The organism is Flavobacterium sp. H122 (genome assembly GCF_004959765.1).
GTDB lineage: Bacteria > Bacteroidota > Bacteroidia > Flavobacteriales > Flavobacteriaceae > Flavobacterium.
The window spans coordinates 173,015-228,422 of sequence record NZ_SJZD01000006.1 but is presented as its reverse complement, the minus strand read 5'-3'; the positions used below and the strand labels follow the sequence as shown (position 1 = coordinate 228,422).

General features: G+C 35.6%; 42 protein-coding genes (1 of these 42 only partly in view). 10 read left to right on the top strand and 32 right to left on the bottom strand.

The features are described from left to right. The 3 genes from EZM65_RS11035 to fabD form a co-directional block, all read right to left on the bottom strand. A partial coding sequence (locus tag EZM65_RS11035) for a hypothetical protein (protein ID WP_136668619.1) occupies positions 1–779 on the bottom strand: 779 nt, incomplete at its 3' end. Between the two features lie 491 nt (positions 780–1,270). Next, positions 1,271–1,522, bottom strand: a complete 252-nt coding sequence (locus EZM65_RS11030; protein ID WP_136668618.1) for a hypothetical protein — start codon at positions 1,520–1,522, stop codon at positions 1,271–1,273. An 85-nt stretch (positions 1,523–1,607) separates the two neighbouring features. After that, positions 1,608–2,477, bottom strand: a complete 870-nt coding sequence (gene fabD / locus EZM65_RS11025) for an ACP S-malonyltransferase (protein WP_136668617.1) — start codon at positions 2,475–2,477, stop codon at positions 1,608–1,610. Between the two features lie 356 nt (positions 2,478–2,833). Between fabD and EZM65_RS11020 the strand changes: the two genes are divergently transcribed. Continuing rightward, a complete protein-coding gene (locus tag EZM65_RS11020; RefSeq protein WP_136668616.1) occupies positions 2,834–4,459 on the top strand; it encodes a hypothetical protein in 1,626 nt (541 codons plus the stop codon). Between the two features lie 56 nt (positions 4,460–4,515). On the opposite strand, the gene EZM65_RS11015 is transcribed toward EZM65_RS11020, so the two are convergent. From EZM65_RS11015 to EZM65_RS10965, 12 genes are all read right to left on the bottom strand, one after another. Then, a complete protein-coding gene (locus EZM65_RS11015) occupies positions 4,516–5,193 on the bottom strand; it encodes a response regulator transcription factor (RefSeq protein WP_136668615.1) in 678 nt (225 codons plus the stop codon). Beyond that, the gene (locus EZM65_RS11010) at positions 5,183–7,123 is read right to left on the bottom strand and encodes a tetratricopeptide repeat-containing sensor histidine kinase (RefSeq protein ID WP_169051701.1); all 1,941 of its coding nucleotides are present in this window, start codon (positions 7,121–7,123) and stop codon (positions 5,183–5,185) included. The genes EZM65_RS11015 and EZM65_RS11010 overlap by 11 nt, the downstream gene beginning before the upstream one ends. Positions 7,124–7,335: 212 nt before the next feature. Next, positions 7,336–7,509 carry a hypothetical protein gene (locus EZM65_RS15545; RefSeq protein ID WP_169051700.1) on the bottom strand — a complete coding sequence of 58 codons (174 nt, stop codon included), beginning with the start codon at positions 7,507–7,509 and terminating at the stop codon, positions 7,336–7,338. Between the two features lie 510 nt (positions 7,510–8,019). Next, positions 8,020–8,622, bottom strand: coding sequence for an START domain-containing protein (locus EZM65_RS11005; protein WP_136668613.1), 603 nt, complete (start codon positions 8,620–8,622; stop codon positions 8,020–8,022). Between the two features lie 16 nt (positions 8,623–8,638). Then, the gene (locus EZM65_RS11000) at positions 8,639–10,036 is read right to left on the bottom strand and encodes a DUF1302 domain-containing protein (protein ID WP_136668612.1); all 1,398 of its coding nucleotides are present in this window, start codon (positions 10,034–10,036) and stop codon (positions 8,639–8,641) included. 119 nt (positions 10,037–10,155) lie between these two features. Continuing rightward, on the bottom strand, positions 10,156–10,947 hold the full coding sequence (locus tag EZM65_RS10995) for an outer membrane lipoprotein-sorting protein (protein WP_136668611.1): 792 nt from the start codon (positions 10,945–10,947) through the stop codon (positions 10,156–10,158). A gap of 36 nt (positions 10,948–10,983) precedes the next feature. Beyond that, positions 10,984–13,341 (bottom strand): RND family transporter, encoded by a 2,358-nt coding sequence (locus tag EZM65_RS10990; RefSeq protein ID WP_136668610.1) that lies wholly within the window; start codon positions 13,339–13,341, stop codon positions 10,984–10,986. A 14-nt stretch (positions 13,342–13,355) separates the two neighbouring features. Beyond that, the gene (locus tag EZM65_RS10985) at positions 13,356–13,790 is read right to left on the bottom strand and encodes an SRPBCC family protein (RefSeq protein WP_136668609.1); all 435 of its coding nucleotides are present in this window, start codon (positions 13,788–13,790) and stop codon (positions 13,356–13,358) included. A gap of 16 nt (positions 13,791–13,806) precedes the next feature. Continuing rightward, complete coding sequence (locus tag EZM65_RS10980) at positions 13,807–17,853, bottom strand: amino acid adenylation domain-containing protein (protein ID WP_136668608.1); 4,047 nt, start codon at positions 17,851–17,853, stop codon at positions 13,807–13,809. Positions 17,854–17,876: 23 nt separating this feature from the next. Then, positions 17,877–18,179, bottom strand: a complete 303-nt coding sequence (locus tag EZM65_RS10975) for an acyl carrier protein (protein ID WP_169051699.1) — start codon at positions 18,177–18,179, stop codon at positions 17,877–17,879. A gap of 4 nt (positions 18,180–18,183) precedes the next feature. Continuing rightward, positions 18,184–19,971 carry an acyl-CoA dehydrogenase family protein gene (locus tag EZM65_RS10970; protein WP_136668606.1) on the bottom strand — a complete coding sequence of 596 codons (1,788 nt, stop codon included), beginning with the start codon at positions 19,969–19,971 and terminating at the stop codon, positions 18,184–18,186. An 11-nt stretch (positions 19,972–19,982) separates the two neighbouring features. Continuing rightward, positions 19,983–21,752: a fatty acyl-AMP ligase gene (locus EZM65_RS10965; protein WP_136668605.1), complete on the bottom strand. Its 1,770-nt coding sequence runs from the start codon at positions 21,750–21,752 to the stop codon at positions 19,983–19,985. Between the two features lie 603 nt (positions 21,753–22,355). Here EZM65_RS10965 and EZM65_RS10960 point away from each other — a divergent pair. From EZM65_RS10960 to EZM65_RS10945, 4 genes are all read left to right on the top strand, one after another. Further along, on the top strand, positions 22,356–22,775 hold the full coding sequence (locus EZM65_RS10960) for a hypothetical protein (RefSeq protein ID WP_136668604.1): 420 nt from the start codon (positions 22,356–22,358) through the stop codon (positions 22,773–22,775). Between the two features lie 115 nt (positions 22,776–22,890). Continuing rightward, positions 22,891–23,976 (top strand): efflux RND transporter periplasmic adaptor subunit, encoded by a 1,086-nt coding sequence (locus EZM65_RS10955; RefSeq protein ID WP_136668603.1) that lies wholly within the window; start codon positions 22,891–22,893, stop codon positions 23,974–23,976. 24 nt (positions 23,977–24,000) lie between these two features. Continuing rightward, positions 24,001–27,213 (top strand): efflux RND transporter permease subunit, encoded by a 3,213-nt coding sequence (locus EZM65_RS10950; RefSeq protein WP_136668602.1) that lies wholly within the window; start codon positions 24,001–24,003, stop codon positions 27,211–27,213. Beyond that, positions 27,197–28,636 (top strand): TolC family protein, encoded by a 1,440-nt coding sequence (locus EZM65_RS10945; RefSeq protein WP_136668601.1) that lies wholly within the window; start codon positions 27,197–27,199, stop codon positions 28,634–28,636. Before EZM65_RS10950 ends, EZM65_RS10945 begins: the two co-directional genes overlap by 17 nt. A 52-nt stretch (positions 28,637–28,688) precedes the next feature. Here the strand turns inward: EZM65_RS10945 and EZM65_RS10940 are convergent, their stop codons facing one another. The 10 genes from EZM65_RS10940 to EZM65_RS10900 all read right to left on the bottom strand — a co-directional run bounded on the left by EZM65_RS10940 (position 28,689) and on the right by EZM65_RS10900 (position 37,560). Next, the gene (locus EZM65_RS10940; RefSeq protein ID WP_136668600.1) at positions 28,689–29,081 is read right to left on the bottom strand and encodes a DUF1801 domain-containing protein; all 393 of its coding nucleotides are present in this window, start codon (positions 29,079–29,081) and stop codon (positions 28,689–28,691) included. Between the two features lie 97 nt (positions 29,082–29,178). Then, positions 29,179–29,709, bottom strand: coding sequence for a YceI family protein (locus tag EZM65_RS10935; protein ID WP_136668599.1), 531 nt, complete (start codon positions 29,707–29,709; stop codon positions 29,179–29,181). 90 nt (positions 29,710–29,799) lie between these two features. Next, the gene (locus EZM65_RS10930; protein WP_211196214.1) at positions 29,800–30,516 is read right to left on the bottom strand and encodes a pirin family protein; all 717 of its coding nucleotides are present in this window, start codon (positions 30,514–30,516) and stop codon (positions 29,800–29,802) included. A 266-nt stretch (positions 30,517–30,782) separates the two neighbouring features. After that, positions 30,783–31,358 (bottom strand): Crp/Fnr family transcriptional regulator, encoded by a 576-nt coding sequence (locus tag EZM65_RS10925; protein WP_136668597.1) that lies wholly within the window; start codon positions 31,356–31,358, stop codon positions 30,783–30,785. A 3-nt stretch (positions 31,359–31,361) separates the two neighbouring features. After that, entirely contained in the window at positions 31,362–31,694 is a 333-nt protein-coding gene (locus tag EZM65_RS10920; protein ID WP_136668596.1) for a DUF6370 family protein, read from the bottom strand. After that, positions 31,651–31,812 carry a lipoprotein gene (locus EZM65_RS15865; RefSeq protein ID WP_169051698.1) on the bottom strand — a complete coding sequence of 54 codons (162 nt, stop codon included), beginning with the start codon at positions 31,810–31,812 and terminating at the stop codon, positions 31,651–31,653. Before EZM65_RS15865 ends, EZM65_RS10920 begins: the two co-directional genes overlap by 44 nt. A 125-nt stretch (positions 31,813–31,937) precedes the next feature. Further along, complete coding sequence (locus tag EZM65_RS10915; RefSeq protein WP_136668595.1) at positions 31,938–33,809, bottom strand: U32 family peptidase; 1,872 nt, start codon at positions 33,807–33,809, stop codon at positions 31,938–31,940. A gap of 149 nt (positions 33,810–33,958) precedes the next feature. After that, positions 33,959–35,191: a formate-dependent phosphoribosylglycinamide formyltransferase gene (gene purT / locus EZM65_RS10910; RefSeq protein ID WP_256371345.1), complete on the bottom strand. Its 1,233-nt coding sequence runs from the start codon at positions 35,189–35,191 to the stop codon at positions 33,959–33,961. 55 nt (positions 35,192–35,246) lie between these two features. Further along, on the bottom strand, positions 35,247–36,434 hold the full coding sequence (locus EZM65_RS10905) for a pyridoxal phosphate-dependent aminotransferase (protein WP_136668593.1): 1,188 nt from the start codon (positions 36,432–36,434) through the stop codon (positions 35,247–35,249). 31 nt (positions 36,435–36,465) lie between these two features. Continuing rightward, the gene (locus tag EZM65_RS10900) at positions 36,466–37,560 is read right to left on the bottom strand and encodes an acyl-CoA desaturase (protein WP_136668592.1); all 1,095 of its coding nucleotides are present in this window, start codon (positions 37,558–37,560) and stop codon (positions 36,466–36,468) included. A gap of 106 nt (positions 37,561–37,666) precedes the next feature. Between EZM65_RS10900 and rsmG the strand changes: the two genes are divergently transcribed. After that, complete coding sequence (gene rsmG / locus EZM65_RS10895; RefSeq protein ID WP_136668591.1) at positions 37,667–38,287, top strand: 16S rRNA (guanine(527)-N(7))-methyltransferase RsmG; 621 nt, start codon at positions 37,667–37,669, stop codon at positions 38,285–38,287. A gap of 196 nt (positions 38,288–38,483) precedes the next feature. Here the strand turns inward: rsmG and pruA are convergent, their stop codons facing one another. The 7 genes from pruA to EZM65_RS10860 form a co-directional block, all read right to left on the bottom strand. After that, positions 38,484–40,109 carry an L-glutamate gamma-semialdehyde dehydrogenase gene (gene pruA / locus EZM65_RS10890; protein ID WP_136668590.1) on the bottom strand — a complete coding sequence of 542 codons (1,626 nt, stop codon included), beginning with the start codon at positions 40,107–40,109 and terminating at the stop codon, positions 38,484–38,486. 113 nt (positions 40,110–40,222) lie between these two features. Continuing rightward, positions 40,223–40,609 carry a Co2+/Mg2+ efflux protein ApaG gene (apaG, locus tag EZM65_RS10885; protein WP_136668589.1) on the bottom strand — a complete coding sequence of 129 codons (387 nt, stop codon included), beginning with the start codon at positions 40,607–40,609 and terminating at the stop codon, positions 40,223–40,225. 67 nt (positions 40,610–40,676) lie between these two features. Continuing rightward, positions 40,677–41,939, bottom strand: a complete 1,263-nt coding sequence (locus EZM65_RS10880; RefSeq protein ID WP_136668588.1) for a DUF5103 domain-containing protein — start codon at positions 41,937–41,939, stop codon at positions 40,677–40,679. A gap of 198 nt (positions 41,940–42,137) precedes the next feature. Then, entirely contained in the window at positions 42,138–45,011 is a 2,874-nt protein-coding gene (locus EZM65_RS10875) for an alpha-amylase family glycosyl hydrolase (RefSeq protein WP_136668587.1), read from the bottom strand. A 49-nt stretch (positions 45,012–45,060) separates the two neighbouring features. Next, positions 45,061–46,185 (bottom strand): SusE domain-containing protein, encoded by a 1,125-nt coding sequence (locus tag EZM65_RS10870; RefSeq protein ID WP_136668586.1) that lies wholly within the window; start codon positions 46,183–46,185, stop codon positions 45,061–45,063. A 14-nt stretch (positions 46,186–46,199) separates the two neighbouring features. Further along, the gene (locus EZM65_RS10865) at positions 46,200–47,798 is read right to left on the bottom strand and encodes a RagB/SusD family nutrient uptake outer membrane protein (protein ID WP_136668585.1); all 1,599 of its coding nucleotides are present in this window, start codon (positions 47,796–47,798) and stop codon (positions 46,200–46,202) included. 10 nt (positions 47,799–47,808) lie between these two features. Beyond that, entirely contained in the window at positions 47,809–50,805 is a 2,997-nt protein-coding gene (locus EZM65_RS10860; protein WP_136668584.1) for a SusC/RagA family TonB-linked outer membrane protein, read from the bottom strand. Positions 50,806–51,031: 226 nt separating this feature from the next. Between EZM65_RS10860 and EZM65_RS10855 the strand changes: the two genes are divergently transcribed. The 4 genes from EZM65_RS10855 to EZM65_RS10840 all read left to right on the top strand — a co-directional run. After that, on the top strand, positions 51,032–52,051 hold the full coding sequence (locus EZM65_RS10855; protein WP_136668583.1) for a LacI family DNA-binding transcriptional regulator: 1,020 nt from the start codon (positions 51,032–51,034) through the stop codon (positions 52,049–52,051). Positions 52,052–52,228: 177 nt separating this feature from the next. Further along, positions 52,229–53,587 carry an MFS transporter gene (locus tag EZM65_RS10850; RefSeq protein WP_136668582.1) on the top strand — a complete coding sequence of 453 codons (1,359 nt, stop codon included), beginning with the start codon at positions 52,229–52,231 and terminating at the stop codon, positions 53,585–53,587. Further along, a complete protein-coding gene (pgmB, locus tag EZM65_RS10845; protein WP_136668581.1) occupies positions 53,587–54,243 on the top strand; it encodes a beta-phosphoglucomutase in 657 nt (218 codons plus the stop codon). The genes EZM65_RS10850 and pgmB overlap by 1 nt, the downstream gene beginning before the upstream one ends. Positions 54,244–54,285: 42 nt before the next feature. Continuing rightward, positions 54,286–55,408 carry the start of a glycoside hydrolase family 65 protein gene (locus EZM65_RS10840; RefSeq protein ID WP_136668580.1) on the top strand. The gene runs 1,169 nt beyond the window's last position, so the window shows 1,123 of its 2,292 coding nt (coding positions 1–1,123); the start codon lies at positions 54,286–54,288; its stop codon lies off the right edge, out of view.

The window sequence follows — 55,408 nt, the reverse complement described above, 5'->3', positions numbered from 1 at the left end:
TTCCCAAAAACAACATCTCCGGGAACATAATCAATAAGAGTTCTGAAGAACTCAAAGTCGATATGTTTACTACCGCTGGTGTCTCTTAAGGAACCGCCAGCAAAAGCCCATAGTGTTGTAAAAGGTCTTGGATCCAGACCGGTGGGTTCTTTTGGATCAACCCCCCGTAAATGCGCATACACGTCAACTATATCATCTTTTTGAGGAATACTTCCAATTCCTAAATTCCATGTATTAGGATTGTCAGAGTTTTTGTCTTTTGTTCCTGAAAAGATACTGGAGTCATTTTCTCCCTGACCGCTTATATTATCCCGTCCATACACAGAATCAAGCCATAAGTAGCCGTCAACGATAGGATAAGGGTAAGGAAATGTTGGAGTTGTAACAGATTGTCTTAATTCAAATGCATAGTTGTATTTTGGAGTTGCCAGTATAGTGGCCTCAATGGCCGCTGCATTTGACTGATCTATTACCCCTTTGCCGGAGCCGGGAAATAAAATAGGGTCAACAAACCAATCGTCTGTTCCCAAAGCTGATGGGAGAGGTATTGGTGGAATATCGGTGTTTGGGAATTGAAGCTGGTTAGCATATACGTCAGCTTCAACACCAAAATTAGCTTTGACAGTGGCATCTCCCACTAACTGGGAAAAGGCACTGCTGCCTGTTAATAATACAAAGAAAGAAAATACAAATTGTAAAAGTTTTTTGCTTCTACAACAGGGAAAAGAAGACAAATGCCAGTCTTTCCCGTTTTTGTTTAAAAGGATAGATTTTTCCATAATAATATCATTTATGACCATTATTAGGAAGTAGTATTAATTAATATAATTTGGGGTCTAAAATACTTTTGATTTTAAACATTGATTAATTAATTAGATTAGAAAAAAGATTGAAACAATTGTGTGTTGAGGTGGTATTATAAAATGACAAATTGAGGTATTTCATTAATTGTCAGTATTTTATCGCAAAAACAATAGAAGATCATTATTATTTATCAAAATTATTTATAATTGAAAAACTTATTGTGAAAAAGTTAATCTTTAACATTTTTAACAAGATTAATTACATGTTGTATTAGCTTGATTTAATTATAATTGATTTTATGGGCAGTAGCGGGAAGTCAAAATCATCTGATGTTTTTTGAAACAGGTTTACCCTTTTTTAATTTCTTATTTGCTGGAAACTATTCATTTCAGTCAGCTTCTTTCAGGACAATGCATAAAAAAATCCCGATGGAAACCGGGATTTTGTTTTTTATAGAAAAGCAAGATTATTTCTTAGCTTCTTCTTTTACAGCTTTAGCAGCTTCTTCTACTTTTTCAGCACTGGCAGCAGCGGCTTCTTTAGCGGCGTCTTTTACTTCTGTAGCAGCAGAATCCATTGCAGCAGCAGCGGTATCCATTGCTTCTGTCATTTCAGTTCCAACAGCGTCAGCAGCCTGAGCAGCCTCGTCTTGAGTTTTTTCTTTGCAAGATGTCATTAAAGCAGCAACTAATGCTAAGCTAAAAATTGTTTTTTTCATTTTCCTGTAGGTTTTAGAATTAATAATTAATCTATTTAACGTTAATATTAAATAAAATATTTCTTAATTCCAAATCTTTTTAAAATTATGCAGAAATAGTTTCCACTTCTTTATTTATCTTGTTTACAAGACCTACCAGTACTTTTCCAGGACCTACTTCAGTGAATGATGATGCCCCGTCAGCAATCATTTGCTGTACTGACTGCGTCCATTTTACCGCACCGGTTAATTGGGAAATCAAATTCTTTTTGATTTCAGCCGGATCACTTACCGCATTTGCAGTTACATTTTGATAAACAGGGCAGGATGGAGTGCTGAAGTTGGTCGCTTCAATAGCTGCGGCAAGTTTTTCTCTGGCCGGTTCCATCATAGGAGAGTGGAATGCTCCTCCGACAGGTAGGATTAAAGCGCGTTTAGCTCCTGCTTCTTTCATTTTTTCACATGCCGTTTCCACTGCTTTTAATTCGCCTGAAATAACTAATTGTCCAGGACAGTTATAATTAGCGGCAACCACTACACCGTCAATTGAAGCACATATATCTTCGACTGTTTTGTCGTTTAAATTTAAAACTGCTGCCATAGTTGAAGGTGTAATTTCACAGGCTTCCTGCATAGCAAGCGCACGTTGTGACACTAATTTCAAACCATCTTCAAAAGACAGTGCTCCGTTAGCCACTAAAGCGGAAAATTCGCCTAACGAGTGACCCGCAACCATATCCGGTTTGATGTCCAGTACTTTAGCCAATATAACCGAATGTAAGAAAACCGCAGGCTGTGTAACTTTGGTTTCTTTTAATTCTTCGGCTGTACCTTCAAACATAATATCCGTAATACGGAAGCCTAAAATTTCATTGGCTTTTTCAAATAATTCTTTTGCTAATTCAGAGGATTCGTATAAATCTTTACCCATTCCGGTAAATTGAGCTCCTTGACCAGGAAAAACGTATGCTTTCATTAAAAATAGATTTAAAATTAAAGGATTTAAAGTTTAAATAATCAATCTTGTTTATTTGAGTTATTATATGCTTAATTTAGTGTAACGCTTAATGTTTTTACCACTTAGATATTCAGTCTTTAACCTTTACTGTTTTAAAAATTTTATATAATCTCCCAATTAACTTAATTTCTTAATATTGAACTTTGCCAAACAATAGTTAGAATTATAAGTTTGAGAAAATTAAGTTCATGAAATAAACGGTATTGGTTAAATGACTTTAAAATTTGAACAAAAATACACAAAATTATTCGGAAACCACTTTTGTAACTTTTAGCAAAAAATTACGTCTAATCATCAAACAAACTTTCTATAAAATGAACAAAATTTTTACAATAATACTCTTTATTATTTTAGGGATATTACTTGTGTACTTCAACCTGCCGGTATTGAATTACGGCTTTACAGAACTCCCTTTTTTACTTTTAATCTTAGTATTTGCAGGGATCTTTTTATCCATGAGACTTCGGGTTTCCAGTGATGGGAAACAAGTGAAAATGTTAAGCATGCCTTCAAAAGTATTGTTATACGTGACTGGAATTTTATTATTGTACATTTTTGTACTGCCTGTTTTTAGTTCGCGGTTGGTGCAAACCAAAAATCACCAGCAAATGATTGGTAAAGTTGCCAATGGTAATCAAATATCAGATCACATCGCACCGATTTCTTTAAATGAGATTCGTGTGGTAGATGAAGAACTTGCGTATTTATTAGGGGAAAAAATTTTAGGTTCGCAACCTGCTTTGGGCAGTCAGGTACATTTAGGGGAATTTTGCATTCAAAAAGTGAAAAACAAACTCTATTGGGTAGCCCCCCTATTGCATTCCGGATTTTTTAAATGGATGAATAATAAAGAAGGTACTGCGGGTTATGTTATGGTTTCGGCGACGAATGAGCGCGATGTGAAATTGATTCAGAACATTAACGGGAATCCTGTGAAAATTAAATACCAGCCTTCGGCTTATTTTGGCGACGAGATACAGAGATATATTTATTTCAAAGGTTACAGTTCTACAGGGTTGACAGATTTTACTTTTGAAATTGACGATTCCGGGAAACCGTTTTGGGTAGTGACTAAATACGAAAAGAAAATAGGGTTTTCAGGTAATGAAGCAACAGGTGTTGTTGTGGTTGATGCGCAGACAGGTGCTATAAAAGAATATGCTGTTGCTGATACGCCTTTGTGGATAGACCGGATTCAGCCGGTAAGTTTTATTGAAGATCAATTGAATGACTGGGGCGAATTGGTACATGGATACTGGAATTTTTCAAATGCTGATAAATTGCAGATTACCGAAGATATGATGCTGGTGTATGGAAAAGACAATAAATCTTACTGGTATACAGGTTTGACCTCTGTAGGGAAAGATGAATCAACTGTTGGGTTTGTGTTGGTTGACACACGTACCAAACAAGCTGCGTTTTACAAACAAAGCGGTGCGACTGAGTATGCGGCACAAAACTCGGCACAGGGGAAAGTGCAGGAAAAAGACTATTATGCATCGTTGCCTATTCCTTATAACATCAACAATATTCCAACGTATGTAATGACTTTGAAAGATAAAGGCGGCTTGGTAAAAATGTTTGCCATGGTTTCTATTCATGACTATACCATAGTGGGTGTGGGGAATACGATGCGTGAAACGTTAATGGCGTATAAGAATGCCTACAATATGTCCGGTGATGTGATAAAACCCGAAGCAGCTACGGATAAGAAAGCTATTAAAGCCGAAGTAACCCGCATTCAAAACGATGTGAAAAACGGCAATAGTTTTTACTATTTTACGGTACAGGGCGAAAGCAAAATTTTCATTGGTTCGTCGCAATTGTCCAACCATTTGCCGATTACGCGTGTGGGTGATCAAGTGGAAATCACTTACGATGCCGACACTGAAGAGGTGATTGATGTATCGAGTTTTAAGAATTTTTCTATTGGGAAATAATACAGGGGACGAAAGTCCCCTTTTTTAATTTTTTACTATTATAGATTAAATACCTTTTAAATAAATCCTTTTTCATGCGCAGCTTTAATAAGCTCTTTGTTGCTGTTGTTCTCGATTTTGAGCAATGCTTTCAAATTCCGTTTCCTTCTTTCTATACCGGCTATGGATAAAGGCAGGAATTCAGGAAGGTCTTTCGTTTTTGTGCCAATGGAAATCAAATAGAGTATCTGACGGTCAATATCATCAAGTGTAAAGTCAGAAGTCAGCTGTTTCCGGAGTAATTGATTGACGGTTTCGCTGTAATACGTCTGATTGTTTAAAATCGCACTGATTGCATTAATTAAAATATCTGTAGTGACATCACTTTTGATTAAGAAACCTTCGGGGTTGAGATTCTTGAATATCGATTTGATGCGGTGATTGTCGTCAAACATAGTTGATACGATAATTTTTGTGCCGGGCATTTTGTTTCTGACTTTTAAGCCCAGATCTTCTCCGCTTACAATTTTTCCATTGAGGGAGGGGGGGAGTTTTACATCCAGAAAAACAATATTATATTTTTTGGTTGAATTGCAGTTTTTGATTTTTTGGTCACCCGCCTCGCAGTCACCTGCTGTATCTATTGTGAATTTTATGTTTTGAAAGTTTGCTGCAACACGGTTTACAGCACTTTTGTATGCTTCAATAATCATTGGATGGTCATCTATGATTAAGATTTTCAATTCACTTTGCATCGTTGTTGATTTTTAAAGGTATTTTAATGTAAAGTTTTGTTCCTTTCCCAATTTCTGATTCCAGATTAAAATGACCGTTTAGTAATTTGGTTCTGGAAGCAATGTTTTTCAGACCAATTCCACGGGGTACATATTTTGTGTTAAATCCTTTTCCGTTATCAGTAATTGTGAGGTCAATGTAATTGTTTATAAGATTGAATTGAATAGTAATCTGAGTGGCTGCGGCATGTTTGTTAATATTTTGAATCGCTTCCTGTATGATTCTGTAAATATTTATCTTCATGTTGTTGCAGATAAGTTTCCAGAAAAGATTAGGGCTGGATTTGATGTCGTATTTAAATCCGCTTATAGTACTTTGATTTTCCAGAAGCAAATGCACAATATTAATGAAATCGATGTCTGAACTCAATAACTCATTGTTTAATTTGTGCGAGAGATTTCTTATTTCTTCCTCTATGTTCTTTAATTCTTTTTGAAAGCGGTTGTGGTTTTGAATGTTTTTTTCTTCGTCAACAATATTTAAAAAACCAATGTTCATCCGAACACCAAACAGGCTGCTTAATACACCATCGTGAAGTTCTTCCGAAATCCGAAGCCGTTCCTGCCTTTTTCCTTCATCAATTTTATTGTGCTGCTCTATCATTAAAGCGTATATTTCCTCATTGCTTTTCTGCTGTTCCCGCTCAAGCAGTAAGGTTTTATTTTTGGTATTCTGGTACTTGACCAAATATAACAGGCCACCAACCAGCGTAGTGAAAATACCTATAACCAGAATGAGTATTTTTTGTTTTTTCTGCTCCTGGGATTCTTTTATATATTCATCCGTTTCAAATCGGATACGTTCAAACTTGTTTCGGGTAATACGTTCCTGTTTAAAAAAGGAATCGTTTAACGCGATGTATTTTTCTGCATGATGATTGTTTTTCCTTTTGTCTATTTTCGAAAGCAATAACAAGGAATTAAGGATGTCCCGGTTACTGTGGATTTTCTGGGCTATTTTATTGGCTTCTGAAGCTTCTTCTATTGACCTTGAAGTGTCTTTGCAGATGGCGTGGTATTCAGCCATGTGTAATTTATTGGTTACTATTCCTGAATAGTAATGGTATTTTTGTCTTATGCCCAATGCTTTTTTAAAGAGAGGCAGACTCGATTTAATGTTGCCGGTTTTTAATCTGCAGTAAGTTATATTGTCCAGAAGCGTGGCATAAACCTGCGGGTCTCTTTTTAAAAGCTGATCCGTTGCGAGTCCTTTAGCAAAAAAAGAGATGGCTTTTGCATATTTGTTTTGGTTGCTTAAAACAACACCGATGTTGTTCAGACAGGACGCCAGCAAAATATCACTGTTGTTGATTTTTGAAAGATTTTTTTCAGCTTCGAAATGTACTTCAAGTGATTTTTTATAATCTCCCATTTCGTTGTAAATAATCCCAAGATTATTATAGCATTTGAATAATTGCTGGTACTTGTGCAGCGGTTTTAGTTTTGCAATGGCTTTGAAGGTATTGATTTCACTTCCGGTATAATCCTTTGCATTGCACTGTATAATAGCCATGTTGAGCAGCATCCGGGCTGAATTGTAATGCAGGCCTGTTTCCGATTGAATTTTCTCCGCTTTATAATAATAGTAAAAAGCACTGTCGTTCATGGGCATATTTGAAGTATAGAAATTGCCAAGATCCCAGTACAAATTTGCCAGTACGGATGAATTTCTGGATTTTTCAGCTAATTCAACAGCAAGTCTGTTTGCTTTTTTAAATAAAGTATGGTCAGAAAAAAGATTGGATTCTTTTGATATTTTGCTGAGACAGGAAAGCTTTACCGAGTCGTTCGTTTCTTTCAGAGCTTTCGCGTAAGCGGTATAAAGCAGTTTGTTTTGTTCTGATTCATTAAAAGGAAGTGGTTTTTCATAGTCAGAATCCCCTTGTATCATTTCTTTAACAATACATCCCGAATTATTTTTGTTACAGGAAAGTAAACAAAAAAAGACTAAAAAGAGTAAGGAGAACGTATTGAAATTTCGAAGAAACATATGCTTGTTTATGAAATCCGGCCTGTGTCAAATTAAAATTATTCTGTCAGCGGTTTGTTTTTTGTTATAAAATTAAAGCTTTAAAGTCTGAAATATGTTTGGTTTTTATAAGTTTAATCTCTTCTTTCTACTTTGTTTACCTGGTCGCCGGGCTCCAATTCGCTTATGTTAACATGTGTGGATGCGATAATTGCTTTTTTTTCTGTTGATTTCATCGTTTTATAGACAAAATAAAAAGCTATAATTCCAATAATTAAAACCGTTGCGGCAGCTTTTGAAATTTTCATTCTAAAGTTCAATTTAATTAGTTTGTCAGTTATACTTTATTAAAATTCAATCTATAGGTTAAGCAATTGATATTTTGAGAAAATTTGGGGTAAAACTAAATATTTTGAAAACGAATAAATTACGGTTTTTCCATAAAAAAAGTTAAATTTTTTCCTACAAATATATAAAATATTACGTGTTTTTTACTGAGTTTTTTTGGAATGTTTTTCAAGAGAAGCACAGACTAGAATAAGATGAAAGGAAGGTCCTTGATTTTTAGGACACTATTAAATGATAAGCGCTGTGTTTTTTTGCCATGATATACTGACAAATTTTGTATTCCGTCAAAAGGAAGATTCAAATCTTTGACGTTGATTTTTGAAACACTTACCGGTTTTTCAATAAAAAAATCGGGGATGGATTAGATCATATACGGTTACTTTCTCTCACCATTCCCGAAATTATAACTAACAAATAAGATACCGGACTATCGCTCAGTTCAGCGTTGCGGCAGTCATTTTCCGTTTGGGTTAATTTGCCATTTTATTCTTTAAATTAACAAAGGTAGCCAACGGACCGTCAGTTACTTTGCTGTTAGCGACCCATGCAGGAATGCTTCCTCCCGGTTCAGCATGAATTTGCTGTTCTACCTGTACGAATCCATTGTTTTTTGGAGTCAGTACCCATTTACCTCTGAATTTAGGCATACGGACATAGTCTGCTTTGGCTTTTATAAATGTTGGATTTTCGGTCATAGCAAGATTTATGATACCGTTATTGTCTTTACTGAGTGTCGCTTCAATAACCGCATCACGGTTCTTTAAAGGCCAGGGCAGACTCAGCTGTATATGGTAAACAAATTTTCCGGAATTTAATTTTTTTAAAAGACTTCCGGATTCACAGCCGTCAATCCACTTAGAGTACCCCTCAAAATTGATCAGCATATCAAGGATTTTGTCAATGTCTCCTTTTATGATTGTAATGGCTTTGAATTCTTTTATTTTTGATCCCTGAATGTTTCGGGTGTAAATTTGAATCTGCTGGTCGTTTTTAGCTAAAGTCCAGTCTGATTGCGATTGGGCATTTATTGAAAATAAGCACAGCAATAAAATAATTTTAAAGTAGGTTTTCATATTTTATTTTTTAGAGTTAGAAACTGTATTTTAACCGGACTTGGATTCGGTCATTTTTATCATAGTTGCCAAAGAAGGTGTTTTTTTTACCGCCTAAACAATCCACAAATACATTTAAATTCAGGCCGTCAGCAATCTGCCGGGAGTATTGTGGCTGCACATAGTAATTTTTGGCTGTAAAATCATAAGTAGCCTGAAGACTTAGTTTAGAAATTGAATTTAATTCTAAATCGATTTTTGAAACTACTGATTTTTGAAAAATAGCATTCATATTGGTATTGGGCGGAAGATCACCTTTTGCGGCCAGAATATTGACCCATTGCAGCAATACGAAAAGATTGTTCTCGCCAATCACATTGCTGAAATCCCTGTCAATTCCAACAACATACCAGAAAAACGGATTGTCTATATAATCAATAGTTCCTTTTTTATCTTCTGTCTGAAAGTAAGCAGCCTCACCACGTAAACCAAATTTTCCGGCAGCCTTTGAAAAATCAAAGCCGTATACCTGCAGTTTTTTGATTTCCGGTTTAATCGTTATAGCTGCCGAGCTGAAATCGCCGGCGAAAGTAACATCCTTATTGAAACTTGGTAAATCATCAAATCCATTGTAGTAACTCATAGATAAATCCCAGCCTTTAAATACAGTTGATAGTTTTAAAGCAAATTGAGCACTTCTTATATCATTCTTAGGCAGTTTTGTTTCGGAGAAAGTATAATTTGCATTGATGGGTGTACCGTCCGGTAATATAATCTGAGGATCCAAATCAGTAAACCAACGTGAATTTTGAGTAGGTAAAACTGATGAATTGTAAATAGGAAGAAAATCGGCTTCTAAAGTAAAATCTCCTAAATAATATTTTGTCTGCAAAGCAATAGAACCAATCCGTTCGTCATCCGTATCTAAAATATCACTGTAATCAATAGGATTGATATTGTTTGTAGGGTTTATACCATCTGCTGTTCCCCAGGTTATGAGTTGTTTCCCTAACCGGATGTCAAAATCTTTAGACGAATAATCGATAAAGGCTTCGTCTATGAAAATCCTGTTTCTTGCACTGTCAGACTGATCGTTCCGCATCTCGACAGCCGAATGGAAATTGAATTTTGAATTAATTTTATGATCCGCAATAAGCTGAAAAATACCTTGATTCCGACTGTTTATTTTGTCATCACGCTGTTTGAAATAGCTGATGTGGTCCAATTCCAGAAAACCGCTGAGTTTTAATTTTTCGGGTGCAGCTTCAGCTTGTGTTTCATCTTGCGTGTCAGTTTCAGCTTCGGTTTCAATACTTGTTTCGGAAGAAGTTATTGTATCCGTTACTATTTGGGCTTCTTGTGGAACTATGGTGTCATTTTGGGCAAAAATTAAACTGCTTGTTGTAAGAAGTAGTAATGTAATTAAAAATTTCATGAGGCTTGTAAAAGTTGCGGAGATTAAATATGTATTGAAAACTGCTTTTATTGATTAGTTTGGTAGGTTAAAAGAAGTAGTGACATAAAAGCAGCTTCAATACAAAGATTTTTTAAAAATTAAATTCCTTTTTCTAAATTTCGTTTAGAGAAAGCATCATTGCTGACACCTTTATTAATCAATATGTTTTTGTAAACCAAAGTTGTTTTGTGCTTTGTTTTCAGGTTGTTTACAACAATTTTATAGGCTCTCCATTTTTTAGCATCTTTAGCAAAACGGATGTCTGATGCCAGAAGCTCTTTTGAAAGCTGATTGTTTTTGTCAAAATACTTAATCATAGAGAACATGAAGTTGTCTTTTCTCACAAATAAAATACGTTTGCTGTAACCGCTTTCTTTTTTCTTCGCAGCACTTTTTGGAGTAGCTTCAATAACAAAATGGTCAACATTGTCAATCATTTTGGAACCAGTTAATTTATAATCAAATTCAGAGATTTCTTCTGTATCCAAATCTTCATAAGCAAGATCGGAACCCATAAAGTTGTCAGATTTGTCAGCAGCAGAAATTCTTCTGGTTTTGTTTAAAGCCGGTAAATACAACCATTGGTCATCTTCAGTTTTTTGGTTTTCAATAGCAAGAAATCCAGTTCCTTTCACGTCAGCCGGTGAAGAGAAAGTAATCAAAGAGGAACGGTTGTTTGAATTGTCTCTTTTAGTTACCTGCTTGATTTCACGGACACGGTTTTTTCCTTTATCGTTAGTCAATGTCATTGTGATTTCAAACTGCTCATCACTGGCAAGGATTTGAGCTTCATTTTTTTTCATTACATCCACACCGGTTTGAGCAAAAAGTGAAGCACTGTTTGTTACTGCTAAAAGTGCTAAGGCTATTATTTTTTTTGAAATTTTCATATCAATCGTTTACTTTAAATATGTTGTTTTTTAATGTTATGCTAGTTCTTCTTCCAGTTCCTCAACTTTTTGTTTTGAATCTGAATTGTCTTTGTTTACAGTAGCTGCAGTTTCTTCATTCAAGTCAGAAGTATTGTATTTTGGTTTGAAAATACTGAACAATGCTGGGAACAATACAAGTGTTCCAAAAGAAACAGTAACCATGGTGAATGAAATCAACCACCCAAAATATTGGATTGGTAAAAATCCGGAGAATACAAAAACCATAAAACAAAGAATGTTGGACGTAGAGTCATATACAATTGCTTTTCCTGTGGTAACCATCGTATGCTCTAAGGATAAACTCACATTTTTTGAAGTTTTCAAATCATTTAGGAAGTGCAGTAAATAATGCATAGCAAAGTCAATTCCAATTCCAATCCCAATCGATGTGATAATGGCAGTACCGGTTTCCAAACGCATTCCCAGGAATCCCATCAATCCGAATGTGATGATACTTGAAACCGTAAGCGGAATAATACTAAGAACTCCAATTTTAACAGAGCGGAAAGTGAACATACAAAGCACTAAAACCGAAAGTATAGCATAAAGGATATTTTCTACCTTACCTTGAACGATGTATCTGATTTGTGCCAGCCAGAACATAACTTCCCCGCCAAATTCAATTTTTGCAGATTCGCCGAAATTTTCTTTGGTATATTTTTTAAAGCTTTCGTAAATACGTAAATGGTCGTCCTGTTCTGAAGTAGTCAGGAAGAATTTTATTTTTGCTCTTTGATAATCATAATCCACTAAATCATCAAAATCTGCTGCGTCACCTGACATTGAGTATAATAAAAGATATTGAGCAATTGTGTTTTCTGATGTTGGGATCGTGTTGAAAGCCTGGTCACCGTCATGCATTTCCAGATTGATTTTTCTAACCACATTTGAAAAGGAATTACTTGAACCAACCCCAGCCTGAGCTTCTGCGAATTTTTGGAAATCAGCAATTTTTTTCAGAAACTCAGGATTTTTAAGCATTCCAGGTTCTTTAGCTTCGATCATGATGTCTAACGAACGCGCACCTCCTAAATTTTCATTCAATTTATTAAAGGTTGTTCTTAAACTATGGTCTTTAGGAAAATATTCAATAAAGTCAACACCAACTTTTACTTTTGAAATTCCATAGATTGAAATAACTAATAATACAACTGTAAAGCCCAATACTTTATAACGGTTTCTAATTGAGAAATTAGATAATTTCATTAACAATTCAGAAAGTTTTCTGCTGTCACTTGAATCGTTTACTTTATCGCTTCCTTTTTTAGATAATGCAAGGATTGCCGGAATAAACAAAATGGCGATAATGATTGACCAAACAATTCCCATCGCTGTGATTATACCGAAATCCTGAATAGAAGTAACTTTAAACGAAATTAAGGTCACTGAACCGATTGCTGATGATATACCGGTGATGAAAATAGGGAAACCCACTTTTTTGATTGCAGATTTGATCGCAGCCTGTTTTTCCATCACAGCTACTTCTTCATAATAGCTTTGAAGTACGTGTATACCATAAAAGTTTGAGATGGCAATCATTAATAAAGGAATTGCCGATGAAACTACTGTAACAGGGAAATTCATAAGTCCCATACTTCCCATTGTCCAGATAATGGTCAATAATACCACTATAAATGGTAAAACCACACCCTTTACACTTCTGAAAGCAAAAAAGAAACCTATAAGTGTCATTAATAATCCAATTGGTAAAAGAAGATTAATGTCTTTTTCAATTCCTGAATCGATATCATGCTGTGTGATAGGCGAGCCGGCTAAATAGAATTTTTCAGTTCCTTTATATTTTTTAATTATCTCATTTACCTGTGTGCTTACAATAGTTTGATCGTATCCTTCTTTCATGTTGGCTACAATCGCAGTAAATTTTCCGTCTTTAGAAATTAATTTTCCTTGAATAAGTTCGTTATTAAGGATTTCTTTCTTTAACGTTTGAATATCTTCCGGTGTAGTAGGAGCTTCTTCCATTAAAGGGCCAACTTCAAGTCCCCATTCCTTACCCTGAATATTGTTGATAGAGGCAATACTTGAAATTTCATCTTCAAGTACACCGTCTACTTTTTTTAATTCCTCTGATAATTTTACAATTTTAGATAAAGTAGGCGTTGTAAAAATATCATTGGACTCAATACCAACGATTAATACATCTTTTTTTCCAAAAACACTTTCGAGATGTTTGTTGGTTAATACAATCGGATCGTCTTTAGGAAGTTCTGATTCCTGGTTGTTTTTTGTTTCAAGTTTTGATAATCCATAACCCATGATTAAGGTGATGACAAACAAAATGCCTAAAATTGATTTAGGTCTTCCTTGGACAAATTCTGCGAATTTTTTCATTTTTAATTTGAATTTTAAGTAGTTTGGGGTACTTGTAATAAGTGATCATTTAATTTTTTGACATCTTTTTTCATCATATTTTCTACCGCTTTTTTTATGATGATATGAGGAATAATCCCGAAAAATTTTCCGGGATCGATTTCAAATAACCATTCAATTTGGGTTCCTTCACCATTTTTAATAGGAGTGAAAACCTGATGTCCGCGCATTGGGAAAACACCTTCTATTCTTTTATAAGTTCTGGTTTTATATTCCTCTGTAGTTATTTCGATCAAAAACATTTCTTTTTTACCAAGAAAGTCATAGTGGATTTGAAATAAATCTCCTTCTACATGATCAATTTTAGTAACTGACGAAATCCATAGTGGCTCGTTCTGAGGTTCATTAATATAATCGAACACCACTTGTACAGGATGATCCAGTTGATAGGTACTTTGTATTGATATCATTTTTATTAATTAATATTTATGAAAGAATGACGTTTTGTTCTGTTTCTTTTAATATAGCTGTTATGCTGTTTGCAACTACTTTAGCGTTTGGATTGTATAGCATGGTGTTATGATCCCCGGGAACATCAATAACATTCAACTCACCGATATTGCAGCGGTCCCAGCCTAAATTAATCCCGATATGCTCAATCAATGGTTCGTCAACGGCACGCAGCAAGTTTAGTTTTCCTGCATATGGTTTTGATTCATAAGTGGCCAATGCAGCACCATTGGCAATGTAAACCTGTAAGTATCTGTGAATTTGCGAATAATCAATGTCGTCGCTGATGATTTGTTTTTCTTTAGCTCTGGCTAGAACCAAATCAAACATTGTGTCAGTATCTCCCAGCGTTCTTAATTCGGCAGGATCGATAGTCAATGTTTTTCCATATGGAATGGCTAAGTCTCTTGCGAACCATGAAAGCAAAATAGCATCATCAAATTCAGTTTCACCTTCATACAATGGCGAACGGGTATCCAGTAATGTTAATGAATTTATTTCCTCACCTGTTTCTGTCATTTGTTGGGCAATTTCCAATGAAATTAATCCGCCAAAACAGTAACCGACTAAATTATAGGGCCCCTCAGGTTGTATTTTTTTGATATTTTGAAGGTAATCCGCCGCCAGGTCTTCTACTGTAACGTGTGGTACACCATCCTGATACAGGAAAGGTGACTGTAAAGCATAAATATTATGATTCTCTTCAAAACTCTCCACCATTTGTGAGTAGCAGAATACATTTCCGCCTATAGGGTGTACACAAAATACATTTGTTGTATTGGTTTCTTTTTTTCTGAAAGTCACTAACGGACTAACTTCTGTATCCTGTTCTTCCTGACGGATAATCTTAGCTAATTTTTCAATTGTGGGATGTTCAAACAATACTGAAATAGCATAGTTTTTATCAAAAACATCTTTAATCTTGCTCATCATGGTAACAGCAAGCATTGAGTGACCGCCTAATTGAAAGTAATCGTCAGTAACACCAATTGGTGATACTTCCAACACATCTTCCCATATTTTAAGAAGTTCCAACTCGGTAACGTCTCTAGCAGGAACGCACACTGAATTTTCATTCTTTATTACAGGTTCAGGAAGCTTTTTGATATCAGTTTTTCTGTTATTGTTTAATGGGAATTCCTCCATTTCCATGAAAATAGCAGGTACCATATAATCAGGTAGTCTTTCACTGCAGAAGTTTCTAAGTGCCGCATCGGTTAAGCTGTTTGCTTCTTTTGCGATATAGTAAGCCACTAAACGTTGTTCGCCTTTAGCAGATGTTTTAATGGTAACAACACAATCCTCAATGCCCGGGAAAGTAGCAAGGATTGATTGAATTTCACCCAATTCTACCCTAAAACCTCTGATTTTTACCTGTGTGTCAATACGGCCAATGAATTCTACATCACCGTTTGAATATAATTTTCCTAAATCACCGGTTTTATAGATACGGTCTCCCGTTGTTTGCGGGAAAGGATTGCTAAGGAATCTTTCTGCAGTAAGTTCAGGTAAATTCAAATAATGTTTTGCAATACCTTCACCACCCAGATAAATCTCTCCGGTAACTCCATAAGGAACAGGCTCTAAGTCTTCATTCAAAACAAACATTTCAACGTCAAGGAAAGGACGGCCAATCATGCTTTTGTGTGACTCCAGATCTTTAGCAACGATTTCTCTGTAAGTTGAATAAACCGTAGTTTCTGTTATACCATAAAGATTGATCAGTTTTGGACTTTGGTCACCATATCTGTCAATCCAAGGTCTTAAACTTTTTATTTCCAGCGCTTCCCCGCAGAAATTGATGAAACGTAGCGAAAAATCAGATGGAGTCTCTAATGACATATCATAATTCATCAATTGTTTAAATGCCGAAGGAGTCTGCGCGAGCATTGTCACTTTTTCATCGACTATTAATTTGTGAAGTTGGTCTGGATTACGGCTTACATCATGAGATAGAACAATTAATTTTGCGCCATATAATAAAGATCCGAAGATTTCCCATACACTGATATCAAATGAATAGGTGTGGAATAAACAGAAAACGTCATCTGATTTAATATCATACCAATGGTTGGTCGCCGTAAACATACGAAGTACATTAGCATGAGTATTCAGTACTCCTTTTGGTCTTCCGGTAGAACCTGAAGTATATAAAATATAGGAATACTCTTCATCCTGACTGTTGTGAACTAAATTGTCTTTAGGATAAGAGGCAATTGCAGTGTCCCAGTCTGAATCCAGATTGATTTTTTGAAGTATATTCTCAGGAGCGATATCTATTGTTAAGCCACTTTCGGTTAAAAGTATATTCATCTTAGAATCTTCAATGATAAGGTTCAATCTTTCAGATGGATTCTTTGGGTCTAACGGAACATAAGTACCGCCCGATTTTAAAATGGCTAGTATTCCAATAATCACTTCAGCAGAACGCTCCATACAAACACCAACCGGTGAACCTTTAACTGTACCTAAAGCAACTAAATGATGTGCCAGTTGATTTGCTTTTTCATTAAGTTCAGTATAAGTCAGAACAGTAGGCCCAAAAGTCAGAGCAATATTATTAGGATAAGCTGTTACTGATGCTTCGAAAGCTTCGTGCAGCGTTTTGTGTTTTGGAAATTCCTGCGGTGCATCATTCCACATTGTGAGCATTTCATTTCTCAATTCTTCACTAACGATAGCTAATTTTCCTAATTTTTCAGAAGGGTTTTTAACAATGCTTTCCAATAATACAAGGAAACTTTTTTTGATTTGAGCTATCGTCTCAATATTGAATAAATCAGTGTTGTACTTGATTATTCCCGGAAGAGTTCCGTCAATTTCGTTACCCATTTCAAAAATAAGCTCAAACTGGCCTTCCTGCTGTGGAATATCTAAAGATTCCAGTCTGAAAAGGCTTTCGCTCTCATTTCCATTCAAAGCTGCCTCAATATTTTTTAGCTGCGGTAGTTTTTGCCAGCTGAAAATTGTTTGTACAATTGGAGAACGGCTTGTATCTCTTGCCGGTTTTAATTCTTTTACCAAGGAAGAAAAAGGATAATCCTGATGTTTCATTCCTTCAATAACATTATTTTTTACTGTTTTAAGAAAATCATTAAATGCCTCATTTTTATTAAAAGAAGATTTTAAAACGATAGTATTTACAAAATTACCGATAAGGTTTCGGTAAGATTTTTGATTTCTTAAAGCGACAGGAGATCCTATCAGTAATTCATCCTGATTGGTATAACGGTGCAATAAGGTTTTATAAGCTGAAATCATCAGCATAAATAATGTCACACCTTCATTTTTTGCAGTGTTGTTAAGTTTTTCGGTTAAATCCTTATCAATAACAAAACGCTCTATAGCCCCGTTATAAGTAACATTCTTGGGTCTTGATTTATCAACAGGAAGTTCTAAAATTGGAAATTCATTTCCGATTTTTTCTTTCCAGTAGTTTTTCAATTGTTCTCCCTGTTCGCTCGAAAGTAACTTTTCCTGATTGGTTACATGCTCATATAAAGAAGTAGTGAAAGGCTCTAATACCGGCTTTTCATTATTCTTCAGGGCTAAATAGGTAGGTTGTAATTCCTGTACAAGAATACTTAATGACCATAAGTCCATTGCAATATGATGCGCTGTAACGACTATAACAAATTCATTTTCAGTTACCTCATAAAGGTGAAATCTGATTAAAGAATCCTGTTCTAAATTAAATGGTATTTTTGTGTCTTTATCTATTTCCTGTTCCAGACTGTTTGTGAAATCAACAGCTTTTTTTTCTTCAAAATAAAGTTTCGTTTCAGTTTCCGAATCTTTGTATTGAACAGGCTTTCCGTTAATTAATTTGAATTTTGTGCTTAATCCTGAATGTCTTTGAATCAAGTATTGGAACGATTTTTTTAATAATTCCCTGTCTAAGGTTCCGGTGATTTTTGCTCCGAAAACAACATTGTAAGCAGTGTTTTCAGGAGATAGCTGTTGAATAAACCACAATCCTTCCTGTTCTTTTGAGAGTGCAAACTCTTTTGTAGAAATAACCATTTTTTGTTTTATGAAAATTAAGTTTATTCGTTTGAATTAATAGTGTTGTATAAGAATGCTGACAGACTTTCGATAGTTGGGTAATCCCATAAAACAGTAGATGCCAGTTCAATTTCCAAAGCATCTTCCAGTTCTCCTGAAATCATTACGGCATCCATAGAATCTAAGCCATAAGTTGCCAATTCAGTTGTAATGTCAATGTCTGAAGGAGATAAATTCAGTTGTGAGCTGATTTTACTGATCAGCCAATTTTGTATTTCTGCAACAGTGGCAGCATTTGAAATAGTTAGTGTTTTTTCCGGAGAAATGTTGTTTTCTGATATCATCGTTTTAATTGTTGGTTTGAAAAGGAATACACGAAAATAAAAGGTCGTTTTCATGAAGTCGTAAAAGTTCGATCATGGCATTTTCGACATAATTTTTGTTTAATTCTATTTTGGTGTGCTTTAAATGCGAAATTGTTTTTTGTAAAGAAAGTACCAGCCATTCCCCCTTAGAAAAATAATCTCCTAAATGGTCTTTGTTAAAAAACCACATATACAAACAGCAGGCAGCGGTATGAATATCACAATATTCATTTGCCACCTCAAAATATGCAGGAGGTAAATGATGCCCGTTTTCAATTGGATCCAATTGAAGGATTTTTTCTTCTAACTGATTTAAGACTTCCAAAAGTGAGAAAGCATTTTTCTTTATTTCATTGAAGATTTCTGCTGTTGTTTCATCAGGAATAACAGACATATTATCCAATTTGTTAACGATAGGTTCCAATCCTTGAAGTACCCAGTTGTTTCCTTTGCTAAACAAGTCAAGTTTAGAATAGTTAAATTCAGGCAGATCTTCTCTTAAATTGAAAATAGCTGACAAATGGGCGAATAATTTATCAGGATTCTTTTCTGCTTTTCTTTTTGTGACTAAAAAGCGCAACTGTAACGAAAGAGCACTCAAGTTAATTAATGTGCTTCCGTCGAATAGACTTATAATGGCATTGTCACGCTGCATTTTTTGAAAAACCCCGCTGTCGTGATTATCCCTGAAATAATATCTGGATCCAAGAATTACTGATAAATTCTGAAAGATCTTTTCACTTTTTATCGGAACATAATTTTTGGCTACAGCAGACCAGACACTAAACTGTTTTGTAGCTACATGCAATCCACGGGCTGATGCAATGGCCACGCAGTCACACATTAAAATATCAATAAATGTAGTTGCTAAAGTTGTTCTGGCATGTGGAATTTCAACTACCGTTGCTCCATACAAATTGCGGTCTAAAGCAAGACGTAATGTAGTACGAAGCGCAGTGTCTACAGCACCAAGTGATAATCCTGCACACAAAGAACGCGTAATTTGAAATCCTTTTAGTGTAAGTTCAAGGCCGTCACCTTCTTTTCCAATTAATGCATCGGATGAAATTTCAGCTTTGTCGAAAACAATGCCACTGATGTCACAGCTTCTGATGCCTAATGTTTTAATTTTAGGCAAATGATGAAACTCTGAAGCTTTTGTTTTTGATTTATCGATGAGTAAGATGGATAAACTTCGCGCGCTTTTTTGTTCGTTTGTACGAGCCAAAACGCAAAGTTTATCCGTTAAAGTTGCCTTGTTGATAGGCCATTTTTCTCCGGTAACCTTATAGCCGTTTTCGGTTTTATGTGCCATGAATGTACTGGCATTCAAATCGCTTCCGTGTGCTCTTTCAGTTACTGCAAGACAAGCTGCTTTCCGTTCTGAAATAGCAGCTGCCTGAGCTTCTTTTTGTTCATCGGTACCGCCAATCCATACAGGAATAGAGCCCAAAAGCGTATGGGCATCAGTAATGGCTACTGATAAATCGCGCCTTGAAACCACTCTCGTTAAAAGTAGTAATTCGTCAAAAGAGCGCAATTTCCCACCTAATGATTCCGGAATATAGTAATGATTAAACCCCCAGTCATGAAGTGTTTTTATGCACTCTTTTGGAAATATTTCTTCCTCATCCAAAGCAGCAGCATTCTGAAACGAGAGTGTGTTTTCTGCCACAAAAGGGCTTCCAAGATAGAGCTCAAGTTCTCTGGCTGCATTATACTGTGATAATGAAACGGTTTTTGATTCTAATAATAAATTTTCAGCTATCATTTATTCAGGTTTTATAACGAATAAGCAGTTTCTGTTTCAAGTTCTTTTAATTCGTTTTTCAAAAACTGATCTTTAGAGGCTCTTCTTTGCAGTTTCCCGCTTGATGTTTTTGGAAACGTTGACGGCTCGATAAGAATGATGTGTGCCGGAACCAACTGATGTTCTTTTGAAACAGCGCTTCGTATAATGTTAGAAATTTCTTTTATATCTATTTTACGTTTGAATTCTCTTTTTACTTCCTGGATTATAACCAATTGCTCTTCTCCGTTTAAATCCAGGCTGAATGCCGCACCATAGTCTTTACGAAGTGCCTCATGTGAATTTTGTACAGTAAATTCAATATCCTGCGGATAATGGTTTTTTCCGCGGATTATGATTAAGTCTTTTAAACGGCCGGTCACATACAATTGGTTTTCATTCAAATAGCCTAAATCACCGGTTCTGAAATATGAGGAATCCTCTTCGTTTTCTATCGTACAGTTAAAAGTCATTTCAGTTTCTTCAGGATTTTCCCAGTATCCTTTGGCTACATTCGGACCGGATATCCAGATTTCACCCACTGTATTTTCCTCACATTCTATTTTTGTCGCCGGATCTACAATTCTTAATTTTTGACCTTTAAGTTCTACACCGCATCCTACTTTTTCAATAAAATCTGATTCGTTTTCTACTTTTTCAGTAACAGTATTCTCTTCTAAAAGTATTTTGTTGACTTTTTTTACAATCGGCAATTCAGGAACATTACCGGCACTCACAAGCAGAGTTGCTTCAGCCAGACCATACACAGGGAAGAAGTGTTCTTTTTTGAAGCCAGTAGTTTTGAATTTTTCAGCAAACGCCTCTAAAGTTGCCGCGCGGATAGGTTCGGCTCCATTAAAAGCAAGTGTCCAGTTACTTAAATCCAAATCGTTGATTTGATCGTCACTTATTTTGTTGACACAAAGCTCATATGCGAAGTTTGGAGCTCCACTGATTATTTTTCCGTTTTTACCGCATTCTGAAATTACAGAAAGCCATTTCAATGGTTTTTTAATGAATGAAACCGGCGATATAAGTGTTGTTCTCATACCTGAATACAATGGCTGTAAAATACCGCCAATTAAACCCATATCGTGGTAAGGAGGCAGCCAGCTAACCATTTGTCTTTCAGGGCTCATTTCGAAAGCTTTTTCTGAAAAGTCAAAATTTGTCATTAAATTATGATGTGTGACAATAACACCTTTAGGATTATTGGTAGAACCAGAAGTGTATTGTAAAAATGCAACATCTTCTTTTGTGATATCGGCATCATTCCATTTGTCAGCTTCTGCAGTGGCAATAGTATCAGATAAATGCCATTGAATGTTTTGAACAAATTCAGAGGATTCTTTTCTTATCTGGTCACTTGCGCCGTTTTCTGAAAGAAATGATACATTGTTATAGATTGCTTCAGTACTTAATGCAATTGCAGCATTGGCATCATTTATAACATGCAGTAACCGCTTTAAATTTCTACCGTCAGGCGGATATGCCGGTACTGGAATGACACCTGCGTAAAGACATCCCATAAAAGCTTCAATATAATCCAGACCAGGCTGGTATAAAAGCAATGCCCTGTCGTTTTTATTTATTTTGGTTTGTAAATAGCTGGCAATTGCTCTTGCTCTTTCATCCAATTGACTGTAGGTAAATTCAGATTTCCGTTCATTTCCATCTTCTATAAATGAATATAAAACGGTTTGGGGGGTAACAGAAGCACGATGACGTAGCACTTCAATAAGAGTAGTAAATTTTGAAATCATGTGGTTTAGAATTGCAGTTTTTTACAACGGCAAAACTAATTTTTTGTACCTCAAGAGCTTATTTATTTAGCTTATAAAAAGTAAGGTAAATCCTTATTTTTTCACTTGTTTTTAATGTAAATTACTGATATGTAAACAGTTAATTTTGTGTTAATTTTGATTTTGATGTTTTTTGTCGGACAAATTCAGCAGTTGAACGATGTTTTTTGAAAGATTGAGAAATTTACAGAAAAAAGACCGGTTTTTTGAAAGTTGATTTTGTTGAAAATTGATAATCTATAATTGTTTTTTTAAAAATGTGTGATTAAAATTGACTCCAAGATTCTCAAAAATAGAAAGCGATATTATTGAAGGATACGTTTTGTGAAAAGAGATAATATTTTAGTAATCTTTACGAATTATTGATTTTTTCCTTATGGCGGGCTGAGCTTTCTTAGCTAGAAATTAAAGTTGTTTTGATTGTGTTTATGGATTATAAACTCTGAGTTTTATTGAGAAAATTTTGACTGATTATCAATTTATTATTGAAATTGAATTTCTTAACAATAAATTATAAGAACAGTATTGTGTTAAAAATTAAGTTTATATACTTTTGCGACGGTCATGAAAAGATTTCTTAAATACATCTTTTTCCTTTTTGCATTTCTGTTAATAGGCAACGCATTGTTTGCTTATTCAATCAGAGAGGTTTCCTCATTGCAAAAAGCAGAAGGTGGTCAAGCAAGGTCTTTACAAATTAATTCTTTTGAGGGAGACCTTAAAACGCATTACAAACATTATCTTTCGGTCTTAGAAATCAATAAAGATGTAATTGAAATTTCTGAAGATGAAAATGATACCGAAGATTATCACGTTTCTTCTAAACCTTTTCATTCACCAACCCATTATTTGGATTTCTTTTCTGGATTTCTTTCTGGAAATTTTGATATTGTAGAAAAAAGTGAACTTACTTCTTATAAGTTCCTGTCGTACTTATCGACTATTGATTCTTTGCACATTATCTTTTGTGTATACAGAATTTGATTTTCTATATCTAACATTTCAATTTTAATAATTATCAGCCTTACTGTCATTAATGTCGGTAAAGGACATCAATTATTTTATCAAAATTATTCCATTTATTTTATTGTTCATTATTATGACTAAGAGAATTTTAGTGCTGGCTGGTTTGTGCGGTTTATTACTTACTGCAAGCTGCAACAGCAAAAAAGAAGAGAAAAAAGAAGAAACAAAATTTTTAGTAACCAGTCCAATTCTTAAGGATACAACTATTACTAAATCATACGTTTGCCAGATCCAATCTATCAATCATATAGAATTAAGAGCTCAGGAAAGAGGTTATTTACAAAAGATTTTTGTAGATGAAGGGCAATTTGTTAAAAAAGGACAATTGCTATTCCAGATTATGCCGAATCTTTACAAAGCTGAAGTGCAAAAAGCGCAGGCAGAAGCTAATTTTGCTCAAATAGAATACCAAAACACTAAACAACTGGCTGATAAAAACGTAGTTTCTCCAGGAGAACTTGCAATGGCCAAAGCGAAACTGGATAAAGCAAGTGCTGAACTGACCTTAAATAAAGTTCATTTACAGTTTACAGAGATCAGAGCTCCTTTTGACGGAATTATAGACAGGTTTCATGTAAGATTAGGTAGTTTGTTAGATGAAGGAGATTTGCTGACGAACTTGTCTGATAACAGTAAAATGTGGACGTACTATAATGTTCCTGAAGCAGAATATTTAGATTATAAAGCAAAAGCGAGTAACAATACCAAAACAAAAGTTAATTTGTTGATGGCTAATAATGAGATTTTTGATTACAGTGGTGTAGTTGAAACTATTGAGGCTGATTTTAATAACGAAACAGGAAATATTCCATTCAGAGCAACATTCCCAAATCCTAAAGGATTGTTGCGTCATGGTGAAACAGGAAGTGTTCAGGTTAGTCTTCCTTTAAAAAACACTTTGTTAATCCCTCAAAAAGCAACATTTGAAGTATTAGAGAAAAAATATGTTTATGTAATTGATAAAAACAATGAGGTGAAATCAAGAGCAATTATAATTGCTGCCGAATTACCTCACATATTTGCCATCAGTAGTGGTTTGTCTGAAGGAGATAAAATTCTTTTAGAAGGTTTAAGACTTGTTAAAGAGAACGAAAAGATTGAGTTTGAGTTCGTAAAACCTCAATCTGCATTGTCTCATTTAGAGCTGTATGCCGAATAATTTTAATCGTAAATAAAAAGAGAAATGTTTAGTAAATTTATACATAGACCTGTATTTGCGATTGTAATTTCAATCATAATACTTTTTGTAGGTTCATTGGCAATAAAACAATTGCCGATTTCGCAATTTCCTCAAATTGCACCTACTACCGTAAATATTTTTATTGCTTATCCTGGAGCAAGTGCCGATGTGTTGGTTAAATCAACACTGATCACTCTGGAAAACTCTATTAATGGTGTTGAAGGAATGCGTTATATAGCAACCGATGCAACCAGTGCCGGTGAAGCAACGTTAAGAATTATTTTCGAACCAGGAACCGATCCCAACCAAGCCGTAGTACGTGTAAAAACAAGGGTCGATCAGGTGATGCCGCTTTTACCGGAGTTGGTACAGCGTGAAGGTGTGGTAATTACGCCTATTCAGCCAAGTATGTTGATGTATGTGAATCTATATTCGAAGGATAAGAGTATAGATGAAAAATTCCTGTACAACTATGCGAGTGTTAAAATGATTCCTGAAATCAACCGTCTTAAAGGTGTTGCACGTTCGCAAATTTTAGGAAGTAGAACGTACGCTATGCGTGTTTGGTTAAATCCAGACCGTATGAGAGCCTATAATATTTCTGTTGATGAAGTAATGACAGCATTAGGCGAGCAAAGTATTATTGGTCGACCGGGTCGTATAGGTCAAAGTTCCGGTATAGCTGCCCAATCCTTAGAATATGTATTGACATACAAAGGAAGATATAGCGAACCAAGCGAGTATGAAAATGTGATTATTCGTGCGAATTCGCAGGGTGAAAGTATTCGGTTAAAAGACATTGGAAAAGTAGAATTAGGAAGTGAGTTTTTTGATATTTATTCAAATCTGGACGGTCATCCTTCAGCTGCAATCGTATTAAAACAAAATTATGGTAGTAACGCGAGTGATGTAATTAAAGAAATTAAGGAGAAGTTAGAGGAAATGAAAAAATCTTTCCCTCCGGGAGTAGATTATAAAATTAGTTACGACGTTTCACAGTTCCTTGATGCATCTATTGAGCAAGTAATAGATACGTTACGTGATGCCTTTATTCTTGTGGCGTTAGTAGTTTTTGTTTTTTTAGGAGATTGGAGATCAACATTAATCCCAATTTTAGCGGTGCCGGTATCATTAATTGGAGCCTTCTTTGTGATACAATTCTTTGGACTTTCAATCAACTTAGTGACTTTATTTGCTCTTGTATTGGCAATTGGTATTGTGGTCGATGATGCCATTGTCGTCGTCGAGGCTGTGCACGCCAAGTTTGAAGAAGATCCTCATATTACACCATATCAAGCGGTGAAAAAAGTATTAGGAGAAATCAGTGGAGCCGTAATAGCAATTACTGCGGTAATGGTTTCGGTATTTTTACCAATTTCTTTTATGTCAGGTCCGGTAGGAACATTCTACCGTCAGTTTTCAATAACAATGGCAAGTTCTATTGTAATTTCAGCTCTAATCGCTCTTACATTAACACCAGTACTTTGTGCTATTATGTTAAAAAATCATCATGGACATGAGCGTAAAAAGAATGTGCTGACAAAATCATTGGACAGCTTTAACAGAGTATTCGATAAAATGACAGGTAAGTATGTTGCTTTATTGAAATATATTGTTAGTAGAAGAGTACTTACTTTTGGAGTTTTAATAGCATTTTGCGCAGGAACATTTTTAATAAATAAAATTTTGCCTTCAGGATTTATCCCAAGTGAAGACCAAGGAACTATTTATGCTATTATTCAAACCCCTCCAGGGTCAACATTAGAAACTACGAATCAGGTATCACAAAGGCTTCAAAAAATTTGTGAAAAAGTAGAAGGAGTAGAGTCGGTATCTTCTTTAGCGGGTTATGAAATTATGACCGAAGGTCGTGGATCTAACGCCGGAACATGTCTTATTAACTTAAAGCCATGGGATGAGCGTGAACACACTGTAAAAGAGGTTATGGAAGAGCTTGAAGAAAAATCAAAAGGATTAGGAGCCATTGTAGAATACTTTGAGCCACCTGCAATCCCTGGATTTGGTTCTTCAGGAGGTTTCTCTATGCGTTTATTAGATCAAAATTCAACTACAGATTATCAGGATTTTGACAGAATCAATAAAAAATTCATGGAAGATTTAGGTAAACGTAAAGAATTGACTGGATTGTTCACCTTCTTTGCGGCGAATTACCCTCAATATGAATTGGAGATTAATAACGATTTAGCAATGCAAAAAGGTGTTTCTATTGGGAAAGCCATGGAAAACCTAAATATCATGATTGGTAGTACATACGAGCAAGGTTTCATTAAGTTTGGACGTTTCTTTAAAGTGTACATACAATCAGATCCTAAATTCAGAAGACTTCCTTCAGATATCTTAAACATGTTTGTGAAAAACGAACATGGAGAAATGGTTCCGTACTCGGCGTTCATGACTCTTAAAAAAGGACAAGGACCTAATGAGATTACGCGTTACAATATGTACAATTCATCAGCCATTCAAGGGTTACCTGCACCAGGTTATACTACTGCCGATGCAATTCAGGCAATTCGCGAAGTCGCTGAAGTATCATTGCCAAAAGGGTATGATATTGCTTGGGAAGGACTTTCTTATGATGAGTCTAACAGAGGTAATGAATCGATTTATATTTTCTTGATTGTATTAGCATTCGTTTATTTTGTGTTAGCGGCACAATATGAAAGTTTCATTATTCCGCTATCGGTTATTTTTTCACTTCCTGTAGGTATTTTTGGATCTTTCCTAGTACTTCAGTTAATGGGATTAGAAAATAATATTTACGCCCAAATTGGATTAATCATGCTTGTCGGGTTACTCGGTAAGAATGCCGTACTTATTGTGGAATTTGCCATTCAAAAGCGAAGCGAAGGATTCACTATTCTAGAGGCAGCCATTGAAGGCGCTAAAGTTCGTTTTAGACCAATTTTGATGACATCATTTGCATTTATTGCAGGATTAATTCCATTAATTATCGCAACAGGTGCTGGTGCAATTGGAAATAAAACTATTGGCGGTGCTGCATTAGGAGGGATGTTGTTCGGAACAATCTTCGGAGTAATTATTGTTCCCGGTTTATATTACATTTTTGGTTCTTTGGCTGATGGCAGAAAATTAATTAAAGATGAAGAGGAAAGTTCGTTAACTGAGAATTTTGTTCACATGATAGATGATTTTAAAATAAATAATCACAACGAAGAAAATGAAGAGAGTAAATAGAAAATATAAAATATGGTCTGTTGCTGTTGCTTTTGTTTTATTGACAATTACAGGCTGTAAAGCACCACAGACAGCTCAAAGAAATGCCAATGTTAACATGCCTGAACAGTTTTCCGCTGTTCAGGATACTGTTAATTCAGGTAAAATTTCCTGGAAAGAATATTTTAAGGATACTTATCTGCAGGCATTAATTGAGGAAGCTTTGAAAAACAATCAGGAGCTGAATATTATAATGCAGGAAATTGAGATTGCCAAAAATGAAGTTAAAGCCAGAAAAGGGGAATACCTTCCGTTTGTTGGTTTAAAGGCGGGTGCCGCAGTTGATAAACGTGCCCGTTATACTAATATTGGTGCGATGGAAGCCAATACCGAAATTGAAGATGGAAAAGAAATGCCTGAATCGTTGCAGGATTATAATATTGGAATAGTTGCCAACTGGGAGCTGGATATCTGGAAAAAACTCCGTAATGGGAAAAAGGCAGCTGTAAACAGATACCTTTCTTCGGTTGAAGGTAAAAACTTTATGGTAACCAATTTGATTGCTGAAATAGCGAATTCGTATTATGAATTATTGGCTTTAGATAATCAGCTGCAGTTTGTAAATCAGAATATTGAAATTCAAAGCAATGCTTTGCAGATTGTACGGATTCAAAAAGAAGCTTCCCGCGTAACCGAATTGGCGGTAAAAAAATTCGAAGCTGAAGTATTCAAAACAAAAAGCCTTCAGTTTGAAATACAGCAAAAAATAGTTGAAACAGAAAACAGAATCAACTTTTTAATCGGTAGATATCCGCAGCATATTGACAGAAGTGTTGTTCCATTTACTGAAATCGTACCAAATGTCGTTAATGCCGGTATTCCTTCACAGCTTTTGGCTAACAGACCGGATATCCGTCAGGCCGAATTTGAGTTGGAAGCTTGTAAACTGGATGTAAAAGCTGCCAGAGCCAGATTTTATCCTTCGATTGGAATTACAGCAGGAATTGGATATCAGGCTTTTGATCCCAGCTATATTTTTAAACCAAAATCATTGTTGTACTCTTTGGCGGGTGATTTAGTAGCGCCGCTTATCAACAGGAATGCTATTAAGGCAAGTTATAATACTGCAAATGCGAAGCAGATACAAGCCGTTTATAATTATGAGCAAACTATTTTAAACGGCTATGTTGAGGTTGCGAATCAGGTTTCTAAAATAAGTAACCTTCAAAAGAGTTTTGACTTGCGGAAACAGCAGGTAGAAGCGCTTACCACTTCCATTTCAATTTCAAACGAATTGTTCCGTTCTGCCCGTGCAGATTATATGGAAGTTTTGCTTACACAACGTGATGCTTTAGAATCGAGATTTGATTTAATCGAAACCCAAATGCAGCAACTAAACGCTATGGTGAATATCTATAGAGCTTTAGGCGGTGGTTGGAATTAATATTTTTTGAGTTAGTTAAGAGCCATTACACTTAGGTGTAATGGTTTTTTTATTATTTAAGTTTTTCCAAAACACCTTTCCGTTTTACAATGTTTTTATAATCCCATTGAATATTTTGGCTTTTTTCAAGCCATCTGTTTAAATCGGAAGTGTTAATTTGACTGGCTTCAGTATAAAAAATAGAAGCATCTTTAAATTTTCCTGTTCCGGGTTTTAGTTTTTCTTCTTCAAAATCCATACCGCTCCAAAACATTAAACGAATACCGGCTTTTTGTTTGCTGTAACCCACAATTGGATTGCCGTCCAAAAACCAAACCGGATGGGCATGCCAGATTTTATTATCGGCTTCAGGAAGCCCTTTGTTTATTAGTTTTGCCAGCTCATCACAAATGAATTTTTCTTCGGGTTCCTGCTTGTTGTTGTATTTTTGAACATCTGGATTCATAATGAAAAATATTAAGGCTTTTTCAAATATAAGCATAAAAAAACAACCTTAAACTGTTGGCCCAAGGTTGTTTACGTGAAAAAAAAACGTAACTTACTTATTGTTTTATCAACTGTAATTCGATATCCAGTTTTACATCTTCACTTACTAAAACACCGCCAGTTTCAAGAGCCGAGTTCCAGTTTAATCCCCAATCTTTTCTGTTTACTTTTCCTGAAATATTTAAACCCGCTTTAGTGTTCCCCCATGGGTCAGTCATCAATCCGCTGAATTCTGCCGGTAGTTTTACAAATTTTGTTACACCTCTCATCGATAAATCACCAGAGATTTCGTAGTTTTCGTCATCAACTTTTGTTAAAGAAGATGCTTTAAATGTCATCTTTGGATGGTTTTCTGCATCAAAGAAATCAGCACTTTTTAAGTGATTGTCACGATCTGTATTACGCGTATCAATTGAATTGATATCTGCCGAGAATTCAATATTCGATTTTGTAAAATCATCTCCTTCAGTCACGATGTTCGCATCATAGTTTTCAAATTTTCCAGAAACATTAGTAAACATCATGTGTTTTACTTTAAAGCCTACAGTTGAGTGTGTTGGGTCTATTGCCCATTTTGTTGTTGACATAATTATTTTTTTAAATTTTATTATTCTAATTTGATAAGACAAAGTTATGTTGAGGTTGTTGTTCAAATACTTAACCTAGATTAAGAAATTTTAGATATGCATAGGAACTTCCATTAATAAAAATTCTGAATCAGAATCTGCTTTAATGGTTATATTTTCAGTGTTCCATATTCCAAGACCGTCTCTTTTGTTTAAAGCTTGTCCACCAACTGTTACATCTCCATTTAGTACAAAAACATATAATCCGTTACCTTCTTTTTTGAAATTATAAGTTGTAGCGATGTCTTTGTCGAATTTCCCTAAATGAAACCACGCATCTTGGTGAATCCAAACACCTGCATCATCTGCATTTGGAGACAGAATTTGTTGTAATTTATTATGTCTGTCTTCTTTATTTAAAGTGATTTGGTCATAACGAGGAGTAACTCCTTTTTTGTTAGGAATAACCCAAATTTGAAGAAATTTTACTGCTTCATCTTCATTTTTGTTGTATTCGCTATGTTGTACACCTGTTCCGGCACTCATAACCTGTATGTCACCATTTTTTATCACGGTTTTATTCCCCATACTATCTTGGTGTTCTAAATCACCTTCTAATGGAATACTGATAATTTCCATATCCTGATGAGGGTGTTTACCGAAGCCCATTCCAGCAGAAACTGTGTCATCATTAAGTACTCGAAGTACTCCAAAATTCATTCGTTCAGGGTTGAAATAATTAGCAAAGCTAAAAGTGTGAAAACTTTGTAACCAACCATGATTAGCATTACCACGTGTATCAGCTTTGTGTAAAACGATATTTTCCATAATTTTTGAGTTTGTGTTTTGAATGTGATTGAATCCGATGGCTTCTTTTTCGGATTCGGTAGTTTTTTTAGCTAGGGCAGTTCCTGTTAGAATTGCTCCGCTGCCTAAAGCTACTTTTCGGATAAAATCTTTTCGGTTCATAACTTGTTCATTTTGATAGGACAAAGTTATGGTAGAGGGAAGGGTGGAATACTTAACCTAGATTAAGAAATATTTTATGTCAAAAGGCGAAAGTCAAAAGATAGAAGAGGAGAACTACTTTGTTATTACTTTTTCAGTAATCTCGCTTTCATTTTACTGAAAAATTCAGGAGTTACGCCAATGTAAGAGGCAATTTGCTTTTGAGGAATGCAATGCGCTAAATCGTTAAATTTTTTCAAGAATTTGTCATAACGTGCTTCGGCAGTGAAGCTCATATTGTCGATAAGTCGTTGCTGACTGGCGACTAAGGAGTTTTCTATAATAATTCTAAAGAAGCGTTCCATTTTAGGAACTGCGAGATACATTTTTTCTTGGTTTTCTTTTGAAATACTAAGGACTTCGGCATTTTCATTTACTTCAATATAAAGTTGTCCTGGGCGTTGTGATAAAAAGCTATACATATCAGCTATCCACCAGCCAGGACATGCAAAACTTACGACATGTTCTACACCGTTTTGATCCATATTGTAACTGCGAAGGATACCTTTTGTTACAAAATAGGAATGAGTGCATACTTCGCCTGATTTGAGGAGAATTGTTTTAGCTTTAAATTGAAAGGGTTCTGCAAACGACAAAACACGTTCCTGCTCTTCAAGAGTTAGGGAAACGTGTTTTGCTATGTTTTCTAAAAGTAAATTCAAAAACTATTTTTTTGTTTTTTCGTCTACTAAAGTAAATTCAGTTACCACAAAGGTATCGTTTTTTATTTCGCCAGTTACTTTGGCTTTTTTTACTGCATTGCAAAATCCGTCATGAGCATGAGCGTCTCCATGTTGATCAATTTTCGTGCCTTCTACAAAATAAGCTTGACCGTCAATTTTTACAGCTAAGTCACAACCTTTTTTTGAAGTCATGCCAAAATTACATTGACCACAAGAAGCTTCAACTACTTGATTTTTAAGTTCTCTTCTCTTTTCTTGTTGGGCACTTACACTAAACGAAGCTAGAGTTAGTAACAGTAATGCTATTTTTTTCATGATTTAAATTCATTTGATTTTTTATTTCACATCTTCTGTTGGGGCCACAACGTAATCGATGTGGACCGCAAGATGTTAAGGTAAAGATACTAAATAATATGAAAATTATTTTTTTCATGTCTTAGATTTGGTTTAGCTAAAGTAGCTGTTTTTTCCTTTTACTGTTTAATGATTTACAACTTTAACTTTTTAAATCTATATGTATAAAAAAACCGATGCTTCTGGAAAACATCGGTTTATATATTAATGAAAGTGATCTTCCTCGATTTCAAATTCGGCATCTTTTTCCCAAATTTCCATTTCACAAGGTTTACAGTTGAATTTTAATTTGTATTCCAATTCGCCTTGTTTTAATACCAATGGTTCTTTTAATTTTTGATCCATGTTTTCACGATGGTATTTAGGGCATCGTTCCAATTCGTACTTGATACAGTATTTTGTCGTCATTACACGAGATTTTCCTGGATCCCATTGCAATTCAAATGCTTTTTCAATTTCAGTAACACCGTGACGTTCGTAAAATTTACGAGCAGTTTTGTTTGCCACGTTATAGGTAAAATCTAATTTGGTTTCAGGATAAGGATGCGACGTTTTTTCTAATTGGTGCTCATGACGAACATAGTTTTGCAAACGAATTTCTGATAATTGTTCGTAAACGTTTCTTCTCATTTCATTGATTTTTGAAATGGGTAAGAACCAGTTTTCAGAAAATTCAATGGTGATTTCATCAGCCGTGTATGGTGTGAAACCTGTTTTTGCCAAATTCACTTTGAAAGTATCTTCTAAAGATTGATCGTTCTTCGTTTTTTCCTTAGGATGTGCTAATTGAACAGTACTTACATTACCATCTTCATCAGTAGCAATTAACTCAAATCCTGTTTCGTTTTCTTTTAATAATAATGAGGTGCTAATTTTTCTAACCGCACTGTCTTCTCTTTCTACTAATCTGATAAAGGCAGCATCGTTATTACGGTAAATTTCGGTTCCATTAGCAATTTCTTTCAAAACATTAGGATATACAATACCGTTTTCAACTTTGTTTACATAAATACCTTCGGCAACATTTTCACTATTAATATAGCAAAGTCCATCGCCATTGTTAAGTAATTCTCCGTTTTCAATAACATAAGAATTACCAACAGTCTTAACTAATTTACCAATATATTGCCCTTTAGATTTTGGACTTTCCCAAGAACCAATAGACTGATGTCTTTCGTTCACGAAATAATCTGTATAACCACGGTTGAATGTACGTGTCAATTCTGAATCGAAAGTATAGGTACAACTTCCCGAAGAAGATTTGATGTATTTATCTCCGTTTTCAGCCAAGAATGCATCCAGTTTTTTTCGTAAGTAAGAAACATTGTTTTTTACATATACAATATCTTTCAAACGTCCTTCAATTTTGAAAGAACAAATACCCGCTTCTACTAAATTTGGAATTTGATCCGAAACGTCAAAATCTTTGATAGAAAGTAAGTGACTGTTTCTAATTAAAGTATCTCCGTTTCCATCAATTAAGTTGTAAGGTAAACGACAGTTTTGCGCACAAGAACCTCTGTTGGCAGAACGTTCTCCGTTAGCTACACTCATATAGCAGTTACCACTGAATGATACACATAATGCACCGGTAACGAAGAATTCCAATTCCACATCAGTCTCTTGACTAATTTCTTTGATTTGATGTAAATTCAATTCACGGGCTAAAACCACACGTTGGATTCCGGCATCGGCTAAGAATTTTATTTTTTTAGGGTCACGATTGTTGGATTGTGTACTGGCATGGAGTGCAATAGGAGGCAAGTCCAATTCTAAAAGCCCCATGTCTTGTATGATAAGTGCATCTACACCAATTTCATACAATTTCCAGATTAACTGACGGCACGTTTCCAGTTCGTTGTCATAAATAATGGTATTGATAACGACAAAAATCTGTACGTTGTACAAATGCGCATATTGCACCAATGCCGCAACATCTTCTATGGAATTGTTTGCATTTGAGCGTGCCCCAAATTTAGGCGCACCTATATAAACGGCATCGGCACCAGCATTTATCGCTGCAATACCTGTTAACAAATCTTTTGCCGGAGCTAAAATTTCAATCTTCTTCTTCATTTCTAAAAAACTTATTTTCGAAGGTTACCGAAAAAATGAGTGCAAATTTCCGAAAAAAAAATAAGGTTACGAATTATCGTTGCGTTTTTTGATTAAAAGATATTGTTTTTAAAGAAATTACTTCATTATCAGATAAATAATTCCGTTTTTTACGGATTCACTTTTACTAAAGTGGCTGTTTTTTTAGCTTTTTCTACGATTTCTTCAATTGGAGTATCAAGCGAATCATTTACTAAAACTACACCCATTCTTCTATATGGTCTTGAAGTTGGTTTGCCAAAGATTCTAAAATCGGTTTTTGATAAACTTGCTACTTTTTCAATGCCTTCATAAGTAGGATTGTTAGAGTTTTCTGTTGCCAAAATTACAACACTGGCTCCAATTTTTTCCTGAGTGATTTCGGCAATAGGAATACTTAAAATAGCACGTAAATGCAATTCAAACTCGTTGAAATTTTGTGTTTTGGCTAACGTTACCATGCCTGTGTCATGAGGTCTTGGGGATAATTCCGAGAAATAAACGCCTTCATCAGTCAGGAAAAACTCAACACCAAAAAGCCCTGCACCACCCAAAGCTTCGGTTACTTTGCGGGCCATATCCTGTGCTTCTAAAATATCTTTTTGGGAAACATTAGCGGGCTGCCAGCTTTCCTGATAATCGCCTCGTTCCTGACGATGTCCAATTGGTGCACAAAATAATGTTGGATGATTGTTTTGAGTAACGGTCAAAAGCGTTATTTCTGAATTGAAATTGACAAAAGCTTCTACTATCACTTCTACAATATCACCACGGGAACCTTCAACAGCATAATTCCAGGCTTTTGTTATATCTTCATGAGTTTTTATGGTTGATTGTCCTTTTCCAGAGGAACTCATCAATGGTTTTACCACACACGGGATACCGACTTCAGCTACTGCTTTTTCCAATTCCTCCTGTGTTGTAGCGTAACGATAGTTTGCGGTACGAAGCCCTAAATCTTTCGCTGCTAAGTCACGAATGGCTTTTCGGTTCATGGTAAAATTTGCAGCCTTAGCCGAAGGAACCACTGTGATGCCTTTTTTTTCGTAATCGTAAAAACGTTCGGTGCGAATGGCTTCAATCTCAGGAACGATAAAATCAGGGTTGTGTTTGGCAACAATTCGGTCTAGTTCAGCTCCGTCAAGCATGTTGATGATTTCAAATTCATGTGCAACCTGCATTGCCGGGGCATTGGCGTAACTATCGACAGCAATTACATATTGGCCAATACGTTGTGCGGCAATTACAAATTCCTTTCCTAATTCTCCGGAACCTAATAATAATATTTTCTTTTGCATTTGTTGTGTTGTTTTTTGCTGACTGAGGTTCTCGAAGTCAGCTGATGTTGGTTTCGAGTGCCTCAACCAACAATTGGTTTGTATAAAATAAAAAAGCCCCAAGTTTCCTTGAGGCCTGATATTATGATAAAGCTTCTTTGATTCTCTTTATAGCTTCTCTTAATTGTTCTTCGCTGGTTGCGTACGATAAGCGGATACAATTTGGATTTCCAAAAGCATCACCGGTTACGGTTGCTACATTTGCTTCTCCTAATAAGTACATTGCAAAATCGTTGGCGTCTTTGATTTCTTGCCCTCGTAATGTTTTGCCAAAATAGTCAGAAACATCCGGGAAGAAATAAAAAGCACCTTCCGGCATGGTTAATTTGAAGCCTGGAATTTCAGAAAGTAACTGGTATACAATTCCTCTTCTGCTTTCAAAAGCATCCACCATATATTTAATAGCTGATGGAGCTGCTTCAACAGCAGCTTTAGTAGCACGTTGTGCAATAGAGTTAGCACCACTTGTTACCTGGCCCTGCATTTTGATACATGCTTTTGCGATAAATTCTGGAGCTCCAATGTAACCAATTCTCCAACCTGTCATAGCAAATGCTTTTGCTACACCATTTACAGTAATGGTATTGTTTTCCATTCCTGGGATGGATCCTATACTACAGTAGTTACCTGTGTAGTTTATATGTTCGTAGATTTCGTCTGAAACTACGTAAATATTTGGATACTTTTTTAACACTTCTGCCAATGCTTCCAACTCTTCTTTGCTGTACACAGATCCTGAAGGGTTACAAGGAGAGCTGAACCACATCATTTTAGTCTTTGGTGTGATTGCTGCTTCTAATTGTGCTGGAGTAATTTTGAAGTTTGATGTTACTGAAGTCTCAACTGGAATTGGAATTCCTCCGGAAAGTTTAATGATTTCAAAATACGAAACCCAGTAAGGCGCTGGAAGGATAACTTCGTCACCATCATTCAGCATTACCTGGGCAACATTGTATAAAGACTGCTTTGCTCCGGTAGAGACTACAATTTGAGCAGGTGTATAGTTTAAATTATTATCTCTTTTGAATTTATTGCAAATCGCTTCTTTTAAATCGGCATATCCTTCAACCGGAGGATAAGTCGAATAGTTGTCGTCTATTGCTTTTTTAGCGGCTTCTTTAATAAAATCTGGCGTGTTAAAATCAGGTTCTCCTAAACTTAAACTGATAATGTCTTTTCCTTGACCTTTTAATTCTCTGGCTAAAGCAGCCATAGCTAAAGTTTGTGAAACAGCTAAATTGTTAATTCTTTCCGATAAAATTGTACTCATTTTAGTTTGAAAATTGTGTTGTGTGTTTGATTTATGCTAGTTGTGGTTTTTGTCCCAATTCTTTTAAATGACGGAAGTGTGATACAATTGCCCCGGTCATTGTTTTGTATTCATAATACGGCAGATTGCACTCTTTTGCAGTTTGTTTTACTATTTCTGCAATTTTTCCATAGTGAATGTGACTTATGTTAGGGAAAATGTGATGTTCAATCTGATGATTTAATCCGCCTGTGTACCAGTTGATCAGCCAGTTTTTTGGAGCGAAGTTTACCGTCGTGAATAATTGATGAATCGCCCAAGTGTTTTCCATTTCGCCTTCATGAGTCGGTTCCGGAGTTACAGTATCTTCTATGATATGAGCCAATTGGAAAATAATACTTAAAATTAATCCTGCAGTATAGTGCATTACAACAAATCCAATCAACACTTTCCACCAAGTAATTCCTAAAACCATTGGAATTACCAACCAAATCGAAAAGTAAATAACTTTTGTGATTACTAAAGTTGTCCATTGAATAGCAGGACTTTTAAATTCTCCGTAAGATAATTTACGTTTTAAGTAACGTTTCATTTGAAGAAAATCTGTAGTAATCGCCCAGTTGAAAGTTAATAAGCCATAAAGGAATACAGAATAATAATGTTGAAATTTATGGAAACGACGCCATTCAGCTGTTTTGCTGAAACGCATAATTCTTCCCGCTTCCAAATCTTCATCGTGACCAGGAATATTTGTATAAGTATGGTGTAATACATTGTGTTGTACCTGCCAGTTATATACGTTTCCTGCAAGGATATATATACTGCCGCCCATAAATTTGTTTAGCCATTGCTTAGTAGAATAAGAGCCATGGTTTCCATCATGCATTACGTTCATTCCAACACCGGCCATACCCACTCCAATTACCACATTTAATAGTAAATAAACCCAAAAAGGCATATCCATTCCTATTAAAAAGAAATAAGGAGTTAAAAAAATCGCAAACATGACAACTGTTTTCAAATGAAGTTTCCAGTTACCTGTTTTTTGAATGTTATTTTCTTTAAAATAGTTGTTGACTCTCGTGTTTAAAGTTCTGAAAAACTTCATCGAGTCTGTTCTAGAAAAAATCGGTTCGTTCGCTTTCATAATTTCCACAATAAGCGCCAAAGGTAGTATTTAATAAATTGAATTGATAGTTCTTAACATAAATTTTTATTCTCCAAATTATGTATTTTTGTGAAAAATTTTATTCATGGAAGAAATACTAAAGTATTTTCCTAATTTGACTGAAGAGCAAATTGAGCAATTTTCAAAATTAGAAGCTTTGTATCAGGATTGGAATGCAAAGATCAATGTGATTTCAAGAAAAGATATTGAAGAATTATATATTAAACACGTTTTACATTCGCTGGCGATTGCTAAAATTCAGGAGTTTAAGCCCGGAAGTATGATTTTGGATGTAGGAACAGGAGGAGGTTTTCCTGGAATTCCATTGGCTATTTTATTTCCGGAAACCAAGTTTTATTTAATTGATGTTATAGCAAAAAAAATAAAAGTAGTTAATGAAGTTGCCGCCGGTATTGGTTTGAAAAATTTAAAAGCCGAGCAAAAAAGAGCAAACACAGTGAATGATAAATTCGATTTTATTGTTAGCCGTGCTGTTACTAATATGCCTGATTTTGTAAGTTGGGTAAAAGGTAAAACCAAAAAGAGCAATGCTCATTCTGAACGGGCCAATGGTATTTTATATTTAAAAGGAGGGGATTTGGCCGAAGAATTAAATGATTTTCCGGAAGCAATCCAGTATAATATTTCAGACTTTTTTACTGAAGATTTCTTTGAAACCAAAAAAGTAGTTTACTTACCATTATAAAATAAAAACGCCTGACAAAATGTTAGGCGTTTTTTTAATCGAGCTTTGTTGGTTTAAATTTTATATGCGTGCATAATAATTTCTTTGCACAAAGTAGTTTTTTTTTTATGATGTTTCAAAATAAAAGCTTAAAAAATTACGAAAACAAAAAAACCGTGCTTCAGGCACGGTTTTAATCAATATATATAAATCTATATTATCCTAAAAAAGGGTATCTGTAATCTGTAGGAGTAACAAAAGTTTCTTTAATAGTTCTTGGAGAAACCCAACGTAGTAAGTTTTGAGCAGAACCAGCTTTATCGTTAGTTCCTGATGCTCTTGCTCCACCAAATGGCTGCATACCAACTACAGCTCCTGTAGGTTTGTCATTAATGTAGAAGTTACCGGCACAGTTTTGTAATGCTATAGTAGCTTCTTCAATTGCATAACGGTCCTGGCTGAAAACAGCTCCTGTTAAAGCATATTCAGATGTTGTGTCTACTAATTTCAATACATCAGCCCAATCTTTATCTTCATAAACATAAGCAGTCAATACTGGTCCGAATAATTCGGTTTCCATAGTGGTGTATTTTGGATTTGTTGTAAGGATAACTGTTGGTTCAATAAAGTATCCAACTGATTTATCATAATTACCACCGAAAATAACTTCTGCATCAGCATCAGCTTTAGCCTGATCAATATATTTTGCTAATTTGTCAAAAGAACCTTCGTGAATAACCGCAGTTACAAAGTTTGAAAAGTTTTGAGGCGTACCTTGTTTTATTGTAGCTAGTTCTTTGCCCATTTCTTCTTTAATAGCAGGCCATAAGCTTGCAGGGAAATACGCTCTTGAAGCAGCAGAACATTTTTGTCCCTGGAACTCGAAAGCACCACGGATTGTGTTGGCAGCAACTTGTTTTACATCAGCAGAAGGATGTACTAAAATGAAGTCTTTTCCTCCTGTCTCACCAACAATTCTTGGGTAAGTCTTGTATGTGTGGATGTTTTCTCCAATTTTTTTCCAAATTTCTTTGAATACAAATGTAGATCCTGTATAGTGGATACCTGCAAAATCAGGAGATGCTAAAATTGTGTCAGTAATCATAACCGGATCACCAAAAACAACATTGATAACACCGTCAGGAACACCAGCTTCTTTGAATACATCGATGATTACTTTTGCAGAGAATACCTGACTGTCAGATGGTTTCCAAACCACAACGTTACCCATTAAAGCAGCACTTGCAGGCAAGTTGGCAGCAATAGCCGTAAAGTTGAACGGAGTAATTGCGTATACAAAACCTTCTAACGGGCGGTATTCCACACGATTCCAAACATCAGAATTTGATGACGGCTGGTCTTTATAGATTTGAGTCATGAATTCAACATTGTAACGTAAGAAGTCAATCAATTCACAAGCTGCGTCAATTTCTGCCTGATGGATTGTTTTTGACTGCGCAATCATTGTTGCAGCGTTTATTTTAGCTCTGTAAGGACCGGCAATTAACTCGGCAGCTTTTAAGAAAATAGCCGCACGCTGTTCCCATGCCATGTTAGCCCATTTTGTACGGCTTTCCAAAGCGTTTGCAATGGCTTTTTCTATATGTGCTTTTTCAGCTAAATGATAAGTACCTACTACGTGTTTGTGGTCGTGAGGAGGTGTCATGTTACGGGTATTGCCCGTTCTGATTTCTTCACTGCCTATATATAAAGGAACATCAATTGTTGAATTCCACATTGCATTGTACGCTTTGTGTACCGCCACTGTTTCCGGTGAATCCGGCAAGTATGATTTTACAGGTTCGTTTACCGCTTTTGGTATATTAAAAAATCCTTTAAGCATTTTATTGATTGTTATAAAGTTAGACGAATTGTGTTTTTTAAAATCGCAAACAAAAGTACAAACTAAAAGCTGATTTTTATGTAACTAAAGTAACAAAATGAATTGTTATTGTGTTAATTTAAAGCAAAAGGAGCGCTTAAATTAAAAACAGGAACTATTACCTTGAACATTTTAGTAGTCGTAAAGTTTATCATGTTGAAATGACCACTCATGCTGCCATGCGGAGAGCAGAGTAAACAACCTGAGCTGTAAGTGTGGGTTTCACCAGGTTTCAGTACCGGTTTTTTGCCTACAACACCTTCACCGTCAACTATTTCTTTTATATTGAGTGCGTCGTAAATATCCCAATGGCGGGAGATTAACTGTACCTGGTCTTTGCTGTGATTTTCAATGGTGATATGGTATGCAAAGGCAAAATGAATCGTGTGGTTCTTAAAATAAGTCCCTTCGAAAGTGGTTGCCACCGAAATTTTAATACCTCTTGTAATTTGCGTTACCATTGCTTAACACTTGATATACAAATTTATAAAAATTGAAAATACAAATGTTTTTTATTCCTGTTAAATTTTAATTGGTGATATTGACCGAGTTTGTTTCTCCTTTACCAATAACTCTATCATAACGTTCACCGTTTGCTCTGTAGTATATTAAGGCATTATACATATTTTCAGTTTCCGAAAAATTTCCGTCCACAGCATTGGCTTCGTCAAGTTTTTTCTGGTTGTTTACAATAGTATAGTTGTAGTTGTTGAACCCTTGTTTTATTAAAATTGCTTTTTCAAAAAGTCCTTTTTCAGCGTTGTAATCCATTTTGTTTTCGTCAGATAATAGATAGCCGTTGAACATACCTGTAATGTAAATGCTGTTGTTTAAAGGGCTGGTTTGTGGAGTAGAAAGTGTAAAATAGACCCATGTATAATCAGATTCTACATCATTGTTATCCTGCGAAATAATATTTCTGCTTTGAAAGTTACCGTTAACATCCGGGAAGAAAGTATATCCCTTGTTTTTTCTTGCCAGATCCGTATATAAATAGGTGCTGTATAAACCTGACTGAGAATTGACTTTTGCAATTGTATTGTTGGGAACCCGGGCTTCTTTATTGTCAAAATACAAATATTCATTACCTGCCCAAAATTGAGTCTCTGAATTGTATCTAAACATTAAATCATTACCAATGGTGTATTGCGGTTTGATGTTGTAAATGGCGTTGTTCCATTTTCCGTTTTGAAACAAGGCCACCTTTACATTCTGCATTGGATTCTGAAACAAAACAGCATTTGATTTTATGGAAAACTCAATATTCTGTTTTTGTCTGATATCGGCAATGTTTCTTGAACGTTTAATTTGCATGGGAACCTCGGCAAATTCTTCGTACACAATGAATTTTTTAGAAAACACAATCTCTTTACTGCTGTTTAGAATTGACAATAAATAGTTGCCGCTTTTGACAATCTCACAGAAATTATTTGGAAATTTTAACCGGTAATGGGAATAGGTCTGAAGTGTATTGAAGGAGTTTTCGTAGTCCTGTATCCTTTGATTGTCAGTTCCAGATAAAAATTCGTTTCGGGTTAAATCTGATTTGGTCCAATTATAATTGCAATGTGTCAAAGTGAAATAATAATCCTCTTCATTTCCGTATAAATCATCAAAACTAAACTCAAAACTGTCACCCAGACGAATGAAAGGAAAAACATTATTTCCGGCTTGTTTGAATGTGATGGTTTTAATGTTAAAAGGAGCTTCAGTTTCGCTCAATTCCTGTGCGGAACATGTGAAGGAAACCAGTATTATTGATAAAAGAAATATTTTTATGATTTTCTTCATTTTGTTAATTTGAAATCTTTTGTGGAATAAATATAAAAAGATTAATTAAGAATTATGATTTTATTTATCTGCTGCAAAGCCAGATACAAAATTAAATAAAGTTGGCAACTAATAATGGACTATTAAGGGTTTGTAAAAAAAAAACTACCCTCAAAAAAATTTTGAGGGTAGTTTTATGTTTGGAAAAAAGTAAAAGAGTTACTCTTTGATTAATTTTATTGTTCCTTTTTGATTTGAGCTGTTAGTGATTTGAACCAGATAAATCCCTTTGTTCAAGTCACTTATATTGAATGAGTCTTCGGGTGTGAAACCATATTTAAAAACTTTTACAAGCTGTCCTGTAATATTGTAGATTTCAGCTTTTTCAATTGCTTCTGACAGTTGGAAATTGTCACTCGAAGGGTTAGGGTAAAGTACAACAGAATCAGCCAGGTTGAATTCCTCATTGGATAAACTTTGCGCAGGTTGATTGCCGTATATTCTGTATCCACCCGCCGGAACAGTAATTGGACTGGTTGTGTTGTTAACGTTTAAAGTTGAATTATCAATTAAATTGTACCAATTACCTGTGTAAGGGAAATCAGGGGTTATGTTTTGGTCAGTTACATTAAAATTGGCTAAAACCACTAGATTTTTTAGTGAGGTTGAAGGAATAGCGTCATCCCAAACGTACAGTCTTTGTTTGTAATTGTCAGCATTTGGTGAAATGCTGTAATTGCCTTCAAAAACAGCTTCGTTAGTTTTTAATGTATTTAGTTTAGACCAAAAAGTATAAAGTGGCCCTCTGTTAACATCAGTGAGCCAGTTGTTTGTCCATTGCGGTTGTGGTTTTGTTGCTAATTTGCAGTCACCAGGTGTTGCATCTGCTCCAGTATTCACAGAACCGTCTGTACATGTGAAAATAGAATTGTCATGACCTAATTCTCCAAAATGCCAGATCATTTTTGGTCCCGGAACCAACAAATGCATGGCACTCATAGCCTGGATTCTCATTAGAGCAGTATTAAGATTTCGTGCATTATGACCAGAGGTGTTGCCTTCGGTCAGATTCTTGTACATGGTTCTTTCTTCGTCGTGGCTTTCGGCATAACCAATTAAACGTTTTGCGGTAAATCCTCTGCTTAGATGACCAACCCGATTGATGCTGGTGGAATATCCTTTGGTTAAAGTGGCGAATTCATCGGACATTTTACCCCACATCATGACGCCTTTTGAAATGCCGTCTGCCTCACCTATAACTCTGTAATTTGCCCATTGCTGTTCTTCTGCGTCGGTTCCTAAATGTTCAAAAATTACATAATGTGTCGGGTCTAACGACCAACTGTAATCGGCATATTCTTTTAGGATGTCCACGCGATCCTGCTGGTAAGAATTTGTGCAGGATTCACTTCCTATACAGTTTTGCGTAAAACCTTTGGTTAAATCCCATCTGAAACCATCAATTTTATATTCTTCAATCCAATGTTTGATAATTCTTTTAGTATAGGCCTTTGTCAGTGGTTGGGTATGGTTAAAATCAGACCCTACATTGTAACTGTGTCTAGGAAATTCATTAAAGTACGGATTTTCTGAACTTGGGTCACCCCATCCGTCTCCGTCTGAATCTTTCATCCACATTCTATTCATAGGGTTACGCCCAAAAGCATGATTTAAAGCAACATCCAGAATTACTGCAATTCCGTTAGTATGGCATAAATCGATAAATTCTTTTAATTTGGCGGAAGTGCCGTAATGTTTGTCCGGTGCCATGTGAAAAGAAGTGTTGTATCCCCAGCTTTCGTTACCTTCAAACTCCATGACAGGCATTAATTCGACAGCGTTGATTTTTAGATTTTTGAAATAATCCATTTTGTCAATTAAGTCCTGATAATTTCTATCGGCATCAAAGTCTCTTACGAGTGCTTCATAAATGATGAGGTCCTCTTTTTTGGGTTTTGAAAACGAAGTATTTACCCATGGATAAGGAGTTTGACCGGTTTGCAATACGGTTACCTCCCTTTCCTGTCCTGACGGATAAACAGGAATGTTGGGATAACTTGATGCCGGTGTCCACGGGTCATCATATGGAGATAATACTAATGTCGAAAATGGGTCGGCAGTTTTTACTATTGCTGGTGAGTTGGTAATTGGAGTTGTGTCTGCAACCCAGTACTGATAATGATAAATCTGTCCCGAAGTCAATCCTGTAAGTTCCAGCCAAAATTTACCGGTTGAAGGGTCTTTTTTCATGGCATAAGCATTGGATGGCTGATAGTTGTTGAAACTTCCCGCCACATATACAAAATCTTTACCCGGCGCACTCAATACAAGTGTTGCTCTTGCTGCGTCTCCGGTATTGTAGTTAATACCGTCAACTAATCCTGCGGGTATGGCTTGTGAAATGGTTCCTGGATTGACAAAAACATTGAATTTTTTTGAAAAAGTCACGCCAGCCTGTGTGATTAGAAGTTCATACGATTTATTAGTTGTGATATTAGTGTCATTGAAGGAGTAGGGGTTTCCTGTATAAGTGTTGATTTGTACTCCATTAGCCGATAAGCTATAAAAAGCAGCACCGTTAGTATTGTTTGCAGATATTGCCAGATTGCCTCCAGAGGAAATTATTGTATTTGAATTTTGTGCCGGAGTAATTAGATTAGCCTGAAATGACCCAACTTCCGAATACATATCCTGTGATTTTTTGTCTCCGGTTCCATCTTTAGCTTTTATTAAAAAACCTATACGTCCAATATTTGTTCTGTTGTAGAATGTAGCTGGTGTAAAAGTTATGGTGTACGTGTCATTTCCTGAATTATATGTCAGCCGGTTCGTTTCATTGGAAGAAGTCCAGGTTCCGTTAGTTGGACAGTCCAAACTATTGGTGTCATTTAAATCATACGACCAGGACCAAAGATATAATGCGTTGCCTGCAACATTCCATGTGGCTTCATTTATAGAAGTGCCTTGAAAAGTTAAAGTGATAGATTGGTTTTCATCAAAAGTACTTGGGTTTATTGAAAAACTTACAGTTTGTTGCTGGGACCAAGAAACTATTGAAAAGAAAAATAACAGTAATTTTGTAAAATTTTTCATAAATATTACAATTAAAAAAGGCTGGTAAAACCAGCCTTTTGGTAAGTTTTTAATTAAATGTTATGGTCTTGTTGACAGTGTCTATTTTAAATAATTTTGTAGCCGTAGCTCCAACATATCTGAAGTTGCTGTCTCCGTCATTGGCATTCACAAAATCAGCTGAAATAGTGTATCCGTCAGCTATGTAAGAAGGGAAGTTTTTGTTGGGAGAACCCCAGCTGTCACCACCGTCATTTGCAAGCCAGACTCTGAATGTTTCATTGTTTTTTAATTCAACCGGAACTTCGTACACACCATTGTTGATTTTACCAAGTTCAGTTTCATTGTTTCCTGCCCAGCTCCAGCCGCCTGGAGTAGCCGCGCCTACTAACCAAAACGATCCAGTCGCGTCTGTTCCCTGAAAAGCAGAAATCGTTTTATTGTTTTCATTTATTTTTAATCGGTGTGAACCGGGAGTTCCAATAAATCTAAAGTTGCTGTCTCCGTCATTTGCATTAACTAATGTTGAAGAAATTACATAACCTTCTCCTGTGTAATAAGGGAAGTTTCTGCCAGAACCCCAGTCTCCTTCAGTGGTGAAGAATCTGAAAGTGTCATTTGTTAGGTTTACAGTAGCGGTCAACACATTGTCATTACAAAACATTACAACAGGGCTGTTCCAGTTCCATCCGGCATCTACTAAACCAGCTCCTACACCATATTGATTCAAACATCCAAATGGTGTTACAGATAAGTTTATTGTATTTGAATATTTCGGTTCAGCTCCGGTTGTGCCTACTGTAGCTTTAATTCTTACATCGATTGTTCCTTCAGTAAAAGGAGCAACCCCCAGCATTAATGCATTCAAATTCAGTTCTGCAACATTAATGGTTGCATTTGTAGTTGGCGATTCAGTAATATCAACTGGTGTTGCAAAATCAGTTCCGTTTTTAGCAAACTGAACCGTATAAGTTATAGCAGTTGGTACCGTATAAACAGCAGGCTGCCATGTAAAAGTAACTGCGGGATTGTTTGGAGTCGCCTCTGATAGAATGATGGATGTTCCAGTTGAGGGTGTTACTATTTCAAAAGCTGCTTCTTTAGGTTCTAGAATTTTAAAATTATTTTCATCTTCACATGAGTTTAATGTAAGAACCATTAAACCTATTGATAAATATTTATATATATTTTTCATAATCTATGAGTTTATTAATAATTAGGGTTTTGGGTTAAATTGGGGTTTGAAGCCAGACTGGCAGCGGGTATAGGATATACATTAAAATGTGCCGGAATGGCAATACCGCTTTGACTGTTTCCTTTCCATGTCCAGTTGTAGGAACCACCGGTGAATTTACCGAAACGGATCAAGTCCTGTCTTCTGTGGGATTCCCAATGTAACTCTCTGGCTCTTTCATCCAGTATGAAATCTAATGTTAAATCGTTTACAGTAATGTTTGATGATGTGCCATTGTTTGCTCTTTCCCTTAATTCGTTCACATAAAGCAAAGCCTGATCTTTAGTTGCGTTTCCTGAATTTCTAAGAGCGCATTCTGCATACATTAAATACACGTCGGCAAGTCTGAATAACGGGAAGTCAGTGTCAACAAAAGTTTTGTTGGAGCCTGCCACGCCGGTAGAGCTGATGTTGGAATATTTTGCTAAAATGTAGCCTTGTTTAGGTGTGGAGATTGAAGTAATTTCAATTGGTCTGTCTGCAGAAATGATTGTTTTTCTCTCATCTGTATTGAATTGTGTTCCATTGAATTTTTGGACAAACTGTTTTCTCAAACGCAAAGCGCCACCCCAGCCATCTGTTCCAACACCTAATGAAGCGCCGTTTTTCTCTAAAGATCCTACCTGACCATTAATCAAAACTGTAGTAGGACCATAATTTTGAGTTGCTGTACCATCTGACTGAATGCTGTAAATCATCTCTGTAGATGTATGATTGTCTGCTTTGAAATTGTCTAAATAATTTGCTTCCAGAGTGTAGCCGGCATTAATAATGTTGTTGCACATAGTAACGCACTCGGTATATTTGGGTGTGTTAATATAGACTTCGGCATTAAGGTATATTTTAGCCAGAATCATCCAGGCCATTGCTTTGTCCAAACGACCGTATTCATTTGTTTTAGGCTCTTTTAAAGATGGCAGTACTGCAGTTAATTCTTCTTCTATAAATGAAAATAATTCTGCTCTGTCATATTCCGGTCCGGCAGTATTTATCGGATCGTTTTCAGTTACAAACGGAGCTTTTCCAAATAAATCCATTAAATGGTAATAAGCTAATGCTCTTAATACTTTTACTTCCTCACGATATAAAGCAACGTCGTTTAGTAACTGTGTGTTTGTTACTCCTCTGGAGCTTAATTTTTCAGGAGTAGTCTGGCGTAAGTATTCATTAACTAAAGCTACCTGAAACATAGCTCTGCCAAACATTCCTCTAAGTATAGGATTGTTGGCATTCCAGGTATTTCTTTGTATTTCACCAACGCCCGGATCGTTTTCATAACTCCAGATTGCCTGATCAGCAGCTAAATCCTGCATGTACCATAAACAACGGCCATATTGACTTGTACCGGCATCAATTCCCTGTATGTTTGAAGATTCAGCTCCATTAAGCCCTGTTAAGGATAAATTTCCATAAATGCCTGCCAAACCTTGTTTGTATGAATCTTCCGAAGAGAAGAAATCATCTGAAAGGAAAAGATCATCATCTTTTGGGGTAACATTTAAATCATCTGTACATGATGTGCAAAATGTTATTAATCCAATTATATAAATTATCTTATATTTTAAATTTTTCATGGTTTAATTATTAAAATTTCACATTTGCACCAAATAAAAACTGTCTTTGTCTCGGGTAGATTGTATTGTCTATACCGCTGGTGATTTCAGGATCCAATCCGCTGTATTTTGTAATAACAAAAGGGTTTTGTACTCCAATGTTCAATCTCAAAGAAGCTTTTCCGTCAATCCATTTTGGTATAGTGTAACCAAGTGTGGCATTGTCCATTCTAAGGAAAGATGCGTTTTCAATGTAATAATCTGACAGAATAACATCTGATGTGGTTGTAAACTGGCTGTCTAGAGCTGAAGACGGAATGTTTCCTAACATGGCATTATCTTTCAATAAGTTTAGCTGTGCTCTTGAAGAATTAACGTTATTGTAAATTCTGTTTCCAATACTTGCTCTCAAATTGAAAGAAAAATCAAAATTTTTATAATTCATATTGGATTGGAAACCTAATAAGAAATCAGGATCTGGATTGTTGTAGATATAACGGTCGTCATTGTTGATGATACCATCTCTGTTTAAATCAGCATAAGCACCTTCAATAGGTTTGTTGTTAGTGTCGTAAAGTTGTTTATACACAAAAAATGAATTAGGAGTGTATCCTTCACTATGAACCTGAATAGTTCCTCCTGTTCCTCCGCCTATTCCGCCTACAAGGATGTTAGAGCCAAATGCCAGTTCTTTTATACGTCTTTCGTATTTTGTTGCATTGAAATTAGTGGTCCAGTTGAAATTATCTGATTTAAAAATCTCAGTATTAATGTTCAGTTCTATACCTTTTGTGGTGAAACTTCCAATGTTCTGCCATCCTGCATTCGAGAAATTTCCACCATCTGCAAAAGCAACATTTGCTAATAAATCGTCTGATTGTTTATAGAAAACATCAACGGCCCCGTTAATTCTGTTTTTGAATATTCCGAAATCCAAACCTGTATTGTAAGTTGTGGTTTCTTCCCATTTCAGGTATGGGTTTGTAGGCGAAGGCAATCCCACAATATAAGTTTCCTCACCAAAATAATACTGTGAATTAGGATTGCCAGTTGCATAAATTGGCAAATAATAATTTCTTGCATCAGTTGGTAGATCCTGTTGTCCTGTTATCCCCCATCCCAGTCTTAATTTTAAGTCAGAGATTGTGCTATCTTCATTAAATAAATCATTGTTCATTTTCCATGCAAAGGAAGCTGCCGGGAAATTTCCCCATTTTTCATTTTTCGGGAAACGGGACGAGCCGTCTCTTCTGTAAGTTAATGTTAAAAGGTATTTGTCGTTCCAGTTAAGATTTGTTCTTCCGAAAAAGCCTATTAAAACCAAATCAGTATCAATAGTGGTTTCAGGGCCTGCTGATGTTGGATTAAATTTATTTCTTGAGGTAAAGCTTTCAGATTCAAATTTCTGGTAAGAATAACCTCCGGTAGCTTCTAAATTCAATTTCCCGAATTCTTTGCTGTAAACTAAATAGCCGTCAAATAATTTGTTGGTTGATTCAGAGCTGTCAAACTGGCTGTTTCCATATTTCCCTGAAAAGCTTGTTCCGTTTCCATCAGCAGTTCCTGCATATCTTGGGATGAAAAGATTTCGTTCTCCTTTGGTTTTGTCTAAACCTACATTGATCACACCTCTCAATTCAGGTAAAAAATGAAACTTATAGTCAACTTGTACATTACCAAAAATTCGGTCCACAATTCCAGTGTCATTTCTTAACAGAAGTTCAGAAACAGGATTTCTGGCCGTGTTGGATAATTCGGTTGGACTTGAAGTGTTTTCATAAAATCCACCCCAAATTGAGTTTGACTGATATACAGGTTTAGTTGGGTCAAATCGTAATGCACCGCCTTCAACTCCGTTTGTGAATCGATTTCTCTCGTTTGAATAGTTGGCATTTACAGAAAGTTTTAAATGTTCTTTAAATAAAGTAGGGTTTAATGCCAAACCAATAGAGTTTCTTGTGAATTTATTGGTAAGTCTTAATCCTTCCTGAAAGGTGTTACCTAAAGTTAAACGGGTAGGGATAGCTTTGAATAAGTTTCCTCTCAGGTTGAGATCCTGAGTTATAGTTTGTGTACTTTTTCTGTAGATTTCCTTCTGCCAATCTGTGTTGTGAATAATTCTACCTTCAATAATGCCCTTAGTTGCAGGGTCGTCAGTTGCGTTTGAGTTTGGATCGTCAACACCCAGAAGGTTGGTATCATCCGGAAAGTATGTTTCAATTGCACTTACAAATTCCGAACTGTTTAATAAATCTACAGTGTCAGTCAGTTTTCCTGATCCGTACTGTACGTTGTATTCAACAGAAAGATTTTTGCTTCCTTTTTTTGTTGTGATTATGATAACCCCGTTAGATGCTCTTGATCCGTAAATGGCAGTAGCAGAAGCGTCTTTTAGGATAGTCATAGATTCGATAGTGCTTGGGTTTAATGAGGCTAAGAAAGATGTTCCTCCTGTGGCAGTCTTGTTTTCTATTGGAAGTCCGTCAACAACAATCAAAGGATCGTTGCTTGCAAATAAAGATGAACCTCCGCGGATTCTTATCTCTGATCCAGAACCCGGAGCTCCGCTTGTGTTAACAGTAACACCGGCAATTCGTCCGTTTAATAGGTTTTCTGCTGTAATTATCGAACCCTTGTTGAATTCTTTGTTTGATAATACTGAGGCTGATCCTGTCGCATCTTTTTTCTTAACAGTACCATAACCTACAACTACAACTTCTCCTAATTTATTTGTTTCGTCTTGTAGAACTATGCTGACTTGAGATTGTCCGTTGAATGTTATAGATTGGTCTTGAAAGCCAATAAAAGAGAAGTTTATAATATCCCCTATTTTAAGATTTGACAGTTCAAATTTTCCGTCAAATCCTGTGGAAACTCCATTGGAAGTTCCTTGAACAGTTACATTTACTCCTGGGAGAGGCTGGTTGGATGTGTTGTCCGTGACTATTCCTTGTAATTTGCTCTGTGCAAGTAAGTTAAAAGGAATAAACAGTAGCCAGAATAAAAACTGTTTAAACGTTGTTTTCATACATTTAGTTTAGGTTAAAAATTAATTTAGAGGACATTAACTTTTACTTCGATAAGTTAAATTTAAGTAAATATTCTATCAATTTTCAGGAACCCTTGTTAAAACCTAAACGAAATCGTTTTCGTGTTGAAAACTTTTAATGAAATGTATATTTTTAGTAGTAAAATTGTCAATCTAAAAAATAAAATCTACCTTTATTTTTGAATTCACAATTTGAGAATCTTTAATGAAAAAGAAAGTTACCCTAAAACAAATTGCAAAAGAACTTGATGTCTCCATTTCAACTGTTTCAAAATCATTGAGAAATAGTCCGGAAATTGGCGAAGAGACGAAAGAGAAAGTACAAGCTTTTGCAAGATTGTATAATTATAAGCCAAATAATATAGCATTGAGTTTGAAAAATAGAAAAACGAAAACAATAGGTGTAATTATTCCAGAAATTGTACATCATTTTTTTGCAACAGTAATCAACGGAATTGAACATTATGCGAATAGCTTTGGTTACCATGTGATGGTGTGTTTGTCTGATGAATCTTTTGATAAAGAAGTCATAAATATGGAAATGCTTGCTGGTGGCAGTATTGATGGCTTTATTATGGCATTGTCCAAAGAAACACAGCAAAAAAAAGATTTCCATCATATAACTGAAGTAATCAGTCAAGGTATGCCCGTGGTTATGTTTGATAGAGTCACCAATGATATTTTTTGTGATAAAGTTATAATTGATGACAAAACAGCAGCCCAAGATGCCGTTAATTTTTTGGTCTATAAAGGAATGCGAAAAATTGGCTTGCTTACAACCATAGATTATGTAAGTGTAGGAAAGTTACGTACAGATGGATATTTACAAGCACTTCGGTATAACAATATGATAGTCAATGAGGATTTGATTCTAAAAATTGAAGACATGGAAAGTTGTGAACAGCAAATTGAAACCTATCTGATGGCGCATCCTGATTTGGACGCTGTTTTTGCTGTTAATGAATTGTTTGCGGTAACTGCTATTAAAGTTGCTAATAAAATGGGTAAAAAAGTACCTGAAGATTTTTCGGTAATTGGATTTACAGATGGAATAATCTCTAAATACTCAACGCCTTCCATAACAACAGTAAGTCAGGATGGATTGGAAATGGGGAAAAAAGCGGCCAAATTATTAATTGACCGTCTTGAGAATGATGAAGAGGACGAATACTACACAACAGAAGTCATAGAGACCTACTTGGTGGAAAGAGAGTCCACTCCGTAAAAAGTTATTAAGACTCAAACGTTGTAGTGAGGTTTTAATTGAAGTGAGCTGAAAATATCTCATTTCAATGTATATATTTACAATAATTATCAGGCATATACTTTTACTTCGATACTAAAAAATATGTTTTGATAAGCACATAAACGCTTATCGTAGTATGAATTTTAAATTACGATAATGGAAAAGCGTAAATTAGGTTTCTGGGAGATTTGGAACATGAGTTTCGGTTTCTTAGGGATACAATTCGGTTTTGCCCTTCAGGGAGGATTTATGTCAAGAATCTTTCAGACTCTTGGAGCAGAACCGCACGAAATACCCGGGCTGTGGATAGCAGCACCTCTTACTGGCTTAATTGTTCAGCCTATAATAGGGCATTTGAGTGATAATACATGGTCACCTCGTTACGGAAGAAGAAAACCATATTTTTTAATAGGGGCAATTCTTAGTTCGTTTGCTTTATTTTTTCTTCCTTATTCTTCCGCTTTATGGATAGCAGCTGGTTTCTTATGGATACTTGATGCGTCAATAAATATAAGCATGGAGCCTTTCAGGGCCTTGGTTGCTGATAAATTACCTGATTCGCAACGCTCTTACGGGTTTGTACTGCAGACTTTAATTATAGGAATCGGGACCTGGGTGGCATCAAATTTACCTTGGATGGTTAATAAAATGGGCTTTGAAGATAATCCTGCCCCGGGGGTAATTCCTGAATATGTAAAAATAGCATTCGGAATAGGTGCTTTGGTTTTCTTAATCAGTATTTTGTATACTGTTCTAACAACAAGGGAATATCCGCCTTCAAATTTGGAGGAGTTTAAAGCTCAGAAACAGGAAAGTCATTTTTTTAAGGACTTGTTTACTTCAATAAAAGAAATGCCGGTGACAATGAAAAAACTGGGAGTTATACAGTTTTTTAGCTGGTTTGCTTTTTTTACCATGTGGAGTATGGCTACGCCGGCTTTAACAGAGTTTGTTTTCAATTCTCCTGCGCCTGATAAGGAAGCTTTTGATTTTGCTGTTGCCGGCCAACAGGAAGCTTTTGATGCGGCCAATAAGTTATTTCAAACGGCTTCGGATAAAGTGGGTTCAGCTATGGGACTTTACGGATTGTCATCTATGGCATTTGCATTAATTCTTACTTTTTATGCGGCAAATAAAGTCGTTAACCGGAAATACATCCACATGTTTTCTCTTATACTGGGAGGATTAGGTTTTGTATTGATGGGATTTATTAAAGATCAGTTCTGGTTGAATATTTCATTCCTGCTTATAGGTTTCTCATGGGGTAGTATATTGTCAATGCCTTATGCAATGCTTTCAAGCTCAGTGAATGAAAACAAAATGGGAACCATGATGGGGTTATTTAATATGTTTATTGTAATTCCGCAGATAGTAGCTGCATTAGGTGGTGTAAATGTGCTTTCAAAACTTTTTGGGACATCTGCAATAGCACCAATGTTTTTAGCAGGAACTTCGTTAATTATTGGTGGATTATGCAATTTTTTAATCACTGATGAAAAAGTAATTAAAGGGTAATGAGTAAAAAAGCATTCATATTTGATTTGGATGGTGTTATTGTAGATACAGCAAAATATCATTTTAAGGCATGGCAAAAATTAGCCGACAGCTTGGGGATTTTATTTACCCCGGAACATAATGAAGAATTGAAAGGCGTGAGCCGGGTTCGTTCACTGGAAATTATTTTAGGTCTAGGAAAAATAAATGCTTCTGAAGAAGAAAAAGAAAGATGGTTGGTTCAAAAAAACGTTGATTATCTTTCCTATATTGAGAATATGAATGAATCTGAAATTCTTCCAAATGTCAGAGAAACATTAGAATTTATAAAAAGTAAAGGACAATTCATTGCATTGGGATCAGCAAGTAAAAACGCGAGACCAATTCTTGAGAAAGTAGGTTTGTTGCATTTTTTTGATACTGTGGTGGATGGAAATGATGTGACGAATGCAAAACCTGATCCGGAAGTTTTTGTGCGTGCCGCAAAACTTTTGGATATAGAAAATCATAATGCTATTGTTTTTGAAGATTCGGTAGCAGGAATACAGGCGGCAAATGTTGCAGGTATGTTGAGTATAGGAATAGGAGACGATAGAATACTTAAAGAAGCCAAGTATTGTTTTCCTAATTTATTACACATGGATTCGAGTTTTGTCGAAACCATAATTTTACATTAAAACAATTCGAAGATTTCGAATTTCAAATTTCAAATTGAAAAAATGAATCAGGATTATATTGTACCGGATAATTGGTCGATTATAGAAGAAGGTTTTGAACAGGATAGAGTAAAATCATCTGAAAGTTTGTTCAGTATTGGTAACGGAGCCATGGGGCAGCGTGCGAATTTTGAAGAGGCGTATTCAGGTAAAACTTTTCAGGGAAGTTATATAGCTGGAATTTATTATCCGGATAAAACCAAAGTGGGATGGTGGAAAAATGGTTACCCCGAATATTTTGCAAAAGTATTAAACGCTCCAAACTGGATTGGAATTAACATCGAAGTAAATGGTGAAAATTTAGATTTAGCCAAATGTAAATCGGTTGCCAATTTCCGCCGCGAGCTTAACATGAAAGAAGGAATTTATTACCGTTCTTTCGATGCTGTTCTTCAAAACGGAACTGAAATCAAAGTAAAAATTACCCGCTTTTTATCTTTGGATATAGATGAATTGGGAGCAATTCATTACGAAGTAACTGTGGTAAATACAGAAGCTAATATTGTTTTTAAACCGTATTTGGATGCGGGTGTACATAATGAAGATGCCAACTGGGAAGAAAAATTCTGGGAGCCAAAAGGTGTAATGTACGGTGATAATCAGGCTTTTGTTACAGCCCGTACTTTCAAAACACATTTTACGGCAACAACCTTTATGCAAAACAATATTTATATTGATGGTGTTCTGCAGGAAGGAATTCGGGATAATGTGGAAGAAACTATTGATAAAGTAATTTTTTCATATGAAGTTGAACTGGCAAAAGGACAGACGGCATCCATTCAAAAATTAGGAGGCTACACCGTTTCTACCAATCATCCGGAAGAAAATTTAATTCCTTCTGCTAAAAAAGCGATTGAAAAAGCATCTCACTTAGGTTTTGATGGCTTGGTTGAAAATCAAAAACAAGCTTGGGCAAAAATTTGGGAAATGAGTGATATTACTATCGATGGTGATGTAAAAGCCCAACAAGGAATCCGTTTTAATATCTTTCAGTTAAATCAGACTTATTTAGGGAAAGATTCCCGTTTAAATATTGGTCCAAAAGGTTTTACCGGCGAAAAATACGGGGGATCAACCTATTGGGATACCGAAGCGTACTGTATTCCTTTTTACATGGCAACCAAAG

Coding starts and splice junctions, on each gene's coding strand:
- EZM65_RS11030 (WP_136668618.1), bottom strand. CDS start 1,522: ATGAAAAAAACAATTTTTAGCTTAGCATTAGTTGCTGCTTTAATGACA.
- fabD (WP_136668617.1), bottom strand. CDS start 2,477: ATGAAAGCATACGTTTTTCCTGGTCAAGGAGCTCAATTTACCGGAATG.
- EZM65_RS11020 (WP_136668616.1), top strand. CDS start 2,834: ATGAACAAAATTTTTACAATAATACTCTTTATTATTTTAGGGATATTA.
- EZM65_RS11015 (WP_136668615.1), bottom strand. CDS start 5,193: ATGCAAAGTGAATTGAAAATCTTAATCATAGATGACCATCCAATGATT.
- EZM65_RS11010 (WP_169051701.1), bottom strand. CDS start 7,123: ATGATACAAGGGGATTCTGACTATGAAAAACCACTTCCTTTTAATGAA.
- EZM65_RS15545 (WP_169051700.1), bottom strand. CDS start 7,509: ATGAAAATTTCAAAAGCTGCCGCAACGGTTTTAATTATTGGAATTATA.
- EZM65_RS11005 (WP_136668613.1), bottom strand. CDS start 8,622: ATGAAAACCTACTTTAAAATTATTTTATTGCTGTGCTTATTTTCAATA.
- EZM65_RS11000 (WP_136668612.1), bottom strand. CDS start 10,036: ATGAAATTTTTAATTACATTACTACTTCTTACAACAAGCAGTTTAATT.
- EZM65_RS10995 (WP_136668611.1), bottom strand. CDS start 10,947: ATGAAAATTTCAAAAAAAATAATAGCCTTAGCACTTTTAGCAGTAACA.
- EZM65_RS10990 (WP_136668610.1), bottom strand. CDS start 13,341: ATGAAAAAATTCGCAGAATTTGTCCAAGGAAGACCTAAATCAATTTTA.
- EZM65_RS10985 (WP_136668609.1), bottom strand. CDS start 13,790: ATGATATCAATACAAAGTACCTATCAACTGGATCATCCTGTACAAGTG.
- EZM65_RS10980 (WP_136668608.1), bottom strand. CDS start 17,853: ATGGTTATTTCTACAAAAGAGTTTGCACTCTCAAAAGAACAGGAAGGA.
- EZM65_RS10975 (WP_169051699.1), bottom strand. CDS start 18,179: ATGATATCAGAAAACAACATTTCTCCGGAAAAAACACTAACTATTTCA.
- EZM65_RS10970 (WP_136668606.1), bottom strand. CDS start 19,971: ATGATAGCTGAAAATTTATTATTAGAATCAAAAACCGTTTCATTATCA.
- EZM65_RS10965 (WP_136668605.1), bottom strand. CDS start 21,752: ATGATTTCAAAATTTACTACTCTTATTGAAGTGCTACGTCATCGTGCT.
- EZM65_RS10960 (WP_136668604.1), top strand. CDS start 22,356: ATGAAAAGATTTCTTAAATACATCTTTTTCCTTTTTGCATTTCTGTTA.
- EZM65_RS10955 (WP_136668603.1), top strand. CDS start 22,891: ATGACTAAGAGAATTTTAGTGCTGGCTGGTTTGTGCGGTTTATTACTT.
- EZM65_RS10950 (WP_136668602.1), top strand. CDS start 24,001: ATGTTTAGTAAATTTATACATAGACCTGTATTTGCGATTGTAATTTCA.
- EZM65_RS10945 (WP_136668601.1), top strand. CDS start 27,197: ATGAAGAGAGTAAATAGAAAATATAAAATATGGTCTGTTGCTGTTGCT.
- EZM65_RS10940 (WP_136668600.1), bottom strand. CDS start 29,081: ATGAATCCAGATGTTCAAAAATACAACAACAAGCAGGAACCCGAAGAA.
- EZM65_RS10935 (WP_136668599.1), bottom strand. CDS start 29,709: ATGTCAACAACAAAATGGGCAATAGACCCAACACACTCAACTGTAGGC.
- EZM65_RS10930 (WP_211196214.1), bottom strand. CDS start 30,516: ATGGAAAATATCGTTTTACACAAAGCTGATACACGTGGTAATGCTAAT.
- EZM65_RS10920 (WP_136668596.1), bottom strand. CDS start 31,694: ATGAAAAAAATAGCATTACTGTTACTAACTCTAGCTTCGTTTAGTGTA.
- EZM65_RS15865 (WP_169051698.1), bottom strand. CDS start 31,812: ATGAAAAAAATAATTTTCATATTATTTAGTATCTTTACCTTAACATCT.
- EZM65_RS10915 (WP_136668595.1), bottom strand. CDS start 33,809: ATGAAGAAGAAGATTGAAATTTTAGCTCCGGCAAAAGATTTGTTAACA.
- EZM65_RS10905 (WP_136668593.1), bottom strand. CDS start 36,434: ATGAGTACAATTTTATCGGAAAGAATTAACAATTTAGCTGTTTCACAA.
- EZM65_RS10900 (WP_136668592.1), bottom strand. CDS start 37,560: ATGAAAGCGAACGAACCGATTTTTTCTAGAACAGACTCGATGAAGTTT.
- rsmG (WP_136668591.1), top strand. CDS start 37,667: ATGGAAGAAATACTAAAGTATTTTCCTAATTTGACTGAAGAGCAAATT.
- pruA (WP_136668590.1), bottom strand. CDS start 40,109: ATGCTTAAAGGATTTTTTAATATACCAAAAGCGGTAAACGAACCTGTA.
- apaG (WP_136668589.1), bottom strand. CDS start 40,609: ATGGTAACGCAAATTACAAGAGGTATTAAAATTTCGGTGGCAACCACT.
- EZM65_RS10880 (WP_136668588.1), bottom strand. CDS start 41,939: ATGAAGAAAATCATAAAAATATTTCTTTTATCAATAATACTGGTTTCC.
- EZM65_RS10875 (WP_136668587.1), bottom strand. CDS start 45,011: ATGAAAAATTTTACAAAATTACTGTTATTTTTCTTTTCAATAGTTTCT.
- EZM65_RS10870 (WP_136668586.1), bottom strand. CDS start 46,185: ATGAAAAATATATATAAATATTTATCAATAGGTTTAATGGTTCTTACA.
- EZM65_RS10865 (WP_136668585.1), bottom strand. CDS start 47,798: ATGAAAAATTTAAAATATAAGATAATTTATATAATTGGATTAATAACA.
- EZM65_RS10860 (WP_136668584.1), bottom strand. CDS start 50,805: ATGAAAACAACGTTTAAACAGTTTTTATTCTGGCTACTGTTTATTCCT.
- EZM65_RS10855 (WP_136668583.1), top strand. CDS start 51,032: ATGAAAAAGAAAGTTACCCTAAAACAAATTGCAAAAGAACTTGATGTC.
- EZM65_RS10850 (WP_136668582.1), top strand. CDS start 52,229: ATGGAAAAGCGTAAATTAGGTTTCTGGGAGATTTGGAACATGAGTTTC.
- pgmB (WP_136668581.1), top strand. CDS start 53,587: ATGAGTAAAAAAGCATTCATATTTGATTTGGATGGTGTTATTGTAGAT.